This window comes from Aquipseudomonas alcaligenes (assembly GCF_003205495.1).
Classification (GTDB): domain Bacteria; phylum Pseudomonadota; class Gammaproteobacteria; order Pseudomonadales; family Pseudomonadaceae; genus Aquipseudomonas; species Aquipseudomonas alcaligenes_B.
In genome coordinates, this window is the sequence record NZ_QJRX01000003.1 from 162246 (window position 1) to 216769 (window position 54524).

The 54524-nt window shown below is 65.5% G+C and carries 55 protein-coding genes and 2 tRNA genes (2 of these 57 cut by a window edge); 26 read left to right on the plus strand and 31 right to left on the minus strand.

What is annotated here, in order from left to right; genetic code table 11:
• Positions 1-754, minus strand: partial view of a fumarate hydratase gene (locus DMO17_RS06075; protein WP_110681612.1) — the 5' end (the start) only. It extends 770 nt beyond the left edge of the window; the window shows 754 of its 1524 coding nt (coding positions 1-754); its start codon is at positions 752-754; its stop codon lies off the left edge, out of view.
• Between the two features lie 259 nt (positions 755-1013).
• Here DMO17_RS06075 and DMO17_RS06080 point away from each other — a divergent pair, with 259 nt between their 5' ends.
• From DMO17_RS06080 to DMO17_RS06090, 3 genes are read left to right on the plus strand one after another with little or no spacing between them, the layout of a single operon-like run.
• On the plus strand, positions 1014-2141 hold the full coding sequence (locus DMO17_RS06080) for a GGDEF domain-containing protein (protein WP_110681613.1): 1128 nt from the start codon (positions 1014-1016) through the stop codon (positions 2139-2141).
• Positions 2134-3072 carry an iron-sulfur-binding ferredoxin reductase gene (locus DMO17_RS06085; RefSeq protein WP_110681614.1) on the plus strand — a complete coding sequence of 313 codons (939 nt, stop codon included), beginning with the start codon at positions 2134-2136 and terminating at the stop codon, positions 3070-3072. The genes DMO17_RS06080 and DMO17_RS06085 overlap by 8 nt, the downstream gene beginning before the upstream one ends.
• Before the next feature lie 24 nt (positions 3073-3096).
• The gene (locus tag DMO17_RS06090) at positions 3097-3870 is read left to right on the plus strand and encodes an enoyl-CoA hydratase (protein WP_110681615.1); all 774 of its coding nucleotides are present in this window, start codon (positions 3097-3099) and stop codon (positions 3868-3870) included.
• A gap of 45 nt (positions 3871-3915) precedes the next feature.
• Here DMO17_RS06090 and DMO17_RS06095 read toward each other — a convergent pair whose 3' ends face one another.
• Positions 3916-4830, minus strand: coding sequence for a LysR family transcriptional regulator (locus tag DMO17_RS06095; protein WP_110681616.1), 915 nt, complete (start codon positions 4828-4830; stop codon positions 3916-3918).
• Positions 4831-5009: 179 nt separating this feature from the next.
• On the opposite strand from DMO17_RS06095, the gene ycaC reads away from it, so the two are divergent.
• Positions 5010-5624, plus strand: a complete 615-nt coding sequence (ycaC, locus tag DMO17_RS06100; RefSeq protein ID WP_110681617.1) for an isochorismate family cysteine hydrolase YcaC — start codon at positions 5010-5012, stop codon at positions 5622-5624.
• A 59-nt stretch (positions 5625-5683) separates the two neighbouring features.
• Here ycaC and pyk read toward each other — a convergent pair whose 3' ends face one another.
• Positions 5684-7135 carry a pyruvate kinase gene (gene pyk / locus DMO17_RS06105; protein WP_110681618.1) on the minus strand — a complete coding sequence of 484 codons (1452 nt, stop codon included), beginning with the start codon at positions 7133-7135 and terminating at the stop codon, positions 5684-5686.
• Between the two features lie 135 nt (positions 7136-7270).
• Here pyk and DMO17_RS06110 point away from each other — a divergent pair, with 135 nt between their 5' ends.
• The 3 genes from DMO17_RS06110 (at position 7271) to DMO17_RS06120 (ending at position 8563) form a co-directional block, all read left to right on the plus strand.
• The gene (locus tag DMO17_RS06110; protein WP_110681619.1) at positions 7271-7645 is read left to right on the plus strand and encodes a tetratricopeptide repeat protein; all 375 of its coding nucleotides are present in this window, start codon (positions 7271-7273) and stop codon (positions 7643-7645) included.
• Between the two features lie 71 nt (positions 7646-7716).
• Entirely contained in the window at positions 7717-8142 is a 426-nt protein-coding gene (locus DMO17_RS06115; RefSeq protein ID WP_110681620.1) for a DUF4124 domain-containing protein, read from the plus strand.
• A gap of 61 nt (positions 8143-8203) precedes the next feature.
• Positions 8204-8563: a PilZ domain-containing protein gene (locus DMO17_RS06120; RefSeq protein ID WP_110681951.1), complete on the plus strand. Its 360-nt coding sequence runs from the start codon at positions 8204-8206 to the stop codon at positions 8561-8563.
• Between the two features lie 11 nt (positions 8564-8574).
• Here DMO17_RS06120 and DMO17_RS06125 read toward each other — a convergent pair whose 3' ends face one another.
• A complete protein-coding gene (locus DMO17_RS06125) occupies positions 8575-9501 on the minus strand; it encodes a LysR family transcriptional regulator (protein WP_110681621.1) in 927 nt (308 codons plus the stop codon).
• Between the two features lie 116 nt (positions 9502-9617).
• Between DMO17_RS06125 and fpr the strand changes: the two genes are divergently transcribed.
• Positions 9618-10397 (plus strand): ferredoxin-NADP reductase, encoded by a 780-nt coding sequence (fpr, locus tag DMO17_RS06130; RefSeq protein ID WP_110681622.1) that lies wholly within the window; start codon positions 9618-9620, stop codon positions 10395-10397.
• 97 nt (positions 10398-10494) lie between these two features.
• Here fpr and tsaA read toward each other — a convergent pair whose 3' ends face one another.
• The 6 genes from tsaA to DMO17_RS06155 form a co-directional block, all read right to left on the minus strand.
• The gene (gene tsaA, locus DMO17_RS06135; RefSeq protein ID WP_110681623.1) at positions 10495-11187 is read right to left on the minus strand and encodes a tRNA (N6-threonylcarbamoyladenosine(37)-N6)-methyltransferase TrmO; all 693 of its coding nucleotides are present in this window, start codon (positions 11185-11187) and stop codon (positions 10495-10497) included.
• Positions 11188-11497: 310 nt separating this feature from the next.
• Positions 11498-12034, minus strand: a complete 537-nt coding sequence (locus DMO17_RS20025) for a GNAT family N-acetyltransferase (protein ID WP_110681624.1) — start codon at positions 12032-12034, stop codon at positions 11498-11500.
• A 469-nt stretch (positions 12035-12503) separates the two neighbouring features.
• Positions 12504-13010, minus strand: a complete 507-nt coding sequence (locus DMO17_RS19505) for a hypothetical protein (protein WP_146224895.1) — start codon at positions 13008-13010, stop codon at positions 12504-12506.
• Positions 13011-13213: 203 nt separating this feature from the next.
• A complete protein-coding gene (locus tag DMO17_RS19510) occupies positions 13214-13705 on the minus strand; it encodes a hypothetical protein (RefSeq protein ID WP_146224896.1) in 492 nt (163 codons plus the stop codon).
• Positions 13706-13791: 86 nt separating this feature from the next.
• Positions 13792-14736 (minus strand): restriction endonuclease, encoded by a 945-nt coding sequence (locus DMO17_RS06150; RefSeq protein WP_258371491.1) that lies wholly within the window; start codon positions 14734-14736, stop codon positions 13792-13794.
• Positions 14737-14838: 102 nt separating this feature from the next.
• Positions 14839-15066 carry a hypothetical protein gene (locus tag DMO17_RS06155; RefSeq protein ID WP_220034067.1) on the minus strand — a complete coding sequence of 76 codons (228 nt, stop codon included), beginning with the start codon at positions 15064-15066 and terminating at the stop codon, positions 14839-14841.
• A gap of 149 nt (positions 15067-15215) precedes the next feature.
• Between DMO17_RS06155 and DMO17_RS06160 the strand changes: the two genes are divergently transcribed.
• Positions 15216-16181 carry an integron integrase gene (locus DMO17_RS06160; RefSeq protein WP_110681627.1) on the plus strand — a complete coding sequence of 322 codons (966 nt, stop codon included), beginning with the start codon at positions 15216-15218 and terminating at the stop codon, positions 16179-16181.
• A 43-nt stretch (positions 16182-16224) separates the two neighbouring features.
• On the opposite strand, the gene rimO is transcribed toward DMO17_RS06160, so the two are convergent.
• From rimO to DMO17_RS06185, 5 genes are all read right to left on the minus strand, one after another.
• A complete protein-coding gene (rimO, locus tag DMO17_RS06165; protein WP_110681628.1) occupies positions 16225-17547 on the minus strand; it encodes a 30S ribosomal protein S12 methylthiotransferase RimO in 1323 nt (440 codons plus the stop codon).
• Positions 17548-17647: 100 nt separating this feature from the next.
• Positions 17648-18193, minus strand: a complete 546-nt coding sequence (locus DMO17_RS06170; protein ID WP_110681629.1) for a cytochrome b — start codon at positions 18191-18193, stop codon at positions 17648-17650.
• 381 nt (positions 18194-18574) lie between these two features.
• Positions 18575-22510 carry a trifunctional transcriptional regulator/proline dehydrogenase/L-glutamate gamma-semialdehyde dehydrogenase gene (gene putA, locus DMO17_RS06175; RefSeq protein ID WP_110681630.1) on the minus strand — a complete coding sequence of 1312 codons (3936 nt, stop codon included), beginning with the start codon at positions 22508-22510 and terminating at the stop codon, positions 18575-18577.
• A 276-nt stretch (positions 22511-22786) separates the two neighbouring features.
• Positions 22787-22863 (minus strand) — tRNA-Met (locus tag DMO17_RS06180).
• 115 nt (positions 22864-22978) lie between these two features.
• A tRNA-Met gene (locus DMO17_RS06185) sits at positions 22979-23055 on the minus strand.
• A 108-nt stretch (positions 23056-23163) separates the two neighbouring features.
• On the opposite strand from DMO17_RS06185, the gene dinB reads away from it, so the two are divergent.
• Complete coding sequence (dinB, locus tag DMO17_RS06190; RefSeq protein ID WP_110681631.1) at positions 23164-24246, plus strand: DNA polymerase IV; 1083 nt, start codon at positions 23164-23166, stop codon at positions 24244-24246.
• A 270-nt stretch (positions 24247-24516) separates the two neighbouring features.
• Here the strand turns inward: dinB and DMO17_RS06195 are convergent, their stop codons facing one another.
• The 4 genes from DMO17_RS06195 to DMO17_RS06210 are packed head-to-tail and all read right to left on the minus strand — an operon-like array spanning position 24517 to position 29139.
• Positions 24517-24921, minus strand: coding sequence for an META domain-containing protein (locus DMO17_RS06195; protein WP_110681632.1), 405 nt, complete (start codon positions 24919-24921; stop codon positions 24517-24519).
• Positions 24918-25355, minus strand: a complete 438-nt coding sequence (locus DMO17_RS06200; protein ID WP_110681633.1) for a hypothetical protein — start codon at positions 25353-25355, stop codon at positions 24918-24920. The genes DMO17_RS06195 and DMO17_RS06200 overlap by 4 nt, the downstream gene beginning before the upstream one ends.
• 28 nt (positions 25356-25383) lie before the next feature.
• Positions 25384-26379, minus strand: coding sequence for a 2-hydroxyacid dehydrogenase (locus DMO17_RS06205; protein ID WP_110681634.1), 996 nt, complete (start codon positions 26377-26379; stop codon positions 25384-25386).
• 12 nt (positions 26380-26391) lie between these two features.
• On the minus strand, positions 26392-29139 hold the full coding sequence (locus DMO17_RS06210; protein ID WP_110681635.1) for a response regulator: 2748 nt from the start codon (positions 29137-29139) through the stop codon (positions 26392-26394).
• Positions 29140-29270: 131 nt separating this feature from the next.
• Here DMO17_RS06210 and cysM point away from each other — a divergent pair, with 131 nt between their 5' ends.
• The 5 genes from cysM (at position 29271) to DMO17_RS06235 (ending at position 35275) form a co-directional block, all read left to right on the plus strand.
• Positions 29271-30155 (plus strand): cysteine synthase CysM, encoded by an 885-nt coding sequence (gene cysM / locus DMO17_RS06215; protein WP_110681636.1) that lies wholly within the window; start codon positions 29271-29273, stop codon positions 30153-30155.
• 5 nt (positions 30156-30160) lie between these two features.
• Positions 30161-31510: a 23S rRNA (uracil(1939)-C(5))-methyltransferase RlmD gene (gene rlmD, locus DMO17_RS06220; protein WP_110681637.1), complete on the plus strand. Its 1350-nt coding sequence runs from the start codon at positions 30161-30163 to the stop codon at positions 31508-31510.
• An 80-nt stretch (positions 31511-31590) separates the two neighbouring features.
• Positions 31591-33837: a GTP diphosphokinase gene (relA, locus tag DMO17_RS06225; protein ID WP_110681638.1), complete on the plus strand. Its 2247-nt coding sequence runs from the start codon at positions 31591-31593 to the stop codon at positions 33835-33837.
• Positions 33838-33885: 48 nt separating this feature from the next.
• The gene (gene mazG / locus DMO17_RS06230; RefSeq protein WP_110681639.1) at positions 33886-34716 is read left to right on the plus strand and encodes a nucleoside triphosphate pyrophosphohydrolase; all 831 of its coding nucleotides are present in this window, start codon (positions 33886-33888) and stop codon (positions 34714-34716) included.
• Positions 34717-34735: 19 nt separating this feature from the next.
• Positions 34736-35275 carry a DUF2058 domain-containing protein gene (locus tag DMO17_RS06235; RefSeq protein WP_110681640.1) on the plus strand — a complete coding sequence of 180 codons (540 nt, stop codon included), beginning with the start codon at positions 34736-34738 and terminating at the stop codon, positions 35273-35275.
• A 33-nt stretch (positions 35276-35308) separates the two neighbouring features.
• On the opposite strand, the gene DMO17_RS06240 is transcribed toward DMO17_RS06235, so the two are convergent.
• The 4 genes from DMO17_RS06240 to purM all read right to left on the minus strand — a co-directional run bounded on the left by DMO17_RS06240 (position 35309) and on the right by purM (position 38106).
• Positions 35309-35584, minus strand: coding sequence for a Rho-binding antiterminator (locus DMO17_RS06240; protein ID WP_110681641.1), 276 nt, complete (start codon positions 35582-35584; stop codon positions 35309-35311).
• A 91-nt stretch (positions 35585-35675) separates the two neighbouring features.
• A complete protein-coding gene (locus DMO17_RS06245) occupies positions 35676-36392 on the minus strand; it encodes a DUF3108 domain-containing protein (protein WP_110681642.1) in 717 nt (238 codons plus the stop codon).
• Positions 36393-36400: 8 nt separating this feature from the next.
• Positions 36401-37048, minus strand: a complete 648-nt coding sequence (gene purN / locus DMO17_RS06250) for a phosphoribosylglycinamide formyltransferase (RefSeq protein WP_110681643.1) — start codon at positions 37046-37048, stop codon at positions 36401-36403.
• A complete protein-coding gene (gene purM, locus DMO17_RS06255) occupies positions 37048-38106 on the minus strand; it encodes a phosphoribosylformylglycinamidine cyclo-ligase (RefSeq protein ID WP_110681644.1) in 1059 nt (352 codons plus the stop codon). Before purM ends, purN begins: the two co-directional genes overlap by 1 nt.
• A 196-nt stretch (positions 38107-38302) precedes the next feature.
• Here purM and DMO17_RS06260 point away from each other — a divergent pair, with 196 nt between their 5' ends.
• The 4 genes from DMO17_RS06260 to hda all read left to right on the plus strand — a co-directional run bounded on the left by DMO17_RS06260 (position 38303) and on the right by hda (position 42930).
• Entirely contained in the window at positions 38303-39328 is a 1026-nt protein-coding gene (locus DMO17_RS06260) for a DUF2066 domain-containing protein (RefSeq protein ID WP_110681645.1), read from the plus strand.
• Positions 39329-39377: 49 nt separating this feature from the next.
• The gene (locus DMO17_RS06265) at positions 39378-40472 is read left to right on the plus strand and encodes an AI-2E family transporter (protein ID WP_110681646.1); all 1095 of its coding nucleotides are present in this window, start codon (positions 39378-39380) and stop codon (positions 40470-40472) included.
• A gap of 100 nt (positions 40473-40572) precedes the next feature.
• A complete protein-coding gene (locus tag DMO17_RS06270) occupies positions 40573-42147 on the plus strand; it encodes a hypothetical protein (protein WP_110681647.1) in 1575 nt (524 codons plus the stop codon).
• A 78-nt stretch (positions 42148-42225) separates the two neighbouring features.
• Positions 42226-42930 (plus strand): DnaA regulatory inactivator Hda, encoded by a 705-nt coding sequence (hda, locus tag DMO17_RS06275; protein ID WP_110681648.1) that lies wholly within the window; start codon positions 42226-42228, stop codon positions 42928-42930.
• A gap of 17 nt (positions 42931-42947) precedes the next feature.
• On the opposite strand, the gene DMO17_RS06280 is transcribed toward hda, so the two are convergent.
• From DMO17_RS06280 to arsC, 3 genes are read right to left on the minus strand one after another with little or no spacing between them, the layout of a single operon-like run.
• The gene (locus tag DMO17_RS06280; RefSeq protein WP_110681649.1) at positions 42948-43355 is read right to left on the minus strand and encodes a DUF2069 domain-containing protein; all 408 of its coding nucleotides are present in this window, start codon (positions 43353-43355) and stop codon (positions 42948-42950) included.
• On the minus strand, positions 43348-43953 hold the full coding sequence (gene wrbA, locus DMO17_RS06285) for an NAD(P)H:quinone oxidoreductase (RefSeq protein ID WP_021700692.1): 606 nt from the start codon (positions 43951-43953) through the stop codon (positions 43348-43350). Before wrbA ends, DMO17_RS06280 begins: the two co-directional genes overlap by 8 nt.
• Positions 43950-44303 (minus strand): arsenate reductase (glutaredoxin), encoded by a 354-nt coding sequence (gene arsC, locus DMO17_RS06290; RefSeq protein WP_110681650.1) that lies wholly within the window; start codon positions 44301-44303, stop codon positions 43950-43952. Before arsC ends, wrbA begins: the two co-directional genes overlap by 4 nt.
• Positions 44304-44374: 71 nt before the next feature.
• Here arsC and DMO17_RS06295 point away from each other — a divergent pair, with 71 nt between their 5' ends.
• Together DMO17_RS06295 and DMO17_RS06300 are read left to right on the plus strand one after the other, a co-directional pair.
• On the plus strand, positions 44375-45592 hold the full coding sequence (locus DMO17_RS06295; protein WP_110681651.1) for a YihY family inner membrane protein: 1218 nt from the start codon (positions 44375-44377) through the stop codon (positions 45590-45592).
• A gap of 180 nt (positions 45593-45772) precedes the next feature.
• Complete coding sequence (locus DMO17_RS06300) at positions 45773-45964, plus strand: hypothetical protein (protein WP_021700689.1); 192 nt, start codon at positions 45773-45775, stop codon at positions 45962-45964.
• Positions 45965-46016: 52 nt separating this feature from the next.
• On the opposite strand, the gene DMO17_RS06305 is transcribed toward DMO17_RS06300, so the two are convergent.
• Together DMO17_RS06305 and DMO17_RS06310 are read right to left on the minus strand one after the other, a co-directional pair.
• Positions 46017-46409: a hypothetical protein gene (locus DMO17_RS06305; RefSeq protein ID WP_110681652.1), complete on the minus strand. Its 393-nt coding sequence runs from the start codon at positions 46407-46409 to the stop codon at positions 46017-46019.
• Positions 46410-46533: 124 nt separating this feature from the next.
• Positions 46534-47943, minus strand: coding sequence for a PilZ domain-containing protein (locus DMO17_RS06310; protein WP_110681653.1), 1410 nt, complete (start codon positions 47941-47943; stop codon positions 46534-46536).
• Positions 47944-47973: 30 nt separating this feature from the next.
• Between DMO17_RS06310 and DMO17_RS06315 the strand changes: the two genes are divergently transcribed.
• Both DMO17_RS06315 and DMO17_RS06320 read left to right on the plus strand, forming a co-directional pair.
• On the plus strand, positions 47974-48441 hold the full coding sequence (locus DMO17_RS06315; RefSeq protein WP_110681654.1) for a TlpA disulfide reductase family protein: 468 nt from the start codon (positions 47974-47976) through the stop codon (positions 48439-48441).
• Positions 48442-48446: 5 nt separating this feature from the next.
• Positions 48447-48719, plus strand: a complete 273-nt coding sequence (locus DMO17_RS06320) for an acylphosphatase (RefSeq protein WP_258371492.1) — start codon at positions 48447-48449, stop codon at positions 48717-48719.
• On the opposite strand, the gene DMO17_RS06325 is transcribed toward DMO17_RS06320, so the two are convergent.
• Positions 48720-49670 (minus strand): hypothetical protein, encoded by a 951-nt coding sequence (locus DMO17_RS06325; protein ID WP_110681655.1) that lies wholly within the window; start codon positions 49668-49670, stop codon positions 48720-48722.
• Positions 49671-49693: 23 nt separating this feature from the next.
• Entirely contained in the window at positions 49694-51409 is a 1716-nt protein-coding gene (locus tag DMO17_RS06330; protein ID WP_110681656.1) for a proline--tRNA ligase, read from the minus strand.
• A 101-nt stretch (positions 51410-51510) separates the two neighbouring features.
• Between DMO17_RS06330 and DMO17_RS06335 the strand changes: the two genes are divergently transcribed.
• Positions 51511-51918, plus strand: a complete 408-nt coding sequence (locus DMO17_RS06335) for a PaaI family thioesterase (protein ID WP_110681954.1) — start codon at positions 51511-51513, stop codon at positions 51916-51918.
• A 70-nt stretch (positions 51919-51988) separates the two neighbouring features.
• On the opposite strand, the gene DMO17_RS06340 is transcribed toward DMO17_RS06335, so the two are convergent.
• Entirely contained in the window at positions 51989-53329 is a 1341-nt protein-coding gene (locus DMO17_RS06340) for an OprD family porin (protein WP_110681657.1), read from the minus strand.
• 739 nt (positions 53330-54068) lie between these two features.
• On the opposite strand from DMO17_RS06340, the gene DMO17_RS06345 reads away from it, so the two are divergent.
• Both DMO17_RS06345 and DMO17_RS06350 read left to right on the plus strand, forming a co-directional pair.
• A complete protein-coding gene (locus DMO17_RS06345; protein WP_110681658.1) occupies positions 54069-54494 on the plus strand; it encodes an HIT domain-containing protein in 426 nt (141 codons plus the stop codon).
• A gap of 3 nt (positions 54495-54497) precedes the next feature.
• Positions 54498-54524 carry the 5' end (the start) of a SlyX family protein gene (locus tag DMO17_RS06350; RefSeq protein ID WP_021700675.1) on the plus strand. 180 nt of this gene lie beyond the right edge of the window, so the window shows 27 of its 207 coding nt (coding positions 1-27); the start codon lies at positions 54498-54500; the stop codon falls past the right edge of the window.

Sequence of the window (54524 nt, forward strand, 5' to 3'; positions counted from 1 at the left end):
TCAGGCCGCCCAGGCCCTGGGCACCGATGCCCAGCTGGTTGACCTTGTCGAACAGCTCCAGGCGCAGCTCCTCGATGCGGTTCTGCGGGCCGCGGGCCTTCAGCTCATGGATGTCGATGTGCTCCATCAGCACTTCCTTGGCCATCACCGCGGCCTTCTCGGCGGTACCGCCGATGCCGATGCCGAGCATGCCCGGCGGGCACCAGCCGGCGCCCATGGTCGGCACGGTCTTGAGCACCCAGTCGACGATGGAGTCGGACGGGTTGAGCATGGCCATCTTCGACTTGTTCTCGGAACCGCCGCCCTTGGCCGCGACATCCACTTCCACCTTGTCGCCGGGGACGATGGAGTAGTGGATCACTGCCGGGGTGTTGTCCTTGGTGTTCTTGCGGGCACCGGCCGGGTCGGCCAGGATCGAGGCGCGCAGCACGTTCTCCGGCAGGTTGTAGGCGCGGCGCACGCCCTCGTTGATCATGTCGTCGACGCTCATGGTGGCGCCGTCCCAGCGCACGTCCATGCCGACCTTGATGAACACGGTGACGATGCCGGTGTCCTGGCAGATCGGGCGGTGGCCGGTGGCACACATGCGCGAGTTGATCAGGATCTGCGCCATGGAGTCCTTGGCGGCCGGCGACTCTTCCTTCAGGTAGGCCTCGTGCATGGCCTGGATGAAGTCGACGGGGTGGTAATAGGAGATGAACTGCAGGGCGTCGGCGACGCTCTGGATCAGGTCGTCCTGCTTGATCACGGTCATTGGGGCGCTCCTCTATCAGGGAACATCTATAAGGAAGCGCCGGACCACGACCCGGCGCAACTGCGGAAAAGCTGCGGACGACTCTTCACGTCGTTCCGCGGTGGCCGGCAGGGCGGCGGGCCACGAAAAGGCGCCGCAGTATAGCGCGGCGGCTTGCACGGGCACAGCCACGCACACTGGCCGATGGTCGAGGTGCGCGCTATCAATTTTGTGATCACGGGGGTAGAGTTGGGCAAGGTGCCAGTACGGGACGGAGCCCATGAGCACGAGCGTTCCAGGCGTGACAAAGCGTGGTCTGCAAAGCCTCTTGCTGAAGCGTTTCGGCATGGCGGTGGCGAGCTATGCCCTGGTGTTGCTGCTGCTGTGGGTCGCCGTGTGGACGGGCATCTTCAGTGGCGGCCTGCAGGCGGCACTGCTCTGCACCGGCCTGGTCGTGGCCAGCCAGCTGGTCTTCTATGCCCTGCTGCGCAGCGGGCGCAACCTGCGTTTCGTCGACCCCAGCCTGACCGAGGCACAGATCCTCGTCGGCCTGCTCCTGCACACGGCCCTGCTGGCCCAGCTCGATGGCGCGCGGGGCAGCCTGCTGATGTTCTACCTGATCATCCTGATGTTCGGCGCGTTCCAGCTGCGCCCGGCGGTGTTCGTGCGCTGCGCCGCCATCGCCTTCTTCGCCTTCGCCGGGCTCAACCTGTGGGAGGGCTACCAGATGCGCCTGGCCGACCCCGCCCAGGCTCTGCTGCAATCCTGCGCGCTGTTCATCGGCCTGACCTGGCTGAGCCTGTTCGCCAGCTATGCCCAGGCGCTGCGCCAACGCATGCGCCAGCGCCGCTACGCGTTGCAGGCGCACCAGGACACCCTGCGCGGCATGATGCGCCAGCTCGAGGATCTGGTGGCCACCGACGAGCTGACCGGCCTGTTCAACCGCCGCCACTTCCTGCGCCTGGCCCTGCGCGAGCTGGACAACCTCGACCATGGTCGCCAGCACGGCCTGGCGCTGATCGACCTGGACCACTTCAAGCGCATCAACGACGTGCACGGCCACGCCGCCGGTGACCGCGTGCTGCAGACCTTCGCCGCCGTGGCGCGCGCCTGCCTGCGCGATGGCGACGTGCTGGCCCGCTACGGCGGCGAGGAGTTCGTCCTGCTGCTGCCCAACACCGACGCCGACCAGTTCACCAGCTGCTGCGAGCGCCTGCGCGAGGCCTTCGCCAATGCCCGGCCGGTGGGCGTGCAGGTGAGCAACCTGAGCCTGTCCGCCGGCATGACCCTGCTCAGCGCCGGCGACGAGCTCGATGAGGCCCTGCAGCGGGCCGACCAGGCGCTGTACCGGGCCAAGCGCGGCGGGCGCAACCGCTGCGACGCGGCCTGGGAGGGTGCCGGTGCCTGAATTGAAAGCCGCCGGCCAGGCCTGGTCGGTGACTCCCGGCAGCAACCTGCTCGATGCCCTCAACGGCGCCGGACTGCGTGTGCCCTACAGCTGCCGCTCCGGCAGCTGCCATGCCTGCCTGGTGCGCTGCGTGCGTGGCGAACCGCTGGACGAGCAGCCGCAGGCGCTGAGCGCGGAGCGCCGCGAGCAGGGCTGGCGCCTGGCCTGCCAGTGCCGGGTGGCCGGCGACCTCGAAGTGCAGCTGTTCGACCCGGCTCGCGATGGCCTGCCGGCGCGGGTGCAGGCGCTCGACTGGCTGAGCCCGACGGTGCTGCGCCTGCGCCTGCTGCCGGAGCGGCCGATGCGCTACGCCGCCGGCCAGCACCTGCTGCTGTGGGCCGGAGAGGGGGTGGCGCGGCCCTACTCGCTGGCCAGCCTGCCGGGCGAGGAGCCCTGGCTGGAGTTCCATCTGGACTGCCGGCGCAGCGGCGCCTTCAGTGACATCGCCCGTCAGCTGCGCCCGGGCGATGCGCTGCGCCTGGGCGAGCTGCGCGGTGGCGCCCTGCACTATGATCCGGACTGGCGGCAGCGGCCGCTCTGGCTGCTGGCCGCCGGCACCGGCCTGGCGCCGCTGTGGGGGGTGCTGCGCGAGGCGTTGCGTCAGCATCACCAGGGCCCCATAAGGCTCATTCACCTGGCCCATGACGGCGCCGAGCACTATCTGGCCGAGCCGCTGCAGGCACTGGCCGCGGCCCATCCGCAGCTGCAAGTGCAGTTGGTGGCGACGTCCGAGCAGGCGGAGGTTTTGGCACAACTGCGGCTTGTTTCGCGGCAGACCCTCGCCTTACTCTGCGGCTCCCCCGCCAGCGTGGAAGCCTTCGCCCGCCGCCTGTTCATCCTCGGCGTGCCGCGCAACCAGGTGCTGGCCGATCTTTTCCTGCCCCACGCCTGATCGGGGCCTTGCCCCGGAGCTGCCATGAGCGAACACATACTGGTCGAGCGCGAAGACGGCCTGCTGACCCTGCGCCTGAACCGCGTAGACAAGAAGAACGCCCTCACCCGCGCCATGTACAGCCGCATGGCCGAAGTGCTGGACGCCGCCAATGCCGACCGCACGGTGCGTGTCGTGCTGATCACCGGTGGTCCCGAGTGCTTCACCAGCGGCAACGACGTGGCGGACTTCCTGCAGGCGCCGCCCACCGGCATGGACAGCCCGGTGTTCCAGTTCATGCGCGCGCTGTTCGACTTCGCGAAGCCGGTGGTGGCCGCCGTGGCCGGCCCGGCGGTAGGCATCGGCACCACGTTGCTGCTGCACTGCGACCTTGTTTACGTCAGTCGCGATGCCAAGCTGCGCACGCCCTTCGTCAACCTTGGCCTGTGCCCGGAGTTCGGCTCCAGCCTGCTGTTGCCGCAACTGCTGGGGCCGGCCAGGGCCGCCGAGGTGCTGCTGCTGGGCGAGGCCTTCACCGGCGAGCAGGCGGCCGAGTGGGGCATCGCCGGTGCCGCCCTGGAGGATGGCCCGAGCACAATGGCCAAGGCCCGCGAGATGGCCCGGCGTTTCCTCGACCTGGCGCCTTCGGCGGTGGCCGACAGCAAGCGCCTGATGCGTGCGCCGGGGCGCGAGCAGCTGCGCCAGGTGATCGAGGAGGAGGGCGCTTTGTTCGGCCAGCGCCTGCGCTCGCCGGAGGCCATCGAGGCACTGAGCGCCTTCATGCAGCGGCGCCAGCCGGACTTTTCCCGCTTCGCCTGAGGCCGCCGGGGCCAGTCGTCTGAACTGCCGCCTGTTCCGCGCGCCTCAGGGGTGCTCCCAGGGCGCGTCCGCCAGGCGCTGCTGGAGGAAGTCGCACAGCGCCAGGACCTTGTGCGAGGCGCGGCTGGAGCGCGGGTACAGGGCGTAGATGGCATAGGCCGGCGGCCGTGCCTGCGGCAGCACCTCGAGCAGCGCGCCCGAACGCAGGTGCGGCTGCACGATGAAGCTCGGCAGCAGCGCCAGGCCCTGGCCGGCCAGGGCCATGGCGCACATCGCCTCGCCGTTGTTGCTGGCGAAGCGCCCGCGCGGCGTCAGGCTGAGCAGGTCGCCGCTCGAGTCGCGGCTGTCGAACGACCAGAACTGCCCCGAGACCACGTTGCTGTAGCCGATGCAGTCGTGCTCCAGCAGTTCCTCGATGCGCTGCGGCACGCCGTGCCGGGCGGCGTAGGCGGGGCTGCAGCAGAGCAGGCGTGCGCTGCTGGCCAGCTTGCGTGCGATCAGTGCGCTGTCGCCGATGTGCGCGACGCGCACGCACAGGTCGTAGCCCTCGCGCTCGAAGTCGCTGATGCGGTCGTCCAGGTGCAGGGTGATTTTCAGCTGCGGGTGCAGGGCCATGAACTCGGCGAGCAGCGGCGCCAGCCAGAGCGTGCCGAAGCTCATCGGCGCGAGCATGTGCAGGCGCCCGCGCAGGCCGCTGTCGGTGTAGGTCGCCGCCTCGGCCGCCTGCTGCAGTTCGCGCAGGGCGTCCTTGGCCTGGCGGTAGAAGCCCAGGCCGTTCTCCGTCGGCCCCACCTTGCGCGTCGAGCGGTGCAGCAGCTTGGCGCCCAGGCGCTGCTCCAGGTCGCTCAGGCGCTTGCTCACCACCGATTTGGACAGGGCCAGATCCTCCGCGGCGCGGCTCACGCCGCCCAGCTCCACCACGCGCAGAAAGGTCTCGATCTCCTGCAGGTCCAGTTTCATGGCGTTCGTTCCCGAGTGTGAGATTGGCCAAGGATAGCGTTGGTATGGCGGCGGATTGTTCTGTTCTAGCGAAAAGCTATTTGCCCATTTGCCGGGACGTCAGGGCCCCCGCCAGCGGCTAGGCTGAGAGTTCATCGATTCCGATGCCCACTTCGCCGCAACCCCACGGGAGGTTCACCATGTCCTTTACCTACAAGCGCCTGAACAAGGACGACGCCGTCGTGCTGCTGGTCGACCACCAGGCTGGCCTGCTGTCGCTGGTGCGCGACTACAGCCCGGACGAGTTCAAGAACAACGTGCTGGCGCTGGCCGACATCGCCAAGTTCTTCAAACTGCCGACCATCCTCACCACCAGCTTCGAGCAGGGCCCCAACGGCCCCATAGTGCCTGAGCTCAAGGCCATGTTCCCGGATGCGCCCTACATCGCCCGCCCTGGCCAGATCAACGCCTGGGACAATGCCGACTTCGTCAACGCGATCAAGGCCACCGGGCGCAAGCAGCTGATCATCGCCGGCGTGGTGACCGACGTGTGCGTGGCCTTCCCGACCCTGTCGGCCCTGGCGGAGGGCTATGAGGTGTTCGTGGTCACCGACGCCTCCGGCACCTTCAACACCTCGGTGCGCGACGCCGCGCTGACCCGCATGGCGCATGCCGGTGCACAGTTGCTCAACTGGTTCAGCGTCGGCTGCGAGCTGCACCGCGACTGGCGCAACGACATCGAGGGTTTCGGCGGCATCCTCGGTGGCCACCTGCCGGCCTACGCCAACCTGATCCAGAGCTACAACCAGAAGTAGCCGGGCGCCCTCCAGCAAAAAGGCCGCTCATCGAGCGGCCTTTTTCATGCTGCACGGCATCACACCAGCGGGTCGCCGACGTGCAGGATCTTCATGGTGTTGGTGCCGCCGGTGCCGTGGTAGCTGTCGCCCTTGGTCAGGATCACCCAGTCGCCGGGTTCCACCACGCCGCGCTTGAGCAGCTCGTCCACCGCCGCCTGGCTGACCTTGTTGGCCGGCAGGGCGGCCGGGTCGAAGGGCACGGTGTACACGCCGCGGAACAGCGCCACGCGGGCCTGCGCCTCGCGGTGCGGGGTGAAGGCGAAGATCGGGATCGACGAGCGGATGCGCGACATGATCAGCGGGCTGTAGCCGCTCTCGGTCAGGCTGATGATGGCCTTCACACCCGGGAAGTGGTTGGCGGTGTACATGGTGGCCAGGGCCACGCTCTCGTCGCAGCGCTCGAAGGTGCGGCCGATGCGGTGGCTGGACTTCTGGCTGGTCGGGTGCTTCTCGGCGCCCAGGCACACGCGCGCCATGGCCTCCACGGCCTCCACCGGGTACTCGCCGGCGGCGCTCTCGGCCGACAGCATCACCGCGTCGGTGTAGTCCAGCGCGGCGTTGGCCACGTCGGAGACTTCCGCGCGGGTCGGCATCGGGCTGTGGATCATCGACTCCATCATCTGCGTGGCGGTGATCACCGCTTTGTTCAGGCGGCGGGCGTGGGCGATGATCTTCTTCTGGATGCCGACCAGTTCGGCGTCGCCGATCTCCACGGCGAGGTCGCCGCGGGCCACCATCACCGCATCGCTGGCGCGAATCAGGCCGTCCAGCGCGGCGTCGTCGGCCACTGCCTCGGCGCGCTCGATCTTGGCCACCAGCCAGGCGTTGCCACCGGCCTCGGTGAGCAGGCGGCGGGCGTATTCCATGTCGGCGGCGTCGCGCGGGAAGGACACGGCGACGTAGTCCAGCTCCATCTCGGCGGCCAGCTTGATGTCGACTTTGTCCTTGTCGGTCAGGGCCGGGGCGGTGAGGCCGCCACCACGGCGGTTGATGCCCTTGTTGTCGGACAGCGGACCGCCGATCTCGACGCGGCAGTGCAGCTCGTCGGCGCCCTTGAGCTCGACGCGCATGACCACGCGACCGTCGTCCAGCAGCAGCTCGTCGCCGACGTCGCAGTCCTGGATCAGCGCCGGGTAGTCGATGCCCACCACCTCCTGGTTACCGGCGGTGCGCGAGTGGGTCGCCGACAGGCGGAACAGGTCGCCGTCCTTCAGCTCGATGCGCTTGTTCTCGAACTTGGCGATGCGAATCTTCGGCCCCTGCAGGTCGCCGAGCAGCGCCACGTGGCGCCCGTGCTTGGCCGCAAGCGTACGCACCAGGGCGGCGCGGGCCTTGTGGTCGTCGGCGCTGCCGTGGGAGAAGTTCAGGCGGGCCACGTCGATGCCGGCGACGATCAGGCGCTCCAGCACTTCCGGGGAGCTGCTGGCGGGGCCGAGGGTGGCGACGATTTTGGTGCGGCGCAGGGTCATGCGGTAACTCCATTCTCAATGCGTGCGGCGAGGCTACTACGGCCTTGCACTGTAGTCATTGTTCGCTTGCACTACCTGGCCGGCTGCAGAAAGTCGCGCGACGGCCGATACTCTGCGCAGTGGAGGAAACCGACCATGCGTACCCTGATCCTGCTTCTCGCCCTGGCCAGCCTGGCCGGCTGCAACCGCATCTCCCTCGACCGCCACCTGGACGAGGCCTACAAGCACTACAACGTCGGCGACTGCGACCAGGCCCTGCTCGACCTGTCGCGCGCCGAGCGCACCAGCCGCTCGCGCAGCTACGTGCAGCCGGAGATTTCCCTGCTGCGCGGCCAGTGCCTGGAACGGCAGAACCTGTTCGTCGATGCGGCGCAGACCTACGAGTTCATCATCAACCGCTACCCGGGCAGCGAATACGCCTACCGCGCGCGTGCCAGGCTGGAGACCCTGCGCCAGCTCGGGCATCATCAGGCGAGCGAACCGGCCAAGGCGACTCCCGCATCCCTCTGATGCGGCCGCCAGTCGGCCAACTGTCAGGGAGAGGGGCGCGGCGCTAAGCTGCGTCAGAGGAGGGAGTCCACATGCGTCATCTGCTATTCATCGTGCTGTTTGCGCCGGCCCTGGCCAGCGCGGAAATCTACCGCTGGACGGATGCCCAGGGGCGCGTGCATTTCGGCGAGCGCCCGGGCGGGGCCAATGCCGAGACCGTCGAGGTCAAGCCGCAGGTGGTCGAGCGTGATGCCGCCACCCTCGAACGCGAACGCCGCACCCAGCAGTTCTACGATGCTCGCCGCGAGGAGCAGGCCCAGGCCGAGACGCGTGCCGCCGCCGCACGTGCCGAGCGCCACCAGGAGTGCAGCGAACTGCGCCGCCGGTTGGCGCAAATCAGCGAGGATGGCCGCTACTTCAGCTCGGAAGCCAACGGCGAGCGCCGCTACTACAGCGACGACGAAATGGCCAGTGCCCGTAGCCGTCTGTCGTCCCGCATCGCCGAGCGGTGCGGTTGACCCTGGCCGGGTGGCGGCAGGCCGACCATACTCCAAGACCCAGCTCTAGCGAATGGCCACCATGCATACCCAGCGCCGCATCGAACGCCACCAGCTGCCTTACTACCTCAAGGTGTTCAACCGCATCACCGACAAGCCCATGGGCTACATCGGCAATGTCTCGCTGGACGGCCTGATGCTGATCAGCCAGCTGCCCATGCTGGTCAACGCGCGCTTCGACATGCGCCTGAAGATCCCCGGTCGTGACGGCCGCATCCATCCCATCGACTTCGCCGCCACCTGCCAGTGGAGCCGCGAGGACGTCACCCCCGGTACTTTCGACTCCGGCTTCGCCCTGGTGGCGCCGCCGGCCGAATACGTCGAAATGGTCGATGCCCTGCGCCTGTACTTCAGCTTCCACCCTTTGGCCGCTTCGGCCTGAACTGACCCGGTTCAAGCAATCCAGGGCAGGATGATCTCGTCGCTGCGGCGGATGCCCGCGGTCAGCTGCCGGCACAGGTCGAGGAACTCGCGCATGGCGGCGGTCTGGTATTTCTGCTTGTGCCAGATGAAGTAGAACTGGCGGGTGAGGTCCAGCTCGGGCGTTTCCACCGGCACCAGGCTGCCGCGGCGGAAGGCATCGCGCAGCGACAGGCGCGAAATGCAGCCGATGCCCAGGCCCGATTCCACGGCGCGCTTGATCGCCTCGGTATGCTCCAGCTCCAGGCGGATATTCAGCTGCGAGGAGTGATGACGCATGGCCTGGTCGAAGGTCAGCCGCGTACCCGAGCCCTGCTCGCGCAGAATCCAGGCCTCCCGGGTCAGCTCGGCCATGCTCGCGCTGCCGCGTTCGGCCAGCGGATGGCGCGGTGCGCAGAACACCACCAGCTCGTCCTCCACCCAGGGCTGCACTTCGATGTCCGGATGCTGGCAGTCGCCCTCGATCAGGCCCAGGTCCAGGTCATAGTGCGCCACCTGCTGCACCACATGGGCGGTGTTGTGCACATGCAGCTTCACCCGGCATTCCGGGTGGCGCTGCATGAAGCTGCCGATCAGCAGGGTGGCCAGGTAGTTGCCTACGGTCAGGGTGGCGCCGACTTCCAGCGAGCCGAAGCCGGTCTTGCCGCTGAGCAGGCGCTCGATCTCGCGGGCCTGGTCGAGCAGGGCCACGGCCTCCGGCAGCAGCTGCCGGCCCAGGGCATTGAGCGACAGGCGCTTGCCGGCACGGTCGAACAGCTGGCAGTCGGACTGCCGCTCCAGCTCACTGAGCGAAGTGCTGGCCGCGGACTGCGACAGGGCAAGGGATTCGGCCGCGCGGGAAACGCTTTCCTGCTTGGCCACGGCGACGAAGACTTCCAGCTGTCTGAGCGTGAATTTCATATCTATATAACCAATAAACCATATCTTGATAATCCACTTAACAGATATTGTGGCCCTCCCTAGAATGGCGCGCAATCCTGCCGGCCCCGGCACAGCAAGCTATCGAAGGAAACAGCATGAGCAACATGAACTCGGAACGCGTACTGAGTGTGCATCACTGGAACGACACCCTGTTCAGCTTCAAGTGCACCCGCGATCCGGGCCTGCGCTTCGAGAACGGCCAGTTCGTGATGATCGGCCTGCAGCAGCCCAACGGTCGCCCGCTGATGCGCGCCTACTCCATTGCCAGCCCGAACTGGGAAGAGCACCTGGAGTTCTTCAGCATCAAGGTGCCGGACGGCCCGCTGACCTCGCAGCTGCAGCACCTCAAGGAAGGCGACGAGATCATCATCAGCAAGAAGCCCACCGGCACCCTGGTGCTCGATGACCTCAACCCCGGCAAGCACCTGTACCTGCTCAGCACCGGCACTGGCCTCGCGCCCTTCATGAGCGTGATCCAGGACCCGGAAACCTACGAGCGCTTCGAGAAGGTCATCCTGGTCCACGGCGTGCGCTACGTGAACGAAGTGGCCTACCGCGAATTCATCACCGAGCATCTGCCGAAGAACGAATTCTTCGGTGATGCCCTGAAAGACAAGCTGATCTACTACCCGACCGTGACCCGCGAGCCCTTCGAGAACCAGGGCCGCCTGACCGACCTGATGCGCAGCGGCAAGCTGTTCGCCGACATCGGCCTGCCGCCGATCAACCCGCAGGACGACCGCGCCATGATCTGCGGCAGCCCGAGCATGCTCGACGAGACCAGCCAGGTGCTCGACAGCTTCGGCCTGAAGATCTCCCCGCGCATGCGCGAGCCGGGCGACTACCTGATCGAGCGCGCCTTCGTCGAGAAGTAAGCGTCAGTCGCTGCATACACAAACCCGCCAATTGGCGGGTTTGTCATTTCTGGCCAGGGCTCGGCTGGCGTAGCCCGGATGCAATCCGGGGCTGCCCTCAGCCCGGTACCACTTCCAGTACGCGGATGCGCCCGGGCTCGGGGTAGTGCCAGCGCACCTGCACGTCCCACAGCAGCACGCCGTAGCGGCGTTCCGGCTCCGGTACCTGGTAGGCCGGGCGCGGGTCCTGGCGCAGGCATTGCTCGATCAACGCCACCAGCGGCTCGCCCAGGCGCAGCGCATGCTCGTGGGCCTGGGCCAGCGCGGCTTCGTGCCACTCCAGGGCTACCTGCGGTGGCGGCGCCTCGGCGATGCGGTTGAACGCCTCGGGTACCTGGTCGGCGTAGGGTACGTAGGGTTTGATGTCCAGCACCGGCGTGCCGTCCAGCAGATCGATGCCGGACAGCCACAGCCGACCCGGCTCGACCCGCTCCAGCTTCACCACCGACTGGCCGATGCCGTTGGGCCGGTGCGTGGCCCGGCTGGCGAACACGCCGATCGACTGGTTGCCGCCCAGGCGCGGCGGTCGCACCTTGAGTCGGGGCGTGTCCTCCAGCGCCTGGTGGAAGAGAAACAGCAGCCACACATGGCTGACCTGCTCCAGCCCCGCCACCGCCTCGGCACGATCGAACGGCGCCACCAGCTCCAGCACGCCACGGGCGGCCGGGGCTAGCTGTGGCTGGCGGGGAATGGCGAACTTCTCCTTGAAGCAGGAGCGCAGGTAGCCGACGGGGGTAACGGAGTGGGACATGGCGACACGCTATTCGGGGAACCTGCGCATGGTAGCCGAAGCGGCGGAGCGCAGGTCGTGCCGGTGTGCTGATGGAGCGGCCCCACTGACTCGGTGCCGAGTAACCAATATTGCCTTGGCGCCTTACGATTAAGCTGACGGGCAGGCAAAAGCGCAGCTTTTGACTGTCCAGCGAACGAAGTGAGCGGCAGTTGAAGGCACTGTTAGAGGCTTACGCGGCATATATTTATTGCTCCTCTAACTCTGACCATAAAGGCTTCGGGCCTTTGTTTTCCATGAACATGTCGTAGTCAATAAAGTTAGCGAAGGGTTAGCCGTCATTTCGAGCCAGGGCGTACACCCTCTCTGTGCAAGGCTCGCCTCGGAACACGACTTGACGGCACTCTACGAACGTGAAGCCTATGCGCTCAAGTAGGCGGATGCTCGGCAAGTTTCGCTCGTCGGTGATGCCCAATACGCTAGTGATGCTGGTTGCCGCGAAGAGCAATCGAACTGCCTCGCAGACGGCGCGACTGGCGACGCCACGACCCTGCGCCCTCGGGTGGAGTGTGAAACCGACTTCACCAGACGTCCCGTCTTCGGACAGATAGATGCCAATGTCTCCTACCAGCGCGTCCGATTCTGGCTCGGCGATTGCGAGTTGTAGCCACTGGCCAGGCGTGAAGAGTGGTGCTCGTTGCACTTCTTCGATGAACTCAAGAGCTTCTGCGTCAGACATCGGCGACCAACCCTGATAGCGCCCGAGCTCTGGGAGTGAGCGATAGGCCTGGAACGCGGCGTGATCGCGTGTGTGCATTCGACGGAGTCGACCTCCGTCGAACTCGCGTGGCAGAAGCGTCTCGTGCATGACGGCTAACGATTAAGCTAACGGGCAGGCAAAAGCGCAGCTTTTGACTGTCCAGCGAACGGAGTGAGCGACAGTTGAGCGCATTGTTAGGCATTTCTCCGGTCTTGTGTTCTGTACCAATGCTCTACGCTCTTTAGTGCTTTTTCAAAGCACTCCTTGCATGTGTTGGTTTGTTGGCTTTGATATGAGGGAGTCTTGCCGCAATAAGAGCAGTTTTGCATGCCTGCTTCACTGTTTACATGGAGTTTGTCTAGTGCTGTTCTAATGCAGTTTTCGCAAACATAGCCGTTTAGACCGTGCACTGTCGGCCCGCTACAGCGACCAAGCTGTAGTGTGCATGGTCGCGTGCACGATTCTTCAAAGGTTACTTGCTGTCTTTCCATGACTGCCTAACGATTAAGCTAACGGGCAGGCAAAAGCGCAGCTTTTGACTGTCCAGCGAACGAAGTGAGCATAGTTGAGCGTATTGTTATGTGCGAACACTTTGAATAAGCTCTTTTGCTTTTTTTAGCAAGAATGCTGCGATTGTGAAATTTGTACCGAGACCAGTAGCTACAAGTATTGCGCTAAGAAAGTGCCAGCCTAGCTCGCCAAATGTCGCCTGAATCTCTAGTGTGTTGGAATGAACCATTAGCGACCAAGGTGATGATGCCAATAATAAAAAGAATCCAGGGATGTTCAGGTCTTTGTGCCAGTGCCAGCCGTTGATGTGAAAAATCCACCATAGACTTTGGTAAGCCAGAAAAGCTGTGAAGCCCAGCGCGAATGTTGTTGTGTAGGTTCTTCGCATTGTCTTTGGCACATAACGTTTGGTTAAGGGGCCGCGGAACGCAGTCCCGAACGAGCGAAGCGAGTGGCTTGAACCAGTTGTTAGGCAGCGGGCATCGAGTCGTACATAGGACATGACTACCGCACTGTGGCCAACCCGCAACGGCCCTGCAAGCACCTGATTCGTTTTTGTTGGGAACTCATTCATGCGAGCTGTCCGGCCCGTACGAACATCGAGTGTGGCTTTTGGAAAGCAGCGCTTGAGCTAGAGCCGGCTAACGGCTTAACAGCACAATAATGAAAGACTTCCATGCCCGTACATGCCTCCAGTGCTTTTGCCGCCTAACGTTTGGTTAAGGGGCCGGCTTTAGCCGGTCCCGAGTGAGCGAAGCGAACGACTTGAACCAGTAGTTAGGAGCCATTTTTCATGAGCTCATTGTATTCTTTAAGGGCTTGCTGCATGCGCTCTTCGGTGAATCCGCTTTTGATCATTACGGGCATTATGAATTTATCAAGACTTTGGTCTGTTTCTTCGAAGAAGCTCCGATAGCTCTCTAGGCTCTCAATGACTTCCTCATATTTTCCCGCTGCCAGCATGTCCATGGCTTCTCTGAAGAAATGATGAGCTAGATATGCTCGTTTGTTTCTTGATTCGGTGAGTTTTTCTTCAAGGTCTGCAGGTAAAGTAGAAACTGACTTTAGTGCTTTTATTAAATTCCCAAGAGTTTTATCAAAATTGGATGCGTAGTAATTCTCGTATTCTTCGTCAGTCCATTTTCCTTTGGTGCGAGGAATGAGGTCTAAGAAGATCATTGCGTTAGCAATGCCGTGCTCTAGGCATTGAGCAAAGTACATCGCTGCTCCGTAATAGGCACATACTTCCTTGAAGTCCTCTCCGTCCACAGGCAATGGCTCCTAACGTTTGGTTAAGGGGCGGGCTTTAGCCCGTCCCAGAGAGCGAAGCGAACGGTTTGAACCATTTGTTAGCCTTAATACCCGAGGCCTCCCAGGTAGGCAGGAATTTCTGTAAGCGATTTGATCCGCTCTTTTTCCTTCCCTGTCAGATGCCTGCAGATATATGGGAATACCTGTAGAAGAAATTCTTTCATTGATTCATAGGCTTCATCTGAGTATGTATCGCCAGAGCGCAATTCATTCATAATGGTCATGATCCACTTGATGAAAATCGTCGGCATTAAAACGTCGGAAATGTCTTCCCAGCCATCAATCAATGTCTTGTCTTTTTGCCTCATGTATTGGGTAAGCACATCATCGCACCGCCCACGGCAAACCCAGAAAACATGCTCGAAGTGCTTGGCACCATTGATTCTGTGATGACTCATTTTCTGCCAGATGGTTATGATTCCATGATCATCTTGCTCAAAGAGTTCTTTGTGACAGACCTTACATTGGAGGCTTGGTTTTTCTGCAAAGATTTTTGCTGGCTGAGGGTTCTCCGTCTTCCAGGCGGATAAGGATTTGGGAAAAAATCTTTCAGCTATCTCAAGGCCCCTTGCTGAATGTAAAAGATGACCTTCTATTTTTTCACGATCAAATATTTGATATTCAATCTTGCCTTTTAACCCTTCCAGATTCCCGGCCAGACCAGCGCTTGCGATTGTTGAATAAAAACCTATAAAGCCTTGGCATTCATTGGCTTCTACGCGATCTCTGATGTTTGCATCATCACCTGGGTTTACAGAGTTCCCGCTGAATGCTTTATGTTTGCAACTAACCAGCCAGCGGATTATTGTTTCTCCGCCAACACCAGTTCTGCTTTCTTCGACAACTAGATCAACGCCGCCATCGGCCCCTCGATCTGGATCAGTAATAATTTTATATCCGACAAATTTCAGAAAATCTCTTGCGAATAGCTCAAAAGTATCTTGTAGTCCGCTCGCAATATGCGCTTCAGGTATTTCTTTGAAGTCCAATATAGACACGGTCTGCTGTACTCCGGTGTAGGGCTAACGTTTGGTTAAGGGGCCGGCTTTAGCCGGTCCCGAGTGAGCACAGCGAACGGCTTGAACCGTTTGTTAGGTGTTGCCACCAGAGGCCCAAGAGCTGCTGGCAGATAAATGCTTAGGGAGTGTTGCGACAACTGCTTCTGGACCTTCAATATCCCAAGAGAGCACGCAGCAACCACAGCCATTCATCTCCGATATAAATGTTAAAGAGCTAGCATTCTCTTGTAGCCAAGTCTCGGCAATTTCAGCCTCACCTTCATTATCGAGTAATGCACATATGGTGGCTTTGATGAGCACTCTGAGCACCTAACTATAAGTAGACGACACAAGTGGCGTAATTTTTTCCGCCACTTGTGTCGCATATCGTTCCTTGTCGTCCAGCAAGTCCTTGTCTAGCCTGCAGTTGGCATCAGGAGATGCGACATGAATCAGGGAGCAACAGCGACATGGATGACAAGCCCAGACTGCTCGATCAGGTACGCGAGCAAATTCGCCTTCGACACTATTCGATCCGCACCGAAGCTGTCTATCTGGAGTGGGTCAAGCGCTTTATCCGTTTTCACAAGTATCGCCATCCGCAGGAGATGGGAGCCCCGGAAGTCGAGGCTTTCCTGAGTGATCTGGCGGTGCGTCGGGATGTTTCGGCTTCGACGCAGAACCAGGCGTTGTCGGCGATTCTCTTCCTTTATAAGCAGGTCTTGCAGATCGAGCTGCCGTGGATGGATGGCGTGATTAGGGCGCGCCGTCCGCAGCGCCTGCCGGTGGTGTTGACTCGGGAGGAAGTGGCGAGCGTGCTGGCGCAACTGGACGGCACGCTGTGGTTGATCGCCAGCCTGCTGTATGGCTCCGGCATGCGCTTGATGGAAGTGCTGCGTTTGCGGGTCAAGGATGTAGAGTTTGCTCGCCTGGAAATCCTGATCCGCGATGGCAAGGGACAGAAGGATCGGGTGACCATGCTGCCACGCAAGCTGGCAGCGCCCCTGGAGCTGCATCTGCAGCGGGTACGAGCCCTGCATGAGCAGGATCTGCAGGAGGGCTATGGCCGGGCCAACCTGCCGCATGCCCTGGCGCGCAAGTATCCCAACGCGGCTGCCGAGTGGGGCTGGCAGTTCGTGTTTCCTTCGGTCAATCGCTCGGCCGACCCGCGCTCCGGTGGCATCTTTCGTCATCACCTACACGAGAAGACTATCCAGCGGGCGATTCGCAATGCGGTGCGCCGGGTCGGCCTGCACAAGCCAGCCACGCCGCACACCTTGCGCCATTCCTTCGCCACCCACCTGCTGGAGAGCGGGCAGGACATCCGTACGGTGCAGGAGCTGCTCGGCCACGCCGATGTGAAGACCACGCAGATCTATACCCATGTGCTCAATCGCGGTGGCTTGGGCGTGCTGAGCCCGCTCGACCGGGCATGAAAAAGCCCCGCATTGGCGGGGCTGTTTTCGCAGCGCTATACGGTCAGACCAGCTCGGCCCAGAGGTCGTACTCGTCGGCATCCACCACGCGCACGCGCACCTTGTCGCCGGGTTGCACCGTGGTGGAGTCGATGAACACGCTGCCGTCGATTTCCGGCGCATCGGCCCAGGAGCGGGCGACGGCGCCTTCGTGGTCGACTTCGTCGATCAGTACTTCGATCTCGGTACCGATCTTACGCTGCAGGCGGGCGGCGCTGATGGCTTGCTGGTGGGCCATGAAGCGCTCCCAGCGCTCCTGCTTGACGTCGTCCGGTACCGGCTCCAGGCCCAGGTCGTTGGCCGGGGCGCCGTCCACCGGGCTGTACTGGAAGCAGCCGACGCGGTCGAGCTGGGCTTCGGTCAGCCAGTCCAGCAGGTACTGGAAGTCCTCTTCGGTTTCGCCGGGGAAGCCGACGATGAAGGTGGAGCGGATGGTCAGCTCCGGGCATATCTCGCGCCAGCTCTTGATGCGAGCCAGGGTCTTGTCCTCGAAGGCCGGGCGCTTCATGGCCTTGAGCACTTTCGGGCTGGCGTGCTGGAAGGGGATGTCCAGGTAGGGCAGCAGCTTGCCGGCGGCCATCAGCGGGATCACGTCATCGACGTTGGGGTAGGGGTAGACGTAGTGCAGGCGCACCCACACGCCCATGCTGGAGAGTGCTTCGCACAGCTCCTTCATGCGCGTCTTGACCGGCTGGCCTTCCCAGAAGTCGGTCTTGTATTTGAGGTCGACGCCGTAGGCGCTGGTGTCCTGGCTGATCACCAGCAGCTCCTTGACCCCGGCCTTGACCAGGCGCTGGGCCTCGGACAGCACGTCGCCGACCGGGCGGCTGACCAGCTTGCCGCGCATGGAGGGGATGATGCAGAAGCTGCAGCTGTGGTTGCAGCCCTCGGAAATCTTCAGGTAGGCGTAGTGGCGCGGGGTGAGCTTGATGCCCTGCGGCGGCACCAGGTCGACGTAGGGGTTGTGGTCGGCCTTGGGCGGGATCACCTCGTGTACGGCGTTGACCACCTGCTCGTACTGCTGCGGGCCGGTGACGGCCAGCACGCTCGGGTGCACGTCGCGGATGGCGTTCTCGGACACGCCCATGCAGCCGGTGACGATCACCTTGCCGTTCTCGGCGATGGCTTCGCCGATGGTGTCCAGCGACTCGGCCTTGGCGCTGTCGATGAAGCCGCAGGTGTTGACCACCACCACGTCGGCATCCTGGTAGGTCGGGACGATCTCGTACCCTTCCATGCGCAGCTGGGTGAGGATGCGTTCGGAGTCGACGGTGGCCTTCGGGCAACCCAGGGAGACGAATCCGACTTTCGGTGTGGCGGTGGACATCGGTGGCTAACCTCGAGCGGGCGCTCGCGGGCGCCTCTGATCAAAAAGTGCGCAATTCTAGCGATGCCCGCGAGGCTTTTCCAGCACTGTCGGTCGCTGTTCAGCGCCCCGGCAGTATGCGCGTCAGGGTGTTGTCGCGGCTGACGTAGTGATGGAACAGGCCGGCGGCGGCGTGCAGGCCGATCAGCCAGTAGCCGGCCTCGGCGATTTGTCCATGCCAGTGCTCGAGCTGCTCACCCAGGTCGTGGTTCGGTTCCATCAGCGGCGGCAGCTCCAGGCCGAAGAAGGGAATCGGTTTGGCAAAGGCGCTGAGGATCAACCAGCCGAGCAGCGGGGTGCAGATCATCAGGCCATAGAGTGCCAGGTGCATCAGTTTGGCCGGGATCGCCTGCCAGGCCGGAATGGCCGGGACTATCTTCGGCGTGGGCGCGATGAGCCTGGCCAGCAGGCGCAACCAGACCAGGAAAAAAATGCTCAGGCCGAGGATGAAGTGGGTCTGCTTCATCAACTCGCGGCCATCCGAACCCTTGGGGAACAGACCGCGAAACTCCATGGTGAAGTACACGGTGGCAATCATCACCAGCATCAGCCAGTGCAGGGCGATGGACAGGCTGCCGTAGCGCCGCTCGTCATTTTTCCAGCTCATCTCGTTTCCTCGTGGGGTGGAGCGTCGGGCAAAGCTTAGCCCGGTAAAGCTTAAGGAATGCTGAGGGAGGTCAAGGGAGGGTGGACGCGGGGCCCGTGGGCCCCGTTCCGGCGCCGGCCGGGTAGGCTGGCGCATGGCACCGAGGTGCCGGCAGGGAAGGCGCGTCGCACCGGGTGGGTAACCCCCTGTGCAGGTGTGCGACGCGTGGCGTCCGACGCGGCCGAGCCGCGGCATGGCCGGTTTGGGCGCTCTGGCGGAGCTCCCGGGTGTGAATCTGGCTTTCCTGGGTGCGTTGGTGGCGCAAGCATGCCGCGCCAGGCTTTCACCCCGCTTTCATGCCCTCGTCCACCCGTTGCGGATGGGCGAGGGCATGCTCGGGTCTTAGCCGATGGTCATCAGGCTGGCGTTGCCGCCGGCCGCCGCGGTGTTGACGCTCAGGGCGTGCTCGATCAGCAGGCGCTCTAGCGGGATGTCGGTCTCGCCCTTGTTCAGGCCGTGCACGCTGACGATCGCGCCCTTGCGCTGGGCCGCCTGGCGGCTGACCTCGCGCAGCTGGTCGGAGTCGCCGTGGTGCAGGATGGCGTCGAACTCGGCGTCGCCACCGGTCCAGTCGGCCACCAGGGCGATGCGCTTCTGCACCTCCTTGGGCAGCTCGGCGAACAGGCTGCGCTGGCTTTCCGGCCACAGTGCGTGGCTGCCCACGGCCAGGGTCGCGGCCAGCTCGGCGAGCAGGTCGGCGCGTTCCTCGGCCAGGTTCAGCACGCGCTCGCGCGGCAGCAGGGTGTAGCTGTTGCGCTCGCCGGTCGGGCCGGCCAGCAGGTGGCTGGTGTAGCTCTGCGACAGGGCGAGGTACTGCTCGAACAGGGCCGCGATGCCCGGCTCCTGCTTGCCGGCCCAGGCGGCGAAGGCGGCGCGCGCCTTGTCCAGCTCGGTCGGCAGGGCCAGCGCCTGCACGTTGTCGCCCTTGAGGTACTGGGCCACGGCCTCCTGCGGACGGGTCGACAGCAGGCGGTACAGGTACAGCGGCCCGCCGGCCTTGGGACCGGTGCCGGACAGGCCTTCACCGCCGAACGGCTGCACGCCGACCACGGCGCCGACGATGTTGCGGTTGACGTAGAGGTTGCCGACCTTGGCGCTGTCCACCACCTGGGTGATGGTCTCGTCGATGCGCGTGTGCACGCCGAGGGTCAGGCCGTAGCCGCTGTCGTTGATCTGCTGCAGCAGGTTGTCGAGGTCGGCGCGCTGGTAGCGCACCAGGTGCAGCACCGGGCCAAAGATCTCGCGCTTCATCTCGTCGAAGCTGTCCAGCTCGATCAGGGTCGGCAGCACGAAGGTGCCGCGCTTGAGCTCCTCGGCGTCGGCGCGGGCGGCCTGGAAGACCTTGCGGCCCTTCTCGCGCATCTTCTGGATGTGCTGCTCGATATTGGCCTTGGCCTCGGCGTCGATCACCGGGCCGATGTCGGTGTGCAGGCGTTCCGGCGAGCCGATGCGGTACTCGGCCATGGCGCCCTTGAGCATTTCCACCACGCGGTCGGCCACGTCGGCCTGCACGCACAGCACGCGCAGGGCCGAGCAGCGCTGGCCGGCGCTGTCGAAGGCGGAGCTGACCACGTCGATCACCACCTGCTCGGCCAGGGCCGAGGAGTCAACGATCATGGCGTTGAGGCCGCCGGTCTCGGCGATCAGCGGGATGGTGCGGCCCTGGGCGTCCAGGCGCCCGGCGATGTTGCGCTGGAGGATGCCGGCCACTTCGGTGGAGCCGGTGAACATCACGCCGCGCACGCGCTCGTCGCCCACCAGGCGGGCGCCGACGGTCTCGCCGCGGCCCGGCAGCAGCTGCACGGCGCCGGCCGGTACGCCGGCCTCGAGCAGGATGCGCACGGCCTGGGCGGCGATCAGCGGGGTCTGCTCGGCCGGCTTGGCCAGCACGGTGTTGCCGGCGGCCAGCGCGGCGCAGACCTGGCCGGTGAAGATCGCCAGCGGGAAGTTCCACGGGCTGATGCACACCACCGGGCCCAGCGGGCGGTGGCTGTCGTTGCCGAAGCTGCGCGCCTGGGCGGCGTAATAGCGGAGGAAGTCCACCGCCTCGCGCACCTCGGCGATGGCATTGGCGAAGGTCTTGCCCGACTCGCGTACCAGCAGGCCCATCAGCTGCTGGATCTCGCTCTCCATCAGGTCGGCAGCGCGCTCCAGCACGGCGGCGCGCTCGGCCGGCAGGGTCGACTGCCAGATCTGCCCGCTGGCCTGGGCGCAGAGGATGGCGCTCTTGACGTCGGCCTCGCTGGCCTCGTGCACATGGCCGACCAGGTCGCGGTGGTCGGCCGGGTTGCGCACCGGCTCGGCCGGGCCCGGGTTGGGCGTGTCGCAGCCGAGCATGGGGCCGGCCACGTAGCTGGTGTTGGTGGAGGTCAGCAGCGCCGAGCTGAGCGAGCCGAGGCGGTGCTCGTTGGCCAGGTCGATGCCGCTGGAGTTGGCGCGGGCGGCGCCGTAGAGGTCACGCGGCAGCGGGATGCGCGGGTGCGGCAGGCCGACGGCGCCTTCCTGGGCGGCCATCTGCTCGACCTGCTCGACCGGGTCCAGCACCAGCTCCTTGAGCGAGATGCTGTGGTCGGCGATGCGGTTGACGAAGCTGGTGTTGGCGCCGTTTTCCAGCAGGCGACGCACCAGGTAGGCCAGCAGCGTCTCGTGGCTGCCGACCGGGGCGTAGATGCGGCACGGGCGATTGTACTTGCCGTCCTTGACCGAGCCGACCACCTGCTCGTAGAGCGGCTCGCCCATGCCGTGCAGGCACTGGAACTCGTACTGGCCCGGGTAGTAGTTCTGCCCGGCCAGCTGGTAGATGGCCGACAGCGAGTGGGCGTTGTGGGTGGCGAACTGCGGGTAGATGGCTTCCGGCACAGCCAGCAGCTTGCGCGCGCAGGCGATGTAGGAGACGTCGGTGTAGGGCTTGCGGGTGTAGACCGGGTAGCCCTCCAGGCCCTCGACCTGGGCGCGCTTGATCTCGCTGTCCCAGTAGGCGCCTTTTACCAGGCGGATCATCAGGCGGTGGCGGCTGCGCTTGGCCAGGTCGATGACGTAGTCGATCACGTACGGGCAGCGCTTCTGATAGGCCTGGATGACAAAGCCGATGCCGTTCCAGCCGGCCAGTTCCGGGGCGAAGCACAGGCGCTCGAGCAGGTCGAGGGAGATTTCCAGACGGTCGGCTTCCTCGGCGTCGATGTTGATGCCGATGTCGTACTGCTTGGCCAGCTTGGTCAGGTTCAGCAGGATCGGGTACAGCTCGTCCATCACGCGGTCGTACTGGGCGCGGCTGTAGCGCGGGTGCAGGGCCGACAGCTTGATCGAGATGCCCGGGCCCTCGTAGATGCCGCGGCCGTGCGAGGCCTTGCCGATGGCGTGGATGGCCTGCTCGTAGGAGGCCAGGTAGCGCTTGGCGTCTTCCTCGGTCAGCGCGGCCTCGCCGAGCATGTCGTAGGAGTAGCGGAAGCCGCGGGCTTCCATGTTGCTGGCGTTGGCCAGGGCCTCGCCGATGGTCTCGCCGGTGACGAACTGCTCGCCCATCAGGCGCATGGCCATGTCCACGCCCTTGCGGATCACCGGCTCGCCGCTCTTGCCGATCAGGCGGTTGAGCGAGGAGGTGAGGCCGGCCTCGTTGTGGGTGGACACCAGCTTGCCGGTGATCAGCAGGCCCCAGCTGGCGGCGTTGACGAACATCGACGGGCTCTGGCCGAGGTGCTGGCTCCAGTTGCCGTTGGCGATCTTGTCGCGGATCAGGGCGTCGCGGGTGGCCTTGTCCGGGATGCGCAGCAGCGCCTCGGCCAGGCACATCAGCGCCACGCCTTCCTGGGACGACAGCGAGAACTCCTGCAGCAGGCCCTGCACCAGGCCCTGGCGGCCACCGGCGCTCTTCTGGTTGCGCAGCTTCTCGGCAATGCCCAGGGCCATGCCGTTGGCGGCCTCGGCCAGCTCCTTGGGCAGGCGCGCCTGCTCCAGCAGCATCGGCAGCGCCTCGGTTTCCGGGCGGCGGTAGGCGGCGGTGATGGCGGCGCGCAGCACCGACTGCGGCAGGATGCTTTCGGCGAAGTCGAGGAATACCTGCAGGCCCGCCTCGTTCAGGTGCTCCACCGCCTCCTCGCCGGCTGCGGCGGCCAGGCCGGCGTGCTCGGCCGGGGTCAGGCCACCCTCGACCTGCTCCAGATAGTTGAAGATCGCCTGCTTGATCAGCCAGTGCGGCGTACGGTCGAGCTGCTGGGCTGCTTTCTTGAGACGTTCGCGGGTGGCGTCGTCGAGTTTCACGCCAAGGGTGGTGGTCGCCATGGGTAAATCCTATCTGCAGTGGAGCGCGGATAACGCGTGGCCGAGAGAGTAAGCGCAGGATCGACCTGGGTGCAACTAGGTGCAACCTTATTGTTCAGGCTATGCCGACGAGTTGCACTTTGTTGGGTGTGCCGAGTTGCGCCTATGTTCGGCAAACACGCGCATGTCAGCTGCAGCATAGGAGAGATTGCCGAGGCGGGTGGCGGGCGGGGATTTTCGGCGGGCAAAAAGAAAACCCCGCAGCGCTTGCGCACTGCGGGGTTTCTCTCTGGTATTTGGTTGCGGGAGCCGGATTTGAACCGACGACCTTCGGGTTATGAGCCCGACGAGCTACCAGACTGCTCCATCCCGCGGCGCCCATTCTACTCAGGAATACATCTCTGTCAATCGATTTATTGCTTTTGATCGAAAACATAAATCGTAGACGAACGAAAAAGGCCACTCGTTTGAGTGGCCTTTTCTTGAATCTGGTTGCGGGAGCCGGATTTGAACCGACGACCTTCGGGTTATGAGCCCGACGAGCTACCAGACTGCTCCATCCCGCGGCGGCCATTCTACTCAGGAGCGCTCTTGTGTCAACCTCTGTTTTGGGAAAATTGTTTTATCGTCAGATGCTTAGCGTGCCAGAGGTGTAGACTGCAGGCTCTCAGGGCATGCCCGGCGGGGCTTTCGGGACTTCCGTGCGCAAGATCATCCACATTGACTGCGACTGCTTCTACGCCGCCATCGAGATGCGCGACGATCCGCGCCTGGCCGGCAAGCCGCTGGCCGTCGGTGGCGCGGCGGATCGGCGCGGGGTGATCGCCACCTGCAACTACGAGGCGCGGGCCTGGGGCGTGCGCTCGGCCATGCCGACCGGGCAGGCGCTCAAGCTGTGTCCGGATCTGCTGGTGGTGAAGCCGCGGATGGACGCCTACAAGGCGGTATCGCGGGAAATCCACGCGATCTTCCGCGACTACACCGAGATCATCGAGCCGCTGTCGCTGGACGAGGCCTACCTGGACGTATCCGCCACCCAGCATTTCGCCGGCAGTGCTACCCGCATCGCCCAGGACATCCGCCGGCGGGTATCCCAGGAGTTGCACATCACGGTGTCGGCCGGGGTGGCGCCGAACAAGTTCCTGGCCAAGATCGCCAGCGACTGGCGCAAGCCCAATGGGCTGTTCGTGATCACCCCGGACCAGGTCGAGGCGTTCGTCGCCGCGCTGCCGGTGGGCAAGCTGCATGGCGTGGGCAAGGTCACCGCGGACAAGCTGGGGCGCCTGGGGATTGCCACCTGCGCGGACCTGCGCGAGTGGAGCAAACTGGCTCTGGCGCGCGAGTTCGGCAGCTTCGGCGAGCGCCTGTGGAGCCTGGCACGCGGTATCGACGAGCGCCCCGTGCAGGTGGACAGCCGGCGCCAGTCGGTGAGTGTGGAAACCACCTACGACCATGACCTGCCGGATCTGGCCGCCTGCCTGGAGCACCTGCCCGAGCTGCTGGCGCAGCTCGACACGCGCATGGTACGGCTGGACGCCAGCTACCGGCCGGACAAGCCGTTCGTCAAGATCAAGTTCCACGACTTCAGCCAGACCACCCTGGAGCAGGCCGGCGCGCGCCGTGACCTGGACAGCTACAAGCTGCTGCTGAGCGCCGCCTTCGCCCGTGGCAACAAGCCGGTGCGCCTGCTCGGCGTGGGGGTGCGTCTGCAGGATCTGCGCGGCCGGCATGAGCAGCTGGAGTTGTTCGAGGGGTAGGGCATCGAACAGCCTGGCTGTGGCTCCCCTCTCCCACTTGTGGGAGAGGGGACGGGGGAGAGGGTATGTGGCCGGCCCTCTCCCTAACCCTCTCCCGTAAACGGGAGAGGGGATGGGGGGGCTGGAGAGGTCCATGTCGGCAGGGTGCTACGGCCCCTCTCGCTCATTGATGGGAGAGGGGCGAGTAGCCCGGATGAAATCCGGGAAAGCAGGCAACTTCGCCCCCGGATTGCATCCGGGCTACCGCGGAAAGAGGCTGCGGAGGACTGTTCAGCCTTCTTCCGGCCACAGCCGGATCGGCTTGCCCGCCGCCGGCCACAGGCGCAGCTGGCCGATGCCGGACACGTCCCAGCGCTGCACCTGGCCCAGGGCTTCGAGGAAGCGCTGCTCCTGTTCCATCAGGGCGGGTGCGCACAGCTTGCGGGTGGCGCCAGCCTGGGCGAAGGTCAGCTTCTCGCCATCACGCTGGTAGCTGGCGAACCAGTGGTTGCAGCCGGCGCTGCCATAGGCGCGGCCATCCTCGCCGAGGGTGATGGTGAGGTGGCTGCGGTCGATCAGCGGGCGCTCGCCGATCCATTCCACGCGATAGGTCTTGTCGCTTTCCAGCTGTACCGGGTCGCTGGCGCAACCGGCCAGGGTGGCGGCGAGCAGCGCGGGAACCAGGGTGTGCTTCATAGGCTTTGCTCCTTGCAGGCAGGGCAGAAGTGCTTGCCGCCGCGGCTGGCCCAGCCCAGTTCGGCCAGCCGTGCTTCGGCCGCCGGGGCCTGGGCCTTGGCGCCGAGGCTGGCGTCGACGGCGAATTCCAGGTCGATGCGCTTGCCGCAGCCGTCGCAGTCGACCTGCCAATTATGAATGGCCAGTTCGCGGAAGACCGGGCCGCTGGCCACCGCCAGCCACTGTCCGGGCGGGTTGATCAGGTGGCGGACCTTCTCCACGGCCAGGCTCATGGACAGCTCGCGGCTGCCCTTGAGGGTCACCAGCAGGGTGTCGCCGGCCTGTATGGCGCCACCGTTGCCGGTGACCTGGTAGCGGCCCGGCGCCAGGGCGCGGCATTCGGTCAGGGTGTGTTGCGGGTTGAGCAGGGTGTAGCGGAAATCGTGGGTGGTCATGCAGCCTCCTGAGCTGCGCGGGATGCTATCACGCGGCAGCGGTCACCCGGTTGAGCGGCGTGCCGGCGGCCCAGGCGGCGATGTTGTCCAGGGTGGTGGTGGCGATGGCGGCCAGCGCCTCGCGGGTGAGGAAGGCCTGGTGGGCGGTGACGATGACGTTGGGGAAGGTCAGCAGGCGCGCCAGTACGTCGTCCTGCAGCGGCTGGTCGGAACGGTCCTCGAAGAACAGTTCGGCCTCTTCCTCATACACGTCGATGCCCAGGTAGCCGAGCTGGCCGCTCTTCAGCGCGCCGATCAGCGCCGGGGTGTCGACCAGCGCGCCGCGCCCGGTGTTGATCAGCATGGCGCCGCGCTTCATCTGTGCCAGCCGGGCGCTGTCGATCAGGTGGCGGCTGCCCTCGTTCAACGGGCAGTGCAGGCTGATGATGTCGCTTGCCGCGATCAGGTGGTTGAGGGTGACCTGGTGGCCACCGAAACTCGCCAGCTCAGGCACCGGATAGGGGTCGTAGACCAGCACCCGGCAGCCGAAGCCGGCCATGATGCCGGCGAAGGCCTGGCCGATCTTGCCGGCGCCTATCACGCCCACCGTCTTGCCGTGCAGGTCGAAGCCGGTCAGCCCGTGCAGCGAGAAATCGCCCTCGCGGGTGCGGTTGAAGGCGCGGTGGATGCGCCGGTTCAGCGCCAGGATCAGCGCCACCGCGTGCTCGGCCACCGCATGCGGCGAATAGGCCGGCACCCGCGCCACGGCCAGCCCCAGGCGCTCGGCGGCCACCAGGTCGACATGGTTGTAGCCGGCCGAGCGCAGGGCGATCAGGCGCGTGCCGCCGGCGGCCAGGCGCTCCAGCACCGGCGCGGACAGGTCGTCGTTGATGAAGGCGCAGACCACCGCGCAGCCTTCGGCCAGGGCAGCGGTGTCGGCGCGCAGCAGGCAGTCCTGGAATTCCAGCTGCCAGTCGGTGGGCAGTGTGTGGGCGCGGAAGCTCTCGCGGTCGTAGGGCTTGCTGCTGAACAGCACGATGCGCATGGAGTCGCTCCTTCAGGCGCCGACGGCGGCCTGCTCGGCCAGGCGGGTGATAGCCATGTCCAGTTCGTCGAGGGCGGCCTGGGCCGCCGGGTCGTCCTGCTTGAGCAGGGTCTCGCTGCGCTGGCAGGCGGCGCGCAGCTGCGGCACCCCGCAGTAGCGGGTGGCGCCGTGCAGGCGATGCACCCGCTCGATCAGCGCGCCGCGCTCGCCGGCCTCGCGGGCCTGGCGGATGGCCTGGCGGTCGGCGGGCAGGCCGGCCAGCAGCATGCTCAGCATGTCGGCGGCCAGGTCGGCCTTGCCGGCGGCCAGGCGCAGGCCCTCCTCGGGGTCGAGTACGCGCAGCGCAGCCGTCGACGGCGGCGCCTCGGGGGCGCTCGGCGCGGCGTGGTTGCGCAGGGCCAGGCCGGTCCACTTGAGCACCACCTGGGCCAGCTGGCGTTCGTTGATCGGCTTGGTCAGGTAGTCGTCCATGCCGCCCTGCAGCAGGGCGCGCTTCTCGTTGGCCAGGGCGTGGGCGGTGAGGGCGACTATGGGCAACGGGCTGCGCTCGCGCTCCTGCTCCCACTGACGGATCGCCTCGGTGGCCTGGCGCCCGTCCATCCCAGGCATCTGTACGTCCATGAACACCAGGTCGAAGGACTGTTGCTGCACCGCCTCGATGGCGGCGTAGCCGCTGTCCACGGCGGTGACCTCGGCGCCCATGTCGCCGAGCAGGGTGCGCACCAGCAGCAGGTTGGCCGGGTTGTCGTCGACGCACAGCAGGCGCGGCGCGCGGCTGGTCAGCGGGGCCGGCGTCTCGGCCTTGGGCTGGCGCGGGTGGATCAGGTCGATCAGGGCGCGCAGCAGCTTGCGCGTGCAGGCCGGCTTGGCCTGTACCTGGATTTCCGGTTGCGCCTCCAGATAGCGCGCCTGCTCGGTGGTGGGGCAGAGCACCAGGGCCTTGCAGCCGAGCCGCTCGAGGTCCCAGATGCGCTGGCCGAGCTGCTCGGGCGGGAGTTGCTGTAGGCACACGCCGAGCACTGCCAGCTCGATCGGCCGGCCGTCCTGGCGCTGGCGCGCCACCTGTTCCAGCAGCGCGTCCAGGCTGGTGCAGTCCTGCACCTGCAGTCCGCAGTCCTCCAGCTGGTGCTGCAGGGCCTGGCGGGTCAGTTCGTGGCTCTCCAGCAGGGCCACGCGACGGCCCTCGAGCGGCACGCGCGGCAGGTCGTCACCGTCGTCGCGGGCCTTGGGCAGGGTCAGGCTGATCCAGAATTCCGAGCCGCTGCCGGGGTTGCTGTCGACGCCGATCTCGCCGCCCATCTGCTCGATCAGGCGCTTGGAGATGACCAGGCCGAGGCCGGTGCCGCCGGCCTGGCGGGAGAGCGAGTTGTCGGCCTGGCTGAAGGCCTGGAACAGCGCGCGCAGGTCGTCGTCGGACAGGCCGACGCCGGTGTCCTGCACGCTGATGCGCAGCTGGGCACGCTCGTCGTTCTCGTCCTCGACCATGGCGCGCACGGCGATGCTGCCCTCGCGGGTGAACTTGATGGCGTTGCTCACCAGGTTGGTCAGCACCTGCTTCAGGCGCAGCGGGTCGCCCTGCAGGGCCAGCGGGGTGTCGCGGTAGATCAGGCTGACCAGCTCCAGGCGCTTGTCGTGGGCGGCGGGGGCGAGGATGGTCAGGCAGTCCTGGATCAGGTCGCGCAGGTTGAACGGGATGCTTTCCAGCACCAGCTTGCCGGCCTCGATCTTGGAGAAGTCGAGGACCTCGTTGATGATCCCCAGCAGGCTCTCGGCGGACTTCTCGATGGTGCCCAGGTAGTCCTGCTGGCGCGGCGTCAGCTCGCTCTTCTGCAGCAGGCCGGTGAAGCCGAGGATGCCGTTGAGCGGGGTGCGGATCTCATGGCTCATGTTGGCCAGGAACTCGGACTTGATGCGGCTGGCCTCCAGGGCCTCCTTGCGCGCCAGGTCCAGCTCGATGTTCTGGATCTCGATGGTTTCCAGGTTCTGCCGCACGTCCTCGGTGGCCTGGTCGATGCTGTGCTGCAGCTCCTCCTGGGCGTTCTGCAGCGACTCGGCCATGCGGTTGATGCCGGCCGCCAGCTCGTCCATCTCGTGGCTGCCCAGGGGCGGCAGGCGGGTCTCCAGGTGGCCTTCCTTGAGCTGGTTGACGCCCTGCTGGATGTGGCGCAGGGGGTCGTTGATGGTGCGGCTCATGCGCAGGGCGAGCAGGGCGGTGACGGAGAGGCCGGCGATGATCAGCAGCAGACTGGCGAACAGGCTGCGATAGCCCTGCAGCAGGGTGCGATGGTGCGACAGCTCCAGCTCGACCCAGCCCAGCAGGCGGTCGGCGCTGTCCGGTTCGCTGGGGCCGGCCAGGCTCTGGTGGCGGCCGAACACCGGCAGCAGGAAGCGTGTGGCATCCTGGCTGGTGCGGGTGGCCAGCGGCTCGACGGTGAGCTGCGGCGGCTCGTTGAGCATGCTCGGCCCGGCCTGGGCCAGGCTGCGCCGCTCGGTGGAGAGGAAGCCGACGGCACGCACGTCCTGCTGGTTCAGGGTCTCCTCGGCCAGGCGCTTGAGCTGGGCGCTGTCCTCGCGGGCCAGGGCTGGTGCGGCCAGCGGCGCCAGGTGCTGTACCACCAGCTCGCCGCGCACCAGCAGCTGGCTGCGCAGGTCGGCCAGCTGCATCCAGGTGAAATAGCCGCCCAGCAGCAGCGCCAGCAGGCTGGTGGGGAGCAGGGTGAGCAGCAGCACGCGGCCCTTGATGCCGAGGTCCTTGAACACGGGGTTCTCCAGCGATCCGATGTTCCGCGAGTTTAGCGGCTGGGCCGGTGGGCGGACAGCGTGGCGATATGGCCGGCGGCGGTTTGCCGCTATCATGGGGCACCTGTTTCACGAACGGATGGCCGCTTCGCATGACCCTGCAGTTCCCCACCATCGCCGACTGCATCGGCAACACCCCGCTGGTTCGCCTGCAGCGTCTGCCCGGCAGCGAGCGCAATCACCTGCTGGTGAAGCTGGAAGGCAACAATCCGGCCGGCTCGGTGAAGGATCGCCCGGCCATGTCGATGATCACCCGCGCCGAGCTGCGCGGCGACATCCAGCCCGGCGATGTGCTGATCGAGGCCACCAGCGGCAACACCGGCATCGCCCTGGCGATGGCGGCGGCGATCAAGGGTTACAGGATGATCCTGATCATGCCCGGCAACTCCACTGAGGAGCGCAAGGCGGCGATGAGCGCCTATGGCGCCGAGCTGATCCTGGTGGACAACATGGAGGTGGCGCGCGATCTCGCCCTGGCCATGCAGGCCGAGGGCAAGGGCAAGGTGCTCGACCAGTTCGCCAACGGCGACAACCCCGAGGCGCACTACCGCAGTACCGGTCCGGAGATCTGGCGCCAGACCCAGGGCGCCATCACCCACTTCATCAGCTCGATGGGCACCACCGGCACCATCATGGGCACCTCGCGCTACCTCAAGGAGCAGAACCCGGCCGTGGAGATCATCGGCCTGCAGCCGCAGGACGGCTCGGCCATCCCCGGCATCCGCCGCTGGCCGCAGGCGTACCTGCCGAGCATCTTCGACGCCAGCCGGGTCGACCGCGTCCTGGACATCTCCCAGGCCGAGGCCGAGGACATGATGCGCCGTCTGGCGCGCGAGGAAGGCATCTTCTGTGGCGTGTCGTCCGGCGGTGCGGTGGCGGCCATGCTCAAGCTGGCGCGCGAGACCGAGAATGCGGTGATGGTGGCGATCATCTGCGACCGCGGCGACCGCTACCTGTCTTCCGGGCTGTTCAATTAACCGACATGGCCAAGCACAAATCCCTGCGCTTCCAGCCGGCTGGTGGTGAGCGCAAGACCCAGGTGCCGGTCGGCAAGAAGCAGAAGCTCTCCATCGAGCGTCTGGCCAACGACGGTCGCGGCATCGCCTTCGTCGAGGGGCGCAGCTGGTTCGTCGCCGGTGCGCTGGCTGGCGAGGAGGTCGAGGCACGCGTGCTGGCCGCCCGCGCCCAGGTGGTGGAGGCGCGCAGCGAGCGCGTGCTGACCCCTTCTTCGCTGCGCCGCGAGCCGGCCTGCGCGCATGCCGGCCGCTGCGGTGGCTGCACCCTGCAGCACCTGCCGCATGCCGAGCAGCTTGCCCTGAAACAGCGCAGCCTGGCCGAACAGATGCAGCGCCAGGCCGGCGTCGAACCGGATGAGTGGGCGGCGCCGCTGACCGGTCCCGAGCTGGGCTACCGGCGCCGCGCGCGCATCGCCGTGCGCTGGGACGTCAAGGGCAAGCGCCTGGAGGTCGGCTTCCGTGCCGCGGCCAGCCAGGACATCGTCGCCATCGACGACTGCCCGGTGCTGGTACAGCCCTTGCAGCCGATCCTGCGCGCCCTGCCGGCGCTGTTGCGGGCGCTGGACAAGCCCCAGACACTCGGCCACGTCGAGCTGTTCCACGGCACCCAGGCGGCCCTGCTGCTGCGCCATACGGCGCCGCTGGGCGAGGCCGATCTGCAGCACCTGCGCGCCTTCTGTGCCGAGCACCAGGCGCAGCTGTGGCTGCACGGCGCCGGCGAGCCCGAGCCCGATGTGCCGGAGCAGCGCCTGGGCTATCGCCTGGAGCCCTGGAACCTGGAGCTGCAGTACAGCCCGGGCGATTTCGTGCAGGTCAATGGTGCGGTCAATCAGGCCATGGTCGAACAGGCGCTAGACTGGTTGGCGCCGCAGACTGGCGAGCGCGTGCTGGACCTGTTCTGCGGCCTGGGCAACTTCGCCCTGCCGCTGGCGCAGCGGGTCGGCGAAGTGGTGGCGGTGGAAGGCGTGCAGGCCATGGTGGCGCGGGCGCGGGAAAATGCCGCGGCCAACGGCCTGGGCAATCTGCACTTTTTCCAGGCCGACCTGTCGAAGCCGCTGGCCGGCGCCCCCTGGGCCGCCCGCGGCTTCGACGCGATACTGCTCGACCCGCCGCGCGACGGCGCGTTCGAGGTGGTCAAGGAGATTCACCGGCTGGGCGCGCGGCGCCTGGTCTATGTGTCCTGCAACCCGGCGACCCTGGCGCGCGATGCCGCCGAGCTGGTCCGGCAGGGCTACCGGCTGAAGCGGGCCGGGATTCTCGACATGTTCCCGCAGACGGCACATGTGGAGGCGATGGCGTTATTCGAGAGGGGCTAGGAAGCCCTTGTAATCCGACTGGCCCAGAGAAGGTCAGAGCTAATCCGGCGGGGCGTGACTCGCCGTAGGGAAGGCAGAAGATGGTACAGGTCAGAGCACACCAGCCGATCAACCTCGACGGCAGCATCAACCTCGAGGCCTGGCTGGACCATACGCTGAGCGTCGACCCGGCGCTCGACCGCGAGGCCCTCAAGGCGGCCTGCGAGTTCGCCCGCGAGGTCGAGCAGCAGGCCAATGCCGCACAGAACCTGTGGGCGGAGGGTAACTCCAGCTTCCAGACCGGCCTGGAGATCGCCGAGATCCTCGCCGACCTCAAGCTCGACCAGGACAGCCTGGTGGCCGCGGTGATCTACCGCGCCGTGCGCGAGGGCAAGACCACGCTCAAGGCGGTGCAGGAGAAGTTCGGCTCGGTGGTGGCCAAGCTGATCGAGGGTGTGCTGCGCATGGCGGCGATCAGCGCCTCGCTGAATCCGCGCGACTCCCTGGTGCTCGGTTCCCAGGCCCAGGTGGAGAACCTGCGCAAGATGCTGGTGGCCATGGTCGACGACGTGCGCGTGGCGCTGATCAAGCTGGCCGAGCGCACCTGTGCGATCCGCGCGGTCAAGCATGCCGACGACGAGAAGCGCCACCGCGTGGCGCGCGAGGTCTTCGACATCTACGCGCCGCTGGCCCATCGCCTGGGCATCGGCCATATCAAGTGGGAGCTGGAGGACCTCTCCTTCCGCTACCTGGAGCCGGAGCAGTACAAGCAGATCGCCAAGCTGCTGCACGAGCGCCGCCTCGACCGCGAGCAGTACATCGCCGACGTGATGAACCAGCTGCGCACCGAGCTCACCGCCACCGGGATCAAGGCCGACATCAGCGGCCGGGCCAAGCACATCTATTCGATCTGGCGGAAGATGCAGCGCAAGGGCCTGCAGTTCAGCCAGATCTACGACGTGCGCGCGGTACGTGTGCTGGTGCCGGAGGTGCGCGACTGCTACACCGCCCTCGGCATCGTGCACAGCCTGTGGCGGCACATTCCCAAGGAATTCGACGACTACATCGCCAACCCCAAGGAGAACGGCTACCGCTCCCTGCATACGGCGGTGATCGGCCCGGATGGCAAGGTGCTGGAGGTGCAGATCCGCACCCAGGCCATGCACGAGGAGGCCGAGCTGGGCGTGTGCGCCCACTGGAAGTACAAGGGCACCGACGCCAAGGGCGGCTCCGACCACTATGAGGAGAAGATGGCCTGGCTGCGTCAGGTGCTCGAGTGGCATGAGGAACTGGGCGACATCGGCGGCCTGGCCGAGCAGCTCAAGGTCGACATCGAGCCGGACCGGGTCTACGTGTTCACCCCGGACGGCCACGCCATCGACCTGCCCAAGGGCGCCACGCCGCTGGACTTCGCCTACCGCGTGCACACCCAGATCGGCCACAACTGCCGCGGCGCCAAGATCAACGGGCGCATCGTGCCGCTGACCTACAGCCTGCACACCGGCGAGCAGGTCGAGATCATCACCAGCAAGAACGGTGCGCCGAGCCGCGACTGGCTCAACCCCAACCTGGGCTACATCACCACCAGCCGGGCGCGGGCGAAGATCGTCCACTGGTTCAAGCTGCAGGACCGCGAGCAGAACGTCGCCGCCGGCAAGGCCATGCTCGAGCGCGACCTGGCGCGCCTGGCGCTGGCGGCGGTGGACTTCGCCAAGCTGGCGGAGAAGTGCAACCTGAAGAGCGTCGAGGACATGTACGCGGCCCTCGGTGCCGGCGACCTGCGCCTGGCCCATGCGGTCAACCTGGCGCAGCAGCAGGTCGAGCCGGAGCGCGGCAACGAGCAGCTGGAGCTGATCCCGCGGCGCGCCACGGCGCCCCGCCCGGGCAAGCGCGGCGATATCCAGATTCAGGGCGTCGGCAACCTGCTGACGCAGATGGCCGGCTGCTGCCAGCCGCTGCCGGGCGACCCTATCGTCGGCTATATCACCGTCGGCCGCGGTGTCTCGATCCACCGCCAGGACTGCGCCTCGGTGCTGCAGTTGGCCGGGCGCGAGCCGGAGCGGATCATCCAGGTCAGCTGGGGGCCGGTGCCGGTGCAGACCTACCCGGTGGACATCGTGATCAAGGCCTACGACCGTTCCGGCCTGCTGCGCGACGTGACCCAGGTGCTGCTCAACGAGCGCATCAACGTGCTGGCGGTGAACACCCGCTCGAACAAGGAGGACAACACCGCCTCCATGCTGCTGACCATCGAGATTCCCGGGCTGGATGCCTTGTCGCGCCTGCTCGCGCGCATCTCCCAGCTGCCCAACATTATCGAGGCGCGGCGCAACCGCTCCGGCACCTAACGGGCTCTCCCCGCTGCGGCGGGGTGCCCTCGACCCCACGGAAGCCCCATGTACCAGCTCGACGACCTGCTGCACCTGATGGCCCGCCTGCGCGACCCGCGGCATGGCTGCCCCTGGGACCTCAAGCAGAGCTACGCGACCATAGTCCCCTACACCCTGGAGGAAGCCTACGAGGTGGCCGATGCCATCGAGCGCGGCGACTTCGAGCACCTGCCCGGCGAACTGGGCGACCTGCTGTTCCAGGTCGTCTACTACAGCCAGCTGGCCAGGGAAGAGGGGCGCTTCGAGTTCGCCCAGGTGGTCGACGGCATCACCCGCAAGCTGATCCGCCGCCACCCGCACGTGTTCCCCGATGGCGACCTGTATGGCGCGCCTGATGCGGCGAAGCTGGAGGAGGCGGCGGTCAAGCAGCGCTGGGAGGAACTCAAGGCCGAGGAGCGCGCCGAGAAGGCCGCGGCGCCCGAACAGCTGTCGCTGCTCGACGATGTACCGGGTGCCCTGCCGGCGCTGTCGCGCGCGGTGAAGCTGCAGAAGCGCGCGGCCCAAGTCGGCTTCGACTGGCCCGAGGCGCTGCCGGTGGTAGACAAGCTGCGCGAGGAGCTGGACGAAGTGCTGGAGGCCATGAGCGAGAACGATGCCGAGGCGATCGCCGAGGAGATCGGCGACCTGCTGTTCGTCGTCACCAACCTGGCGCGGCACCTCAAGGTCGACCCGGAGGGCGCCCTGCGCGCGGCCAACGGCAAGTTCGAGCGGCGTTTCCGCTACATCGAACAGGCATTGCGCGAGGCCGGTCGGCCCATCGAGAATTGCAGCCTGGATGAACTGGATGCCCTGTGGGGCGAAGCCAAGAAGCTGGAGAAGCAGTCCCCCGGCTGCTGACGATCAAGAGCGAGTATTCATGAGCCTTTCCCTCCGCGACCAGCTGCTGAAAGCCGGCCTGGTCAATGAAAAGCAGGCCAAGCAGGCCGGCAAGCAGAAACAGAAGCAGCAGCGCCTGGAGAAGAAGAACCAGGTCGAGGTCGATGATTCGCAGAAGCAGGCCGCCCTGCAGGCCATGGCCGAGAAGGCCGCGCGCGACCAGGAACTGAACCGCCAGCAGCAGGAGAAGGCCCAGCAGAAGGCCATCGCCGCGCAGATCAAGCAGCTGATCGAGACCAGTCGCCTGCCCAAGATCAATGGCGAGGACTACTACAACTTCGTCGACGACAAGAAGGTCAAGCGTATCGCGGTGAACAACCTGATGCGCGACAAGCTCAGCCGCGGCTCGCTGGCCATCGTCCGCCATGGCGGCGCCTACGAGGTGATCCCGCGCGAGGCGGCGCTGAAGATCCAGGAGCGCGACGTCCAGCGCATCGTCCTGCTCAACGTGCAGAGCGAAGGGCCGGACGAGGACGACCCGTACGCCGCCTACCAGATCCCCGATGATCTGATGTGGTAAGGCCGCAGCCGGGCCGGTTCCCGGCTGGCGCCATCAGCAGGGCCGGTTGCCGAGCAGTACGCGGCCGAAGCTGGCGCCCGGGTCGAGCGGGGTGATGGCCAGCAGCTGGTCCAGGCGCAGCCGCTGCTCGCCGGCCTCGCTCTGCACCACGAAGAATTCTTCCTTGCTCGGCTCGGTGCGGGTGGTCAGGGCCCGGGCCTGCAGCTCGCCGCCATCGACCAGCTCGATGCGCAGGCGGTAGCGGTGCATGCAGGCGATTTCCAGGTAGTCGTAGAGGTCGCAGGCCAGGGGGCGGTAGGCATCGCTCATCGCGTGTTCCTCCATGTCGAAGGTTCAGCCTAGACCGATTGGCGGGCATAAAAAAGCCGGGCATGGCCCGGCTTTCCCGAGTGGATCCGCCCTATTCGCGCAGGCCCTCGACGGTGCGGCCGTCGACCTGGCCGTCCTTGAGCATGATCTGGTACTCCTTGCCGTCCTTTTCCACCTGGTGCAGGCGTACCAGCAGGTAGTTCCAGTCCTTGGCGAACCAGAGCACGGTCTTGCGGCTGCTCTGGGTCGGGTCGCGCACGCGCTCGACCTTGATCGCGTCGATCAGCCCGGCCTTGGTGCGCACGCGCTCCTCGCCGAGTACGCGGAAGTCGTAGGTCTCGATCTCGTCGCCATCGATCACCTGGTAGCTCATGCTCTGCTTGCCGGCGGCGACATCGTGCTGCAGCACCAGCTGGTAGGTCGACTTGTCCATCAGGCCGCGGTTGAGCGGGAAGCGCACCGGCTCGCCGCGGTCGTTGCCCAGCACCTGCTTCTCGGTCCAGTCGAAGTCCAGCTCGATCTGCTTGGCCTTGCCCAGGCCGCTGCGGTCGAAGCGGTAGGTCAGCGGCAGGAAGGCGTCGCTTTCCATGCGCAGGGTGCTGGTCTCGCTGAGGCTGGCGACCAGCATGGAGGCCTCGAAGTTGAGTTCCCAGCGGCCGTTGTCCAGGGCCTTGAGGCTGCGCCCGGCGGTGCCGCTGATCGGCACCTGCTTCCAGTCGGCGGTGTAGCTGGCGGAGAAGGGCTTGAGCTCCAGGGCCTGCACCGGCAGGGCCAGGAGGGCGAGCAGCATCAGCAGAATGCGGGGCATGGAATCTCCTATGTGCGGATCAGGTGTCCGGTGGCCGGCAGGTCCTTGCCGTCCAGTTGTGCGCCGGTCTTACCCAGCTTCAGGCGGCCCTCGGCGAACCAGCGCATGGCCAGGGGATAGATGTGGTGCTCCTGGCTGTGCACGCGCTGGGCCAGGCTCTCCGGTGTGTCACCGGACTCTACCGGCACCACGGCTTGTACGACCAGTGGGCCGCCATCGAGTTCCTCGGTGACGAAGTGCACGCTGCAGCCATGTTCGCGGTCGCCGGCTTCCAGCGCGCGCTGGTGGGTGTGCAGGCCCTTGTACTTGGGCAGCAGCGAGGGATGGATATTCAGCAGGCGGCCCTCGTAGTGGCGCACGAAGTCGCCAGTGAGGATGCGCATGAAGCCGGCCAGCACCACCAGCTGCGGGTCGAAGCCGTCGATGGCCTCGATCAGCGCGGCATCGAAGGCCTCACGGCCGTCGAACTGCTTGTGGTCCAGCACCAGGGTCGGGATGCCGGCGTTCTGCGCGCGGACCAGGCCGTAGGCATCGGCGCGGTTGGAGATCACCGCGGCGATGCGCGCCGGGTTGCCGTCATTGGCGATGCTGTCGATCAAGGCTTGCAGGTTGCTGCCGGACCCGGAGATCAGCACCACGACATTGCAGTCGGCCATCAGTGGGCTTTCAGGTTGTTCAGCACGACCTGCTCGGCGCCTTCGGCGGCCTGGGCAATCTGGCCGATCACCCACGGGGCTTCGCCGGAGGCGCGCAGGCTGGCCAGGGTGGCCTCGACCTGGTCCTGGGCCACACAGATGACCATGCCGACACCGCAGTTGAGGACGCGGTGCATCTCGTGCTCGTCGACGTTGCCCTTTTCCTGCAGCCAGTCGAACACCGCCGGGCGGGTCCAGCTGGCCACGTCGATCACCGCCTGGGCGCCCTGCGGCAGCACGCGCGGGATGTTGTCGAGCAGGCCGCCGCCGGTGATGTGGGCCATGGCCTTCACCGCGCCGGTTTCCTTGATCAGCTTGAGCAGCGGCTTGACGTAGATGCGGGTCGGCGCCATCAGCAGGTCGGCCAGCTTCTGGCCATTCAGCTCGGTGGCTTCGATATCGGTGCCACTGACTTCAAGAATCTTGCGGATCAGCGAGTAGCCGTTGGAGTGCGGGCCGGAGGAGGGCAGGGCGATCAGGGCATCACCGGTAACCACCTTGGAGCCGTCGATGATCTCGCTCTTCTCCACCACGCCGACGCAGAAACCGGCCAGGTCGTAGTCTTCGCCTTCGTACATGCCGGGCATCTCGGCGGTCTCGCCACCCACCAGGGAGCAGCCGGCCAGTTCGCAACCGGCGCCGATGCCGGTGACCACGGTTGCGGCCACGTCGACATTCAGCTTGCCGGTGGCGTAGTAGTCGAGGAAGAACAGCGGCTCGGCGCCGCACACCACCAGGTCGTTGACGCACATGGCGACCAGGTCCTGGCCGATGCTGTCGTGCTTGTTCAGGTTCAGCGCCAGGCGCAGCTTGGTGCCGACGCCGTCGGTGCCGGACACCAGCACCGGCTGCTTGTAGCCGGCCGGGATTTCGCAGAGGGCGCCGAAACCACCCAGGCCACCCATGACTTCCGGACGCGCGGTGCGCTTGGCCACGCCTTTGATGCGCTCGACCAGGGCTTCGCCGGCGTCGATGTCGACACCTGCATCCTTGTAGCTGATGGAGGGTTGCTTGCTCATGGGTTCAGGCCTTTAGAAGGGGGAATGCTGTGGGCGACCGGCGCGGCAGCGGGCCGGTCCGCGAAGGCGCGCGATTTTATCAGGCTTGCCCGCCAGCGGCCACCGGGCGCGACGGTTGCCCGGGGGCAGGCGGCTGTTTAAGGTATAGCCCTTCACGTGCCGCGCCGGCACATCCCTCCGAGCCGAGACCCTATCGATGCGCCTGTCCGCCCGCCTGCTTGCACTTTGCCTCCCGCTGTTCAGCCTGCCGGCCTTGGCCGAGCCGGTCAGCGGCCTCTATCAGGTGCGCGAGGCAGTCACCAGCCAGCAACCGGAAGAGCGCAGCGCTGCCCTCAATCGCGCCCTGGAGACCCTGGTGCTGCGCCTGACCGGCGACGCCCAGGCGCTGCAGAACCCGGCCCTGGCAGGCGTGCGCCAGGATCCGCAGCAACTGGTCAGCCAGTACGTCTACGAGGGCGAGACCCTGGTGGTGGACTTCGACCCGCTGACCACCGAGAACAAGCTGCGCCAGGCCGGCCTGCCGCTGTGGGGCGCCAATCGGCCGTCCATTTTGACTTGGTGGATCGTGACTTCGCGAGAGGAAGGCGGTCTAGTTGGCGATGGCCAGGAGGCCGCTGCACCTTTGCAGCAGGCCGCCCAGCATCGCGGCCTGCCGCTGCGCCTGCCGCTGGCGGACCTGCAGGAGCAGCTGGTCGCCACTCCGGACAACCTCGGCGCCAGTCAGCCGGATGCGCTGCGCGAGGCATCGGAGCGTTATGCCGCCGATGCGCTGCTGGCTGTACAGGTTCGTGAGGAGTATGCGGGCATGCAAGCTGAGTGGCGCCTATGGCTGGGTGATAGCCGCGAGGAGGGCACCGTCAAAGGAAGTAGCCCACAGGAACTTGCTGATGCAGTTTTCCTCGCTGTAAGCCAGCGCCTGGCGCCGCGCTTCCTGGTCAAGCCCGGTGCCGCCAGCGCTCTGACCCTGGAAATCCAGGGCGCCAACCTGGCGCGCTATGCCGAGCTGGAGCGCCTGCTCGAACCCTTCGCCGCCCGCCTGCTGCGCGCCAAGGGCGATCTGCTGGTGTGGCAGGTCAATGCCAGCGCCGAACAGCTGCGTGCCCAGCTGAGCCTGGCCGGCCTGCAGGAAGTACCGGCCGATGCCGCGCCGCTGGACGCCAGCGCCAATCCGCAGGCGGCGCCCGCACCAGCCGCGGCCAACCTGATGCGTTTCCGCTGGTAATCTCGACTACCGGCGGCGTCCCCCCATCCATAGCGACGGAGTGCCTGAGATGACCGATTCGCGCCGCTGGTTGTGGCTGGCCGGCCTGTTCCTGTGTGGTTGGCTGATCTACCTGCTGACCCCCATCCTCTCGCCTTTCCTGGTGGCCATGCTGCTGGCCTACATGGGCGATCCGATGGTGGATCGCCTGGAGCGGCGCGGGCTTTCGCGGACCTGGGGCGTGGTCATCGTCTTCAGCCTGTTCAGCCTGCTGCTGCTGGTCATGCTGCTGGTGCTGATCCCCATGCTCGGTCGCCAGCTGGTGCGCCTCTACGAGCTGCTGCCGCAGGGCCTGGACTGGGCGCAGCACCAGGCGCTGCCCTGGCTACAGGCGCAGCTGGGGCTGGCGGAGGGCTTCTGGCGCTTCGACCAGCTCAAGCAGGCGCTGTCCGGGCATCTGGGCAAGACCACCGACATCGTCAGCGGCCTGCTGGCCCAGGCCACCGCCTCCGGCCTGGCGCTGCTCGGCTGGCTGGGCAACCTGCTGCTGATTCCGGTGGTGGCCTTCTACCTGCTGCGCGACTGGGACCTGATGCTGGCCAAGCTGCGCAACCTGCTGCCGCGGGCGCGCGAAAGCCTGGTGGTGAAGCTGGTCGGCGAGTGCCACGAGGTGCTCGGCGCCTTCATGCGCGGCCAGTTGCTGGTGATGTTGGCGCTGGCCGGCATCTATTCGGTTGGCCTGATGGTGGTGGGCCTGGAGCTGGGCCTGCTGATCGGCGTGCTCGCCGGCCTGGCCAGCATCGTGCCCTACATGGGCTTCATCGTCGGCTTCGGTGCCGCCGTGGTGGCCGCGCTGTTCCAGTACAGCGGCTTCGAGCTGTACCCGCTGATCGGCATTGCCGTTGTGTTCGGCATTGGTCAGCTGCTCGAAGGCATGCTGCTGACGCCCATGCTGGTCGGCGACCGCATCGGCCTGCACCCGGTGGCGGTGATCTTCGCCATCCTCGCCGGCGGCCAGCTGTTCGGCTTCACCGGTGTGCTGCTGGCCCTGCCGGTGGCTGCGGTGATCATGGTTTTGCTGCGCCATGCGCATGATTTTTACAAGCTCTCCGAGCTCTATGGGGAGAAGCCCGGCGACGAACAGGGACCACCTGTTAGCGGTTGAGCAATAACCTCTTGGAGCGCATGGATTCGTGCTCTGCTGCCCACCATGCGCAGGCGGGCGTCGGCTAGAGTGTCTGCACCATCTATTAGGGAGAGACATCATGTTGCAGGGATGCGTTTCGTCACGACTCATGGGCGCTGTACTGCTGTTTTTTGCGCCACTGGCGCTTGCGGGGCAGGAGCAGTGCGAGCAGACGGGCATCGAGTCCATGCAGCTGATTAGCCCCAGAACGGGCTACTACCAGGTCGAAGTCGAATACTGCTACAGGCCGGATACACGCGAGCCGGTCTACCTATTGCTGGGGCTGGATGTGCCCGAGGGCTACGAAGCTTACAGCCACAGTTTTCCTCATGAGGTGTCGCCTGGGCGGCATTCGACCCGTCTTGAGCTCAACCGCCCTAATGAGCCCAAGGGCTCATTCAGTACCCATACTCTCGCTGCCCGGATACTCGAAGGGGCCAAGGAGCTGGCAAGCGATGTGCGTCAGCAGCGCATCGACTGGCCGAGTCAGGACACCTATTTACGACAGCGCATGTTCGCGCGCTATAGCAACGATGAATTGCTGAGTTTCGCCGAGGAGCGCATTGACGAGGGCAGTCCGCAGGCTCGCCAGGTGGCTCGTGAGTATCTGGAAAAAGTGGTGCTGGAGGAGCCAGAGCGAGTAGAGATCTATAAATTGTTCGCGCGTATTGCCATGGCGGAGCAGTGGAATGCTCAGGGCCTGGGTGAGGCGCGTGGCTATCTCGATACAGCTTTGCAGATCGATCCCGGTTATGCGGACGGTTACATCATGCGTGGCTTCGTGCTGGCCCATCTGCGTGACTTCGAGGCCGCCGAAGCAGACTTTCGCAAGGCCGAATCGCTGGGCGTGAAGAATCTCTGGATTTGGAACAACTGGGCGGTCAAGCACGCATTGCAGGGCAATAAGGAGCAAGCATTAGCGCTTTACCGGCGAACCTTGGCGGGCGAAAAGCCCGAAGGGCGCAATCTAAGAGCTCGGCTCAACGCGTTCGAAAATATGCTGTTCTTCCTGAACGATGGCAGGCATCTGGACGAGATGGCGGCTCTTCACCAGCAGCGTCTGAAGGAGTTCGACGAGCGTGCCTGTTTCTATGTCGACTATGCGAAATTCCTGCTGATCCAGCGTCAAGACTACAAGGGGGCGATCGATAACGGGCACAAAGCGCTTGAGGGGGGCTGCCAGGACCAGAATGCACGAAGCACTCTGGGCATTGCCTATCATGTTGGCTCCCTGGATCAACCTGAGCTGCTGGGGCGTGCGAGAGTCTTCAAACCCGAAGGTGCCGAGCTTTACTGGGGGCTGGCACAGGTTCCGCAGGCCGAGCCTCTGCTGCAGCGCTACCGGCCGAATATCGACAGTCTCGACGGCCGGGGATATACCGCCCTGGCTTATGCCCTGGAGAACAATGATCTTGAGGCGGCGCGGCGCCTCGTCGCGCTGGGTGCGAGCCTGAGTAGCGAGATAGGTCCGGACAAATATCCTCTGGCTCTGATGCCCGTGCTACGCGGCCATATCGCGGGTGTACGCTTTGCTATCGATCAGGGCATCGACTACGGACGTGTTGAATACCGCAGTGTTTCTGCTCTGGACTATGCCCGGCAGGTGGGTAATCCGGAGGTTATTGAGCTGCTGGGCGCACAACGGAAAATCTGAGCTAGCAGGCCGATTGTTCGTGTTTAGCTCTGGCGTTAGACTCGCCGCCCCGGTTTCACAGGCAGACAATGCTCTCTCATGGTTCCCACGCAACTGCCCCTTGGCGTGCGCCTGCGCGACGACGCCACTTTCGCCAACTACTACCCCGGTGCCAACGCGGCGGCCCTCGGCTACGTCGAGCGGCTGTGCGAGGCCGATGCCGGCTGGACCGAGAGCCTGATCTATCTCTGGGGCGGTGAAGGCGTGGGGCGTAGCCACCTGCTGCAGGCGGCCTGCCTGCGCTTTGAGCAGCGTGGCGAGGCGGCGGTCTATCTGCCACTGGGCGAGGTGGCGGATTACGGCCCCGAGCTGCTCGATGGTCTGGACCAGTCCGAGCTGGTCTGCCTAGACGATCTGGATGCCGTGGCCGGCCGCGCGGACTGGGAAGAGGCGCTGTTCCACCTGTTCAACCGCCTGCGCGACTCCGGCCGGCGCCTGCTGCTGGCGGCCAGCGTGTCGCCGCGCGAGCTGTCGGTGCAGCTGCCCGACCTGCAGTCACGCCTGACCCTGGCGCTGGTGTTCCAGCTGCACGCGCTGTCCGACGAGGACAAGTTGCGCGCCCTGCAGCTGCGCGCCTCGCGCCGCGGCCTGCACCTGACCGACGAAGTGGGGCGCTTCATCCTCACCCGTGGCGAGCGCAGCATGAGCGCACTGTTCGAACTGCTTGAACGCCTAGACCAGGCCTCGCTGCAGGCCCAGCGCAAGCTGACCATTCCCTTCCTCAAAGAAACCCTGGGCTGGTAGGCCCAGGTCGGACATTTCTATTCGCCTGCCAGCTTGCGATCGTGCTGGAACTTCCAGCGCACGTAGAGCAGGGCGCTGCAGAACAGGCCGAGGCTGATCACCGTCTCCAGCGCGCCGAACAGGGCGCGGGCCGGGTCGATGGCGGCCAGTACGCCCTGGATGAAGTAGATGTTCACCACGAAGCAGGCCCAGGCGTGGGCGCGGGCGTTGCCCAGCAGCAGGCCGGGGGCGAGCAGCAGCAGTGGCAGCAGCTGGATGCTCAGCACGACCCAGATACGCGCGCCGTGCAGGTCGGCGAAGGCCAGGTTCCATACCAGTAGCAGTGCCAGCAGGGCGAAGAAGCTGAACAGGGCGAGGGCGCGACTCAGCTTCAGGCGCGGGGCCAGCCATTCCAGGCTGGGCAGGGGCTTGGGCGTTTTAGCCACGGGAGGTCTCCAGTTGCTTCGCGGTACTCGCCAGGCGCTGGCCGAGGGCGCGGCACAGGGCGATTTCGTGGTCGTCGAGCTTGCGCTTGCCATCGGCGCCGGCATGGTGGCTGGGGCCGTAGGGCGTGCCACCGCCACGAGTCTCCAGCAGGGCGCCTTCGCTGTAGGGCAGGCCGGTGATCAGCATGCCGTGGTGCAGCAGCGGCAGCATCATCGACAGCAGGGTGCTCTCCTGGCCGCCGTGCAGGCTGGAGGTGGAAGTGAACACCCCGGCCGGCTTGCCGACCAGTTCACCGGTCAGCCACAGGCTGCTGGTGCCGTCGAGGAAGTACTTGAGCGGCGCGGCCATGTTGCCGAAGCGGGTCGGGCTGCCCAGGGCCAGGCCGGCACAGTGGCGCAGGTCATCCAGCTCGGCGTAGAGCGCTCCCTCTGCAGGAATGCCCGGGGCAACCGCCTCGCACTCGCTGGATACCGCCGGCACGCTGCGCAGACGCGCCTCCAGGCCGGCCATCTCCACGCCGCGGGCGATCTGCCGGGCCATCTCGGCGGTGGCGCCATGGCGGCTGTAATACAGCACCAGGATATAGGGCGTGCTCATGCCAGCAGCTCCAGGATCTTCTCCGGTGGCCGACCGATCACGGCGCGCTCGCCGGCGACCAGGATGGGGCGCTCGATCAGCTTGGGATGGGCGACCATGGCGTCGATCAGCTGCTCGTCGCTGAGGCCGGTGTCGGCCAGGTTGAGCGCTTTGTACTCGTCCTCGCCAGTGCGCAGCAGGGCACGCGGGGCGATGCCGAGCTTGGCCAGCAGGGCGCGCAGTTGGTCGGCGCTGGGCGGGGTATCCAGGTAGCGCACGACGGTCGGCGCCAGGCCGCGAGCTTCGAGCAGCTCCAGCGCGCCGCGGGACTTGGAGCAGCGCGGATTGTGGTAGAGGGTCAGATCGGTCATGGCGGGTGCCCATCGGCGAATGAGGGCGCTATTCTAGCCGCGTCGAGCACGAAACGGGCTAAGGAGAGGGCATGCGTCAGCGGCTGGATGATCTGGTGGAGTTCTGGCGTTTCCTGCTGCAGCGTTTCCTCGCCGATCGCGCCATCAACAGTGCCGCGGCACTGACCTACACCACGCTGTTCGCCGTGGTGCCGATGATGACCGTGACCTTTGCCATGCTCTCGGCCATCCCGGCCTTCCAGGACACCGGCGAGCAGATCCAGAACTTCATCTTTCGCAACTTCGTGCCATCCTCGGGCGAGACGGTGCAACAGTACCTGCGCGATTTCACGGCTCAGGCCCGGCAGCTGACCTGGGTCGGCGTGGCGCTGCTGGCGGTGACCGCCTTCTTCATGCTGGTGACCATCGAGAAGACCTTCAATGCCATCTGGCGCGTGCGCCAGCCACGCCGGGGCATTTCCAGCTTCCTGCTGTACTGGGCGATCCTCAGCCTGGGGCCGCTGCTGCTCGGCGCCGGATTCGCCGTGACCACCTATGTCGCCTCGCTGTCGCTGCTGTCCGGCCCGGATGCGCTGATCGGCGCCAAGACCCTGCTGGCCTTCGCTCCGTTGCTGTTCAGTACGGCGGCCTTCACCCTGATCTACTCGGCGGTGCCCAACGCCCGGGTGCCGCTGCGCCACGCGCTGCTGGGCGGTGCCTTCGTCGCCCTGCTGGTCGAGGTGGCCAAGGCGCTGTTCGGCCTGTTCGTCAGCCTGTTCCCCGGCTACCAACTGATCTACGGGGCCTTCGCCACGGTGCCGCTGTTCCTGCTGTGGATCTACCTGTCCTGGCTGATCGTGCTGTTCGGTGCCGAGCTGGTGTGCAACCTGTCCTCGTCGCGCACCTGGCGTCGCCGCGCGCTGCCGCGCCTGCTGGTGCTGCTCGGCGTGCTGCGGGTGTTCCACGACAGCCAGCAGCGTGGCCTGGCGGTGCGGCACCCTGATGTGCAGCGCGAGGGCTGGCTGTTGCCGGAGGATGAGTGGGAGGAGATTGTCGACTTTCTTGAGCGCGAGCAGCTGGTCTGCCGTGCCAGTGGCGGCGGCTGGGTGCTGTGCCGCGATCTGGAACACTACAGCCTGCATCGCCTGCTCGGTCAGAGTCCCTGGCCGTTACCGCGGCCGGCGCAACTGCCCGAGCGGCTCGACGAGGTCTGGTACCCGGCCCTGCGTAACGCCCTGGAGATGCTGCACGAGGAACAGGCGGCGCTGTTCGGCAGCAGCCTGGCGCAGTGGCTGCGGGCTAGGGAGTGAGGGCTTGCCAAGGGTGACGAAAAAAGTCAGTTTAGGGCGAGGTGCAGCCGGCTCCACGGGGCTGCAAGGGCGCTGAAGCGCCGCAATACCGGCCAGGGATGGCTGGCACGCTTCTGGCAACTACCCAGCCATGTGCTGGCAGACGGCCAGCAGCCTGAATGACTCAGGGATGTCGTGTGGATGAGCAGTAGCAAGAACAAAGTGGTGCCCCTGCAGCCGCGGGATTCCGAGGATGCACTGGAGCGCCTGAACCGCATCACCGGCCTGCGTTTCGCCCGTTGGCCCGAGTCGCTGGCGGCCCTGGCGCGCCAGGCGGCCGAGGAGAGCGAGCCGCCCAAGCCCAGCTCCGTGGTGCGTTTCGGGGTTTTCTGAGGCCCCAAAGCAAAACCCCCGCCGAAGCGGGGGTGGGCAACCTGCGGCGGGTTCAGGCCAGCGCCTGGCGATTCGCGCTTTCCTGCAGTTCCACGGCCTGCACGAACAATTCCTCGACTATCAGGGTCTGTGCCGGTACGGCCGAGCGCAGGCGGACCTGCATGTCCTCGATCTTGCTCTTCATCGGCAGGCGGGCGATGCCGGAGAGCATCACCTTGTGGTGAGCGTTGACCTTGCCATGATCCACCGCCACTTCGCGCACCTGGCTGCCATCGCGGTAACGCACCATCAGCGATACCGGCAGATTGGCCAGCCCCGGCAGATGCAGCCAGACCGCCACGTTGTATTCCCCGACCCGCCCCTCGTAGGGGGCCACGCTGGAACGTGCGCTGTTGACGATGCTGGCGGGAACGGGGCCGATCAGCCTGTCATTGGCTTGGGTCATGGGGGTAACTCCGGCAGAACTCGTTGGTATAGGTATGCGCCGATTATAGGCAGGGGCATGGTGCTGAAACTGTGCGCTGTGGCCCCGCCGGCTGAGACTTCCGTCGCAGAACCTGCCCCTTGGGTCAGGCCAGGCGCAGTGGGTGGCGCACCACCGTGGGCGTGCTCAGGTTGGCGGCCGGCAGGGGCAGCATGGCCTGGTTGTTGACGTTGGCCAGTTGCAGCCAGAGGTTTTCGCCTTCGCCGAACTGGCCGCAGGGCAGCCACAGGCCGTGGTGCCAGCCGGAACCGGGTTCGGGCGTGCTCTGCAGGACGCCCGGGTGGGTCTGCGCGCTGGGCGCGCGGCGCAACCACACTGCCCGTGGCAGCCCCTTGAGGTAACGCAGGCCCAGATGCAGGCCTTGCTGGTTGAGATGGCGCCAGCGCACCAGGGCCAGGGTCGGGGTGCCGCTGTGCGGCAAGACCAGGATCAGCTGGCCCACCGGCAGCTGTGGGCCGAGGTCGGCATGGCAGAGCAGGCGAGCGCCTCCGGGGCTGGCATCGAGCATCTGCGCCGCGCAACTGGGCGGGCGCTTTTCCAGCAGCTGGGCATGGATGGCCGGCAGGCCGATCACCAGGCTGCAGTCGGCGCTGAAGTCGGCCCGCGGGTGACGCCTCTGCTGACGCCCCTGCCAGTGCGGGCGCACCCGCTCCAGCAGTTCCCTTTCCTGTGCGCTCTGCAGCGGCGCGGGCTCGTGCAGGGCGACCAGCAGGGCGCCGAGCTCCAGGCGTCGCAGGTAGTCGGCCGATCCCTTGACCTGGCCGTCATAGGGCAGGCAGGGCAGGGCCTGGCTGAGGTCGATCAGCGGTGCCTCGCTGTCCTCGTCGTCATCCCAGGGCAGCAGGCGCGCCAGGCCGGACAGCGGGGTCAGGGCGGCGAACAGGGTCACGCACTCGCCTTCGGCCAGGTGGAATGGATTGCTCAGAGCCAGGAGCAGCATCTGCTGGTAGAGGCCGCGCAGCGAGCCGGCGGGGGCCGGCTGGAAAGGTGCGGCGACCGGCTCGTCCAGGCACTGCTGGTGCTCACCCAGCCAGTACAGCAGGTGGCTGTCGCTCCACAACGAGGCCGGTGGTTCCTGGTACAGCTGGTAGTGACGCAGCAGGCTCTGGGCGAGGAAGTGCTCGGCCATGTACAGGCACCAGGCCAGGTGTGGGCGCGAGGGCTGGCGTCCCTGCAGGATCTGCAGCAGCAGGCGCTTGAAGCCGGCGGCCAGCTCGTCGCAGAGATGCACGAACAGGGGCGAGGGAGCCGCACCCCGGCCCAGCGGGGCGCAGTAGTGGCGGTATTCCTCGCTGAGGCTTTGCAGGGCGCGCTGTCTTTCCAGTAAGGTCATGGCGCTGCGGTTGAGGCGCAGCAACAGGGCCAGGACCTGTTGCAGGCCGTCCTCGTAGACCTGCCGGCGGGCATCGGTGAGTCGTTCGTTGAGGTCGGCGAGCGGAGTGGCGTCCTCCTCGAGGATATCCGGCACTTCGAGGCGCAGGGCGTCCAGCGTCATATCAACCCCGTATGCACGAGGAACGATTGCATGGGAAGGCCACTCCAGATGGTGATTGGTGTCATTGCCGGGCTTCTTCTGGCCGGTTGCGCCGAGGACTGGGGCATCGATCAGCATGGACGAAAGGTAGCGGCTGAGCAGCTCGAAGGCCAGTGGTTGGTGATCAATTACTGGGCCGAGTGGTGCAAGCCGTGCCGCACCGAGATCCCCGAGCTGAATCGGCTTGCTGTGGCGCTGGAGGGCCAGGGTGCGCGGGTGCTCGGGGTCAACTTCGATGCCCTGCAGGGCGAGGCGCTGAGCAAGGCCGCCGAGGCCTTCGCTATCCGTTTCACCGTGCTGGCGCAGGACCCCGCCGCGCGTCTGCAACTGCCGCGCAACGATGTGTTGCCGGTCACCTACATCATCGATGCCGACGGTAGGCTGCGCGAGCGCCTGGTCGGCGAACAGACCGCTGCCGGCCTGCAGGCACGGCTGGCTCATTGGCAGGCTCGGGAGTAATGGCTATGCGCATCTGTATGCACGGTTTCGTCACTGGCAGGGTGCAGGGCGTGAGTTTTCGCCAGTGCACCGCGGAGCAGGCCGAACGCCTCGACCTGGATGGCTGGGTACGCAACCTGAATGATGGGCGGGTCGAGGTACTGATTGAGGGCGCGCAGAGCGCGGTGCAGGAGCTGGCCGCCTGGCTGGAGCAAGGTCCCGAGCGCGCGCAGGTCGAGCGGGTGGAGCTGGAGGAACAGCCGGTGCAGGGCGTCACCGGCTTCGTCGTGCGGCGCTGATCAATCCTCGCCGGGATCGGCTGCCAGGCGTCCGGCGTCCTTGAGCAAGGCCTCGAGGAACTCGGCCTGCAGCTCCGGATCGTTGCGGGTCAGTTCGATCAGGCTCTGTTCCAGCTCGCTGGCCTCTTCCTCCAGGCCCAGGTCGGACAGGCGCTTGACCCGGTGTACCCACTGGCCGACCTCGTCATCCTCGAGGTCGTCGTAGATCAGGGCATGGGCCTCGCGCAGCTTGCCGCGCAGGTCGCGGCTGACCAGCAGGGTGGCTTCGGTGCGCGTGCCGTCCTGTGGATCTTCCACGCTCAGCAGCAGGGTGCCGATATGGCTGGCGTCGTGCTCGGCGAAAGGTCCGTCGAGCAGGTTCAGGCGCAGCACGCCGGACCTGTCGGTGGTCAGCTCGAAGCTGTCCTTGCCGGCCTTGACCTGTACCGGGCGCTCGGCCCAGGGCAGGCTGGAGTAATCCATGCGCTTGTCGCGCTGCAGCTCCTCGATGGCGGCCAGGTTCTGCTCGGCGCGGCCGTTGGATTCGACGTTCATCGCCGGGTTCATGCCGGCGAAGCCGTAGCTGATCCAGTCCTTGGTCACGCTGTCCGGCAGGCGGCCGAGCATCACCACGTTGAGCGCGTTGGCTCCGATGCCGGCGACCACCGCCACCGCGCCCAGCGGCACCTCGTAGAGTTCCCGCCAGGGCTGATAGGGGGTGTAGCGGTCGTAGCGGCGAGTGACCTCGAACTCGGTGACCTCGAAGGTCTTCTGTTCATGCACGCGCACGCGGCGCTGCGGCAGTTCCAGTACGCGCGGCTCGCCCACGTCGATCTGCAGGCTGTGATCGAGCAGGCGACGCTCGAAGCGTTCCTCGTGCTCGCTGCGCTGTGGCAGCTGGTTGGCGCAGCCGCCGAGGAAGAGGGCGCCGCACAGGGCGGCGCCGATACGGAGGGTATTTCGCTGGAACATGCGGGCTTCTTGGTCGGTCGGACTCAGCGGGCGATGCGGTTGGCGAGGAACGACAGGATATCGGCGGCCGGCATCTGCTGGCTCTCGCTGTCGCGGCGGTGCTTGTATTCGAGGTTGCCCTCGGCCAGGCCGCGCTCGCTGACCACGATGCGGTGCGGGATGCCGATCAGCTCCATGTCGGCGAACTTCACGCCGGGGCTGGTCTTCTTGTCGCGATCGTCCAGCAGCACCTCGTAGCCGGCGGCGGTCAGTTCGGCGTAGAGCTTGTCGGTGGCGGCGCGCACGGCTTCGTTCTCGTACTTCATCGGCACGATGGCGATCTGGAAGGGCGCCAGGGCGTCGGTCCAGAGGATGCCGCGCTCGTCCCAGTTCTGCTCGATGGCCGCGGCCACCACGCGCGATACGCCGATGCCGTAGCAGCCCATGGTCAGGGTGATCGGCTTGCCGCTCTCGCCCAGTACCTTGCAGCCCATGGCTTCACTGTACTTGGTGCCGAGCTGGAAGATATGGCCGACTTCGATGCCGCGCTTGATCACCAGGGTGCCCTTGCCGTCCGGGCTGGGGTCGCCCTCGACCACGTTGCGCAGGTCGGCGACGGCCGGCAGCGGCAGGTCGCGCTCCCAGTTGAGGCCGAAGTAGTGCTTGCCGTCGAGGTTGGCGCCGGCGCCGAAGTCGCTCATCAGGGCCACCGAACGGTCGATCACGCAGGGGATCGGCAGGTTCAGCGGGCCCAGCGAGCCGGGGCCGGCGCCGATGGCGGCGCGGATCTCGGCCTCGGAGGCGAACACCAGGGGGCTGGCGACCAGCTCGTGGTTGGCGGCCTTGATCTCGTTCAGCTCGTGGTCGCCGCGCACGATCAGGGCGACCAGCTTGCCTTCCTCGGCGGCATGCACCACCAGGGTCTTGACGGTCTTCTCGATGGCCAGACCGAACTGGGCCACCAGGTCGTCGATGGTCTTGGCCTCGGGGGTGTCGACCAGGCGCAGCTCCTCGGTGGCCGCGCCGCGTTCTTTCTCGCGCGGGATGGCCTCGGCCTTCTCGATGTTGGCGGCGTAGTCGGAGCTGTCGCTGAAGGCGATATCGTCTTCGCCGGACTCGGCCAGTACGTGGAACTCGTGGGAACCGGTGCCGCCGATGGAGCCGGTGTCGGCCTGCACCGGGCGGAAGTTCAGGCCCAGGCGGGTGAACACATTGCAGTAGGCCTGGTGCATGCGGTCATAGGTTTCCTGCAGCGAGGCCTGGTCCAGGTGGAAGGAGTAAGCGTCCTTCATGATGAACTCGCGGCCACGCATGAGGCCGAAGCGCGGGCGGATCTCGTCGCGGAACTTGGTCTGGATCTGGTACAGGTTGATCGGCAACTGCTTGTAGCTGTTCAGTTCGTTGCGCGCCAGATCGGTGATCACTTCCTCATGGGTCGGGCCCAGGCAGAAATCTCGATCGTGACGATCCTTGATGCGCAGCAGCTCGGGGCCGTACTGCTCCCAGCGGCCGGACTCCTGCCACAGCTCGGCCGGCTGCACGGCCGGCATCAGTACCTCGAGGGCGCCGGCGGCATTCATTTCCTCGCGCACTATGGCTTCGGCCTTGCGCAGTACGCGCAGCCCCATCGGCATCCAGGTGTACATGCCGGAGGCCAGCTTGCGGATCAGGCCGGCACGCAGCATCAGTTGGTGGCTGATCACCACGGCGTCGGAGGGGGTTTCCTTGAGGGTCGAGAGCAGGTACTGACTGGTACGCATGTTTGGCCGTTATGTCGGTTGCGGGGGCAAATAATGACTCGGCATTGTACGGTGCCAGCCATGTGGCGTACAGGATGGAGCGGGAGTCGAAGATGGCGGAGCTGACGGCGGGCCAGGTGCAGGCCCTGATCCGGGCGGGAGTGCCGATGGCCGAGGATATCGATCTGCGGATCGACCGCCTGGAGGCCGATCTGGCGGTGGCGCGGGTACCTTTTCACGGCAAGCTGGTGCGGCCGGGGGGCACCCTGTCGGGGCCGACCATCATGTCACTGGCCGATGCGGCCATGTACGCGGTGGTGCTCGGGCGTCTGGGGCGGGTGGAAATGGCGGTGACCGCCAACCTGAACATCAACTTCCTGGCCAGGCCCAAGCCGCTGGACCTGATCGCCGAGGCGCGCATCCTACGTCTGTCCAGGCGCCAGGCGGTGTGTGAGGTACAGCTCTACTCGCAGGGTGAGGAGGGCGAACTGGTGGCCCATGTTACCGGCACCTATGCCTTGCCACTGTAAAGGGGCGAGCGGAAAAAAAGAACCCGGCCTAGGCCGGGTTCTTTATGCACAGATTGCGATAGCGCAGGACTTACAGCACGTCCAGCGGGTACTCGACGATCAGGCGGGTGTCGTTCAGGTCCGGAGCGTAGTCAGCGTTGTAGGCATCGTTGGCGCGCCAGATGGCGTGACGCAGACGGAAGGACAGGTCCTTCGCGGCGCCTTCCTGGATGACGTACTTGGTTTCGAAGTTCCACTCGTGCTCCTTGCCTTCTTCACCGGAGCTGGTGGTGATGTCGTCACCGGTCAGGTAGCGGGTCATGAAGCTCAGGCCCGGCACGCCGTAGGAAGCCATGTCGAGGTCGTAGCGAACCTGCCAGGACTTCTCGTCTTCACCGTTGAAGTCGGAGAACTGCACCGAGTTGTTCAGCCAGACGGTGCCGCCACCGTCGACGCCGTAGTCGTAGCCGCGGTCGCCGCTGGAGCGCTGGTAGGCCAGGGTGAACTTGTGGGCGCCCAGGCTGTAGGCGGTTGCCAGGCTCCAGATGGTGTTGTCGCGGCTTTCGCGAACGCCCGGAATGCCATTGTCCTCATCTGCGGTCGCCGACTCGATATAGCTCTTGTCGTAGTCGGTCTTGTAGATGTTGAAGTCGAAGTTCAGGGCCTGTTCTTCAGCCAGCGGCAGGTTGTAGTTCAGGTTGCCGTAGTACTTCTTCCAGTAGTCCTCAACGTCGGCAGCGTGGATGGCGCCGCTGAAATTGTCGGTGAAGGCGTAGCTGGCGCCAACGATATTGGCGGACTTCAGTTCGAGGTCGTCACGCTCGGTTCCGACCTGGCTGCTCAGTCCGGTAAAGCGACCTGCGCTCAGTTCCAGGCCTTCGATCTCGTTGCTGACCAGATAGGTACCAGTGACGGTTTCCGGCAGGATGCGGCTGTCGTCGGTGGAGAGCACCGGGCTGGCGACGAACTGGTTGCCGTATTTCAGGACGGTATCGGAGATGCGGAACTTGATGGCGCCGCCGACTTCGGTCTGGGTGTCGTCACCGCGGCCTTCATCGGTGGTATCGAACAGGCCATTGCTGTGGCGACCACGGCCGCTGTCGAGCTTGATGCTGGAGAGGGAGTGGGCGTCCACACCGACACCTACGGTGCCCTGAGTGAAGCCGGATTCGAACAGCAGGCGAATGCCCAGGCCGGTTTCTTCACGATAACCGTTCTTGTAGCCAATCACTTCTTCGGTGACCGGGTCCTCAATGGCAATGTTGCCGGCGCCATTGCGGAAATCACGGTTCATGTACAGGGCGCGGTTGAAGATATCGAAGCTGCTGTCTTCAACGAAGCCTTTCGACTCGGACTGCGCGCTGGCGAAGGCCAGCTGGGTGGTTCCGGCGGTCACGGCCAGAGCCAGTGCGCTCCACTTCATCACTTGCATTGTGATTGCTCCTTTGGTTTAGAAGAGTTGTGCTACCCATTGTCTTGTTGTATGGGCGGCTCTTTCTTTTTGTGTCGGCGCTAACTTATAGCACGCTGGCTTAAGTTGGCGACAGATATCATTGATTCCCTACGTTTTATTCAATTGCGTGTCGCAAAATTGCAATTGAGGCGTCGCTTTTCTGTAGGTTTTTTGCCGCGTCCGGCTCCCGCACCAGGCTGCTTCGAAAAGTCTGCAAATCCAATCGCTTAGGGGCTTTTGTCGTCCTTGGCGAGTGTCGCGAACCGTTCGAGGGTTGCTCGGTACTGACGGTGCCAGTGCTAAAGCAACTTTCATGCACAAAATGCCGGTGCTGCAAAAAATATTCGTACTCGGCTTCCGGATCGCCGGATGGCGGCGGTCGAGCCGCTCCGGGACTGGGTTTGCGTTCGCTTGAATGCAGTCATGGTGGCTGCCTTGCCCACTTGGGAGTAAACCGCAGGCGTTACCTGACGCTGGTGGAATTTACCCGCTGGTAACGCTTTTTCCTGTGCGCCTGTTCAATTTGTGGGCGTTGGGGGCTGCTCTGCTCGTTCCTGGGGCGCAGCGGGCGGGAGAGGTAGCGTGGCCAGGCGGTGGGTTGCAGTGGCGGTGCATTGTTTTGGGGCTGTCTGGTGCTGGCGAGCGGCAGGCGTTAGCCTTTCGCAGGTGGACGGGCTTGATCCTGTTCATCTGCCGGTTACCCGCTAAAGGACATACGATGTTTGCTCTTGACCCCCGCTTGCAACAGGACACCCTGGCTATCGGAGATTTTCCCTTGTGCCGGCTGCTGCTGATGAATGACGCCAATTATCCCTGGTTCATTCTGGTGCCGAGGCGCGAGGCGGTCAGCGAGCTGTTTCAGCTGGACCAGGCCGATCAGCAGCAGCTATGGCTGGAAACCACGCGTCTAGCGGAAACGTTCAAGGATGCCTTCGTTGCCGACAAGATGAACGTTGCCACCCTGGGCAACTTGGTCAGTCAGCTACACATGCATGTGATCGTCCGGCGCCGAGACGACCCTGCGTGGCCCGCACCGGTCTGGGGGCGCCTGCCGGCACGTCCCTATGAGGTGGCCGAGATCGCCGCATTGCAGCAGCGCTTGCGGCTGGTGCTGACCAATGACTTCCAGTTTGCCGAGGGTTGAGAAATGGAGCTTGAGCAGCGCGTCATCGAG

Excerpts from the sequence above, each read along its gene's own strand:
- DMO17_RS06195 (WP_110681632.1), bottom strand. The coding sequence starts at position 24,921 with ATGAAGCACACCCTGGTTCCCGCGCTGCTCGCCGCCACCCTGGCCGGT.
- DMO17_RS06170 (WP_110681629.1), bottom strand. The coding sequence starts at position 18,193 with ATGAGCTGGAAAAATGACGAGCGGCGCTACGGCAGCCTGTCCATCGCC.
- fpr (WP_110681622.1), top strand. The coding sequence starts at position 9,618 with ATGAGCAACATGAACTCGGAACGCGTACTGAGTGTGCATCACTGGAAC.
- DMO17_RS06125 (WP_110681621.1), bottom strand. The coding sequence starts at position 9,501 with ATGAAATTCACGCTCAGACAGCTGGAAGTCTTCGTCGCCGTGGCCAAG.
- DMO17_RS06270 (WP_110681647.1), top strand. The coding sequence starts at position 40,573 with ATGTTGCAGGGATGCGTTTCGTCACGACTCATGGGCGCTGTACTGCTG.
- DMO17_RS06240 (WP_110681641.1), bottom strand. The coding sequence starts at position 35,584 with ATGAGCGATGCCTACCGCCCCCTGGCCTGCGACCTCTACGACTACCTG.
- DMO17_RS06095 (WP_110681616.1), bottom strand. The coding sequence starts at position 4,830 with ATGAAACTGGACCTGCAGGAGATCGAGACCTTTCTGCGCGTGGTGGAG.
- DMO17_RS19505 (WP_146224895.1), bottom strand. The coding sequence starts at position 13,010 with ATGAATGAGTTCCCAACAAAAACGAATCAGGTGCTTGCAGGGCCGTTG.
- putA (WP_110681630.1), bottom strand. The coding sequence starts at position 22,510 with ATGGCGACCACCACCCTTGGCGTGAAACTCGACGACGCCACCCGCGAA.
- DMO17_RS06120 (WP_110681951.1), top strand. The coding sequence starts at position 8,204 with ATGCATACCCAGCGCCGCATCGAACGCCACCAGCTGCCTTACTACCTC.
- DMO17_RS06090 (WP_110681615.1), top strand. The coding sequence starts at position 3,097 with ATGAGCGAACACATACTGGTCGAGCGCGAAGACGGCCTGCTGACCCTG.
- DMO17_RS06310 (WP_110681653.1), bottom strand. The coding sequence starts at position 47,943 with ATGACGCTGGACGCCCTGCGCCTCGAAGTGCCGGATATCCTCGAGGAG.
- DMO17_RS06110 (WP_110681619.1), top strand. The coding sequence starts at position 7,271 with ATGCGTACCCTGATCCTGCTTCTCGCCCTGGCCAGCCTGGCCGGCTGC.
- DMO17_RS06235 (WP_110681640.1), top strand. The coding sequence starts at position 34,736 with ATGAGCCTTTCCCTCCGCGACCAGCTGCTGAAAGCCGGCCTGGTCAAT.
- purM (WP_110681644.1), bottom strand. The coding sequence starts at position 38,106 with ATGAGCAAGCAACCCTCCATCAGCTACAAGGATGCAGGTGTCGACATC.
- DMO17_RS06320 (WP_258371492.1), top strand. The coding sequence starts at position 48,447 with ATGCGCATCTGTATGCACGGTTTCGTCACTGGCAGGGTGCAGGGCGTG.
- DMO17_RS06160 (WP_110681627.1), top strand. The coding sequence starts at position 15,216 with ATGGATGACAAGCCCAGACTGCTCGATCAGGTACGCGAGCAAATTCGC.
- DMO17_RS06200 (WP_110681633.1), bottom strand. The coding sequence starts at position 25,355 with ATGACCACCCACGATTTCCGCTACACCCTGCTCAACCCGCAACACACC.
- rimO (WP_110681628.1), bottom strand. The coding sequence starts at position 17,547 with ATGTCCACCGCCACACCGAAAGTCGGATTCGTCTCCCTGGGTTGCCCG.
- DMO17_RS06315 (WP_110681654.1), top strand. The coding sequence starts at position 47,974 with ATGGGAAGGCCACTCCAGATGGTGATTGGTGTCATTGCCGGGCTTCTT.
- relA (WP_110681638.1), top strand. The coding sequence starts at position 31,591 with ATGGTACAGGTCAGAGCACACCAGCCGATCAACCTCGACGGCAGCATC.
- DMO17_RS06305 (WP_110681652.1), bottom strand. The coding sequence starts at position 46,409 with ATGACCCAAGCCAATGACAGGCTGATCGGCCCCGTTCCCGCCAGCATC.
- wrbA (WP_021700692.1), bottom strand. The coding sequence starts at position 43,953 with ATGAGCACGCCCTATATCCTGGTGCTGTATTACAGCCGCCATGGCGCC.
- DMO17_RS06115 (WP_110681620.1), top strand. The coding sequence starts at position 7,717 with ATGCGTCATCTGCTATTCATCGTGCTGTTTGCGCCGGCCCTGGCCAGC.
- DMO17_RS20025 (WP_110681624.1), bottom strand. The coding sequence starts at position 12,034 with ATGCACGAGACGCTTCTGCCACGCGAGTTCGACGGAGGTCGACTCCGT.
- pyk (WP_110681618.1), bottom strand. The coding sequence starts at position 7,135 with ATGACCCTGCGCCGCACCAAAATCGTCGCCACCCTCGGCCCCGCCAGC.
- DMO17_RS06260 (WP_110681645.1), top strand. The coding sequence starts at position 38,303 with ATGCGCCTGTCCGCCCGCCTGCTTGCACTTTGCCTCCCGCTGTTCAGC.
- arsC (WP_110681650.1), bottom strand. The coding sequence starts at position 44,303 with ATGACCGATCTGACCCTCTACCACAATCCGCGCTGCTCCAAGTCCCGC.
- DMO17_RS06325 (WP_110681655.1), bottom strand. The coding sequence starts at position 49,670 with ATGTTCCAGCGAAATACCCTCCGTATCGGCGCCGCCCTGTGCGGCGCC.
- DMO17_RS06330 (WP_110681656.1), bottom strand. The coding sequence starts at position 51,409 with ATGCGTACCAGTCAGTACCTGCTCTCGACCCTCAAGGAAACCCCCTCC.
- DMO17_RS06295 (WP_110681651.1), top strand. The coding sequence starts at position 44,375 with ATGCGTCAGCGGCTGGATGATCTGGTGGAGTTCTGGCGTTTCCTGCTG.
- dinB (WP_110681631.1), top strand. The coding sequence starts at position 23,164 with ATGCCCGGCGGGGCTTTCGGGACTTCCGTGCGCAAGATCATCCACATT.
- ycaC (WP_110681617.1), top strand. The coding sequence starts at position 5,010 with ATGTCCTTTACCTACAAGCGCCTGAACAAGGACGACGCCGTCGTGCTG.
- DMO17_RS06340 (WP_110681657.1), bottom strand. The coding sequence starts at position 53,329 with ATGCAAGTGATGAAGTGGAGCGCACTGGCTCTGGCCGTGACCGCCGGA.
- DMO17_RS06205 (WP_110681634.1), bottom strand. The coding sequence starts at position 26,379 with ATGCGCATCGTGCTGTTCAGCAGCAAGCCCTACGACCGCGAGAGCTTC.
- mazG (WP_110681639.1), top strand. The coding sequence starts at position 33,886 with ATGTACCAGCTCGACGACCTGCTGCACCTGATGGCCCGCCTGCGCGAC.
- cysM (WP_110681636.1), top strand. The coding sequence starts at position 29,271 with ATGACCCTGCAGTTCCCCACCATCGCCGACTGCATCGGCAACACCCCG.
- DMO17_RS06265 (WP_110681646.1), top strand. The coding sequence starts at position 39,378 with ATGACCGATTCGCGCCGCTGGTTGTGGCTGGCCGGCCTGTTCCTGTGT.
- hda (WP_110681648.1), top strand. The coding sequence starts at position 42,226 with ATGGTTCCCACGCAACTGCCCCTTGGCGTGCGCCTGCGCGACGACGCC.
- DMO17_RS06245 (WP_110681642.1), bottom strand. The coding sequence starts at position 36,392 with ATGCCCCGCATTCTGCTGATGCTGCTCGCCCTCCTGGCCCTGCCGGTG.
- DMO17_RS06345 (WP_110681658.1), top strand. The coding sequence starts at position 54,069 with ATGTTTGCTCTTGACCCCCGCTTGCAACAGGACACCCTGGCTATCGGA.
- DMO17_RS06080 (WP_110681613.1), top strand. The coding sequence starts at position 1,014 with ATGAGCACGAGCGTTCCAGGCGTGACAAAGCGTGGTCTGCAAAGCCTC.
- DMO17_RS06300 (WP_021700689.1), top strand. The coding sequence starts at position 45,773 with ATGAGCAGTAGCAAGAACAAAGTGGTGCCCCTGCAGCCGCGGGATTCC.
- purN (WP_110681643.1), bottom strand. The coding sequence starts at position 37,048 with ATGGCCGACTGCAATGTCGTGGTGCTGATCTCCGGGTCCGGCAGCAAC.
- tsaA (WP_110681623.1), bottom strand. The coding sequence starts at position 11,187 with ATGTCCCACTCCGTTACCCCCGTCGGCTACCTGCGCTCCTGCTTCAAG.
- rlmD (WP_110681637.1), top strand. The coding sequence starts at position 30,161 with ATGGCCAAGCACAAATCCCTGCGCTTCCAGCCGGCTGGTGGTGAGCGC.